Raw genomic sequence first — 57,671 nt, 5'->3', positions numbered from 1 at the left:
CGGCATCGGCGGTGCTATGGTGCTCATCATCCAGCAACTCGTGAAACGGCTCGTTGGCTGAAGTCACGAAGATGAAGCGATAGCCTTCCTGATCCGGCATACCATAACGTCCTTTTGTGCTGCCGGATGCCATCTGGAAGCTGAAATCCCGCATCGCTCCCTGGCCTGCTCGACCGCGTGTCGACGATCCGAACAGATTGGCCTCATCGATGATAAACGGCATGTCGGAGTGCCACTCCATCGATTGCTCGAGCGCCGCCGGAGTCATGTTGAAGGTGGCTATGTAGCTCCGATTCTTTTCCATCGCCGGGCCTACGACCGACGCCATCAGACGCTGCGTAGTGCTCTTGCCCTTGCCGCCTGCGCCGCACAACTCGAAGCCGAAGTTGTCGGTTCGGCCTACAATCTCCAGCATCGGCGCGGCGAAGCAGGCCATGACGGCGAACGCGGGAATGGGGTGGCCGACGAGCGGAGCAGCAACTTTCTCTTTCCACCCGTTTGCGGTGCCCTCCTTGGCGCACTTCGAGAGCTTGGGTGTAAACGCGATTGCACCTCGCGGAACCTTGGGCGGGGCGAACACTTGCCCTGAGGCGTTGGCGAATTGACCGCCACACCAGCCCGGTCCAGAGAAGATCAGGCGTTCCGGGAAGTCCTCCAAGTTCTCAACCTGCTCGGAGACGCTGTTCTTGGCGTACTTCGCGATGAGGAAGACCCCACGATCGGCCAGATTCCGCCATATGGACATGCGATCGCCGGCAAAGTCCCTGAGTTCGACGAGCACGCTGACGTCCTTGTCAGTGATCTCCACCCACTTTCGTGCTCGGGTATCGGTGAAGCCGCGAACGACAGGAGTGGCGGCGCCACCAGTGAGAGTTGCACGCTTACTTGACATAAGTCCTCCAAAAATTTCGTAGATTACGTAAATAATCACCAGCCAAGCCAAAACGGCTGGACGTTGCGGAAACTCAAGTGACATACAGATGGTAGGAGGGGGTGCAGTGTTGCACACAATACAAACACAGATCCCCCCTCCCAAGGCCCACAACAGACCTCAGCGAACGGCATTATTAGACCTACTTCGATGAATTCGTTTAACTGACCAGCTTGGTCTGCTTCAGACCTGTTTTGGTCATGCGCAAACCGACCATCAGCGTCAGGTCGTCTATTCCCCAGCGATCGAGCCAGAGGAGAACCTCGCTATGCCGGGGATCAGCGATCCGCCGTTTGGTCCTGCCCCGCTTGCGCTTTCCCTCGCTCGAGATGAATAGCGCCTTTGCGGGCCAAAAACCTTGGACCAGGTACGTAACGGGCGCAGGGAGATTGGTCAGGGGTTTCCGCGTCATGCGGACTCGTCGGTACACAGCCTTGTGCGTGCCCAAGAGTTCCTCTGTCCGAAAGTTCGGAACCTCCCGGAGACGATCGATCACGTCCACCATGTCGCCGTAGGCAAGCCCGTGTACGTGCAGCCGATACACATCCTCGATGGGGTCGTGCTCGCCATGGATGACCGCGATGATCCATCCCAACGCGTCGGTTGCTCGGCACCTCGAATAGAGTACGCTCCGCAGCGTCCCGAGAAGCCGCCTCGGATCAGCCTTCCACAGTTCGCCACCCCTGATCTCCCATGTGGCCGGGATGACTGTGAACTTGTTGATCCGGGCCGGGTCTAGCCCCTCCACCAGTCTCCAGAACTCGCTGCACACCCGCTGCCGGAGATTGCGCATGTGGACGCTCGAGGCCAGAGTATCAGGAGCTTCTCCTCCGTTCCCCGCCTGCTCGAGACGGTATGCCAGCGCCAAGGCTGCCTCCGTATCCAGCGTGTCAAGATGCCTCGCGACTGCCTTGCGGATGAGTCTCGCCCGGAGCTTGTCTTCGGCCTTGCTAGCCCGTTCCGTTTCGAAGCTGCTCCACTTGCCATCGACTGCCCGGTCAACGCGGAACTCGTCTGCCGGCCAGTCGGCATCGCCAATGTTGCGCCGCGACATCAGACCTGCCCCCGCTCGGCGAAGCGCTGGATATTTTTCAGGGGAATAAGGGTCTTGCGGCCGATCTTATGTCTTTCCAAATCCCCCGATTTAAGGTATTGAAAAAGCAGAGTCTTTTTTATGCCCAGCAGCCTGCAGGCGGTCTTGGTATCAACCAAAATGGGTTGCATATCCGTCATTTACGTACTTCCTTTCACCTTTGCGGGCCTCGAAGGAGGCTCGTCGGTGAAGGAGTTATGGTCGATTCGCCCGCTTGGGTCGGATCATTAGGTTCACAGAGGTTCATGGAGGTTCAAAAGGTTCATCTCCCTTTTGAGTATTCACGCCAAATCCTCATAATTTTAACGGCATTTCTGCGAATTGTACTTTCACTGGGTGAGTTATCAGAATCAAATTTTTCAGATATATATCGCTCTATAACTGCCTGAACCCCGACATCTTCCAATCTTCCAAATTCATACATTTCATTGCTTTGTATTTTTGACTCCAATTCAAGAAGAATTGGCGCAAAATTGTAAGCCTTTGGCCTTGGCCCGCTCCGGCCTCGTTCGCCCGGTGATCTTGGAGCCTTCTCGGCGTTGCTGCCTTTGGGTTTTGGCGCGTGCGCCTGCATTTGCTCGGACGGCGTGAGAGGAAAGATAGCCAGATCGCGCATGATCTCCACGCCATTGGCCGCTCGACAAATCACGCCGTTCGACGATGTGTTTGCAGATGGATTTCCACCAGCTTGAACCGACTTCACGCCCACAACCGAGCTGGATACCCAATCTATCTTGGATGCCTCGATGTTCCAACCGTCGCGTTTTTGCCAATAATCCGCTGGAAGGGACCTTGGCTGGAATCGCTTCTCAATCGGAGGTATTTGTTGAGATCTCCGTTCGCGCGAGGACTTTGCAAACGCGGTCTTTTCTTTTTCAGTATATGATCGAGGGACCAGAACCCACTTTGAGGGTGGGCGCCAAACAATGTTATTCACATCCGGTGGATTAAAGCTCCTCTGGCAACGGAGCTTCAATCTCCCATCGGAAAGCAAATCCAAAATGCTGTCTTTTGCCGCCGCACGGGAGAGCGAATTCGCTGCGGCCAACAAGTCCACTGCATCCTGCATCGACAACCACTGCCTGGGTTCATCCTCCCCCTCTTCTTCTTCGTCCTCCCATCCGTCATTCATAAATGCTCCATGGATCAGCAACCGGGGCATATTGGCGATTTCACAGCAACCCGGTCAAGGATCGATGGATTTCGGAGAGCTTTGATCTATCGAGCCTTTGCAGTAATCCATAGTTGCACTGCCTGGAAGGGGACGAGGCATTGACACAAAAGCTCCCCTCACATCTCCCAGGTGTCGCCGTTGCTTTGAGCTTTGCCTGACGCAATGTTTCGTTGCCGGTATCGATGGTACGCGACCTCGCCAGCCAGAATGATGATGCCGCAACTGACCGGCCCCATCACCGAACGCACGTGGCGCGATACCATCGGGGGCAAGGCAAGGCCATCCACGAGCACTTCGATGGCGATGATGAAAACGGCAACAGCCAAAATCTTCCATGCCGGGGGGCTTGTGACCATGGCGTGCAAGTCCGGTCCTAGGAGACCTTCGCGCGCCCATCGGGCCAGTAGCAGAGGTATGGCCAAGATTAGGGTCAATCGTGCGGTGTCCGGACTATCCATTTGTATGCTGGCGATGCTTCCGATCAACAAGGCAAGGATAGCATAAGGCATCGCTCTTTCTCCTTCGTTCGCGCGCCATGGGGGACAAGAGCGCAACTGTGCGCGTTGGCATCACACCCGTTGCCCGGCATCACTGACTTTTGCCCTCGATGCGCCGCTGGTTCTCCGCCAGGATATCAGCGTAGGGCCTGCCATTGATCTTGAAGCGCCCAATCAATTCCCGGCTGGTCATGCCGGTGCCCTCGAGCGAGTCCGGGAGATCCTCGAGGCTGACCTGATAGCCTTCGCCCGTGCCGGTGATGCGGAAGTAGAAGCGATCCATGGTGACGCTGTAGGCCCGGCCATCGCGGCCGACCTTGATCAGGTTGTAGGACGCCGCGCACACGACAAAGTTTGCCCCCGTCACGGCGGGACGGGATGCGCCCACATCGCCATACTGCCCATCGCTGCCGATGATGACGCGGGCGAAGGGATAGTTCTGCGACCACGCCCCGACCAGATCGGCTGCCACCTTGCGCATGCGGCTGTCGAGACAAAGGTCGGCGGCCTTGGCGGGACTGATGGCGCTGGCGCTGGCCGGCTGTAGCCCTGCGGCGAGAACGGCCAAGGTGGTCAGGAGCATCGGCAGGTCCTCCAGCGCCGGTCAATTGCTGTGCGGCGCATAGAGGTCGTCCTCGGTGGGAGGTGCCTGCCTGCGCTTGGGCGTTTCGTCAGAGGCGGCTTCTGCGGCTTCCGCTGCGGCATCATCCAATGGAGCCGCCTGCTCAGCGTTGGGGCGTCCAGCAGGCGCGGTTGCGGTCTCGTCTTTGTTGTTCGCTGCGGGTGGATGCCCATTGATGAGGATGCCGTCGTATATGCTGGCCTTGTCCACTTCGATGGTGAACCCACCCGTTTCAGGGTCCTGCGTTGGCGGGGTAAAGTTGATGTTCCAGCGCAAGTTCGGGATCGTCACGATGTCCTGACCGGACTGCGTGGAACTGGCATCGATCTGGAAGCTGGCGCCGCAGGTAATCTGGGTGATGGGCGGGGGTGACGCCGGATCGCTGTAAAGGCCAACGTCGTGGAACGACACGTTGGCGTCCGCCAAGGGCTTGACCATGTCGACGCCAAGGAGCGCAGCCATGATCACGCCATCGGCATTGGCCTTCAGCATAATGTTGCGGGTTTCCTTGCCCACGACATCTTGCACATCTTCGCGTTGACAGGCGCGGTATGCAGCGGGAGCGCCAGCTTCATCGGTGGCGGTCGAAGAGGCTTGCTCACCCGTATCGGACGTGGCCCCCTCGTTGTACGAGCAGGTCGTGATCACCGTGATCAGGATAACCGTGATCAGGATGATCTTGCCCGCCAGAGGCATGTCCCGCCACCATCCTCCGGTGGGAAGGCTGGCGATGGGGTCATGCGGCGGGATGTGCTGTCGGGGAGCGTGCCCGTGGTAGTCATAAGGGCCGGAAGAACCGGCGTTGCCGTATCCGCCGCCATGGGAAGACGGAGGGTCGTCGATCCGCTGGAGCGTGTTGCGCGTCGGCTCCGATCCGGAACGCTGCGCAGGGTGTGCCTGCGATACGCGATCCTGTCCCCGGTTGCGCTGCGCCGCCATGGCCAGTTGCTCGAGCGAAGGTGTGGCGATGGCATCGCGGATGGCATGGACGATCTGCTTGAACTGGTCCGCCTGCCCCTTGGCGAAGAACACGGTGTTGACGTCGGATTCGGTACCCGGATGTCGAGACGGGTTGCCGGCAAGCGTGAGGATCATCCGTCCCCGCGCCACCAAGCCGGCCGGATGAAATTCCACCGACTTGATGCTCGAGAGCGGAATGAACTGTTCCGACGCGGCCGCATCGAAGAGCATGCTGCCGCGTCGACGCGTGATCACCAGATGATGCTCGAACAGATCGACGGCTGCGTTGTGGCCATAGGCGCGGATCAGCACCATGACAGGCCTCCACCGTGATCGTCGGCGTGGGGGCGGTCAGGCCTGATGGCGAATGAACTGGATCGTGAACGATACCCCTGCTGCACACGTGCCTCCCTGTTCTGATCGCAGTTAATTTTGCTATGCGGGGAAGGCCGCGATGGTTCAAGACTGCGTTGGTCTTCAAGATGGTGCCGGCCCATGGTCACAAGTCCATCGCGGTCATGACGGTGAGAACCCGTTGCGTTACCGCCTCGTCGGCCGGATCGGGCGAGCCGAATTCGAGATTGATGTCATAGGCGTCTATCTTCCAGAAGAAGCGCTCCCCGTTGAGCGCGACCTCGCCGAAGTCATGTTCACCCCACGGGTCGTTGCCCGCCCTGAAATCGTCAAAGGCGCGGATCAGGCGCAGCAGCTCGGGCAATTCCCCGGCCGCCCGCACCGTCACCGCCCGGGTCAGGACATACTTCCCGCCAATCCCGGTCTTGCGCAGCCGGTCGTTCAGTTCCCGTATCCTGCGCGTCCTCGGATCGCGCGTCACATCCTCATGGCCAGCCATGATCGATATCCCTCTTGGCAAATAACGATGGGGAGACGCCGCGCGGCGGGACGAGCCTCGATGAAGAAGACCGGTCCTGCCGCGCGGCCCGCTATTCCTACTTGCGCTTGGCGGCGTTGCGGACCTGCTCGAGCAACGTGTCGAGCGCGGGCTTGGCGGCGATGGCCTGCGCCATGGCCTTGCCGAAGGGGGCCACGGTCGCGGTCAGGTCGTTCTGCTCGAACGCCTGCGCCAACTTCTCGGCGGGAATGTGGATGGGCACGAACAGCGCGAGGCTTTCCTCGTCCCGGGCAAACCCCTGCTGCCACAAGGCTGCCACCGCCTTGTCATCGCGGATGATCGCTTCGGCATATTCCTGCAAGCCCCGGCGGAACACCAGTTCGACGCACAGGAACGAGGGACCGGTCTTGGTCGCGGCGGCGATCCAGGTATGCTCGTTGCCTTCCTCGTCGGCCGAAATCTCCGACACCTGCAGCCACATGTCGCCGGTGCCGACGCCCCGGGTCATCTTCCAGTCCGGGCAGACCACTTGTGTCATCCAGTCGTTCTCGATGACCTGCCACGGGTCCTTGGCGACCTTCTCGATCGCCAGCAGCCCCTCGGTCATCATCCGCTCGCTCAACGGGCCGGCGGCGTGGAAGAAGTCGGCTTCGATCTGGCCGATGGTGCGCACCACCCGGGCGGCCCATTCGTGATCCTGCCGATTGGCGGCCTTGGCGCGGTGTTCGTGGTCCATGTTTGTCAATCCCTTTGCAGAAGTGGAGGCCACCAAGGGGACCTCCTCCGGTGTGACACCGGTCTTGCAGCAGGGTGCGATGGTCGCGGGGAGCATCCCCCGACGGCACGCACGTTGACCCGGCCGGGACCATCCCGGCCATCCCCTTCGTGGACCGCGTTTCGAGAATGCGCCAACCCCGGTTCATCCGGCGGCGACCATGGCTGGCGCTGCGCCATACTAGCGGAAGGGGCCGAAAATGTCAAAAATGGCCAGTTTGCTGGCGCTGAAAAGGATATTCTATTCAGTGCTTTAAGGCCGGAGCCTCATCTCGGCCGTTGCGCTGCCGGGAGGGCTTTGCCGGCCCCTTTATCGGCCGCAATACGTGGCCCATGCCGCCATCAGGGCGCGGCGCTTCTCCAGCGCCCGTCCGCGTCGGTAGGCGCGCTCCACCGCCGAGGCCACGGTATGCGCCAATGCCATTTCCACCTCTTCGCGCTCGAACCGCGTCGTCTCGCCGGCCCAGTCGCGGAAGGTCGAGCGGAAGCCGTGTACGGTGATGTCGTCGCGCTCCATGCGCTTGAGCAACTGGGACAGCGCCATGTCGGAGAGCGAGCCGCCACGCGGTGCGGGGAACACGAAGTCGGTTGGCTTGAGCCCGTCTTCCTTCACGGCCATCAGGACCGCAATCGCCGCGTCGCTGAGCGGCACCTCGTGCTGGACTTGCGCTTTCATGCGGCTGGCCGGCACGGTCCACAGCTTGTCCTCGAGATTGACCTCGCCCCAGGTCATCCCGCGTGCTTCCCCCGACCGGGCGGCGGTGAGGATCGTGAACTCCAGTGCGCGCGCCGCAACAGCGGGCCTCTGCGCAAGGCTCGTCATGAAGCCCGCGATCTCGGTGAACGGCAGCGCGGCATGGTGCTTGACCGAAGCCTTGCCGCGCTTGGGCAGCAGCAGGTCAAGATGGCCACGCCCCCGCGCCGGGTTCTCGCCGGTCCGCAGCCCCTTGACCTTGGCGGCATCGAGAATGCGCTCGATCCGGCCGCGAAGCCGGGAGGCGGTCTCGGCCTTGCTCAGCCAGATGGGCTGGAGCACCGCCAGTATCTGCTCGGTCGACACCTCGTTGACCGGCACCTCGAAGAGGGGCTTGGCGTAGGTCTTGAGCGTGTTGCGCCATTGCTGGCGGTGCTTGGGATTCTTGAACCCGTCCTCGATGTCGTCGACCAGTTCCATGGCGAAGGCGCCGAACGTGACCACCGGCCTTGCCGCGATCTTCGCCTTGGCGCGCTCGACGCGGGGATCGATGCCATCGAGCAGCATGGCGCGGATGTGCGCGGCTCGCTCGCGGGCCTTCGCCAGCGTGACATCGAGCGCCGAGCCCAGGCCCAGTTCGATTCGCTTGCCGTGCAGCGTGCCGATAAAGAACCATGACCGCCCGGACGTGCGAATGCGCAGGTAGAGACCGCCGCCATCGGAGTAGATGTTGGGCTCGGTGAGCGTTGCCACCTGCCTAGCCGAAAGTTTGTTACGCGCGCGCGTGGCCATGGTTTTGCGTGAATAGCGGGTCTAAACCGGCGCAACAAGCCATAGTTTTAGCCATAGTTCTTACGCTGGCTTGACCCGAATTTCAGCGGCCGAGTGTGAACGCAAAATCTGCCGAAATGCCCGTAAATCCGGGGTTTTATTGTGTTCGTGTCGGTTCGTGAAAAAGCGCTGAAAAGCGCCAAATGGCGGAGCGGGAGGGATTCGAACCCTCGATACGCTTTTGACGTATACTCACTTTCCAGGCGAGCGCCTTCGACCACTCGGCCACCGCTCCGCATGCCTTGGAGCCACGCGCCCTAGCGGGATGAAGCGGCTTTCGCAAGGCGCGGATGCCTGCCACAAGAGACAAATGTTGCACTCGCCCGCCCGCGCCCTTCTCGCCGTCATCTCGCTGGTCTCGCTCGCTGGTATGCCCGCGCGAGGCGCCACCCCCGCTCCTGCCCGGCCGCCTGCCATGGCGCCCGCCGAAATCGTCGCGACGGCGCCGGATGCGGACTGGACACGAATCGATCCCGCGGATCTGATCGTGATGGATCTTGCCCCGGACAGCCAGGGGCGCCCGCGCCGCGTGGTGATCCAGTTGCTGCCCGCCCCCTTCGCGCAAGGGTGGATCGGCAACATCCGCACGCTCGCCGCCGCGCACTGGTGGGATGGCACCAGCATCAACCGCGTGCAGGACAACTATGTGGTCCAGTGGGGTGATCCCGACGGGGAGGACAAGGCACGGGCGAAACCGCTTCCCTCAGGCCTCGCCCGCATGCCGCAGGAAGACTACACGTCGAAAGTATTCGCCGCCCCGGAAATGATCAGCCGGAAACCGGATGCCTACGCCCCGGGAACGGGCATCGACGCCGGCTGGCCGGTAGGGTTCGACAAGGATCGCATGTGGCCGGTCCACTGCTATGGCATGGTGGGCGTAGGCCGCGACATGCCGCCGGATACCGGTTCGGGCGCGGAACTCTATGCCGTGATCGGCCATGCCCCGCGCCAGCTTGATCGCAACATCGCGCTGGTCGGCCGCGTCATCGATGGCATGGAGCACCTGTCTTCGCTGCCGAGGGGAACCGGCGAGATCGGCTTTTACAAGACCGCCCCGGAGCGCACGCCGATCCTGTCCATCCGCCAGGGCTCCGACGTGCCCGGCCTGCCCGCCTACCAGTATCTTGCCACGATCAGCGACAGTTTCCGGCGCTATGCCGACGCGCGCGCCAATCGGCGCGATCCGTTTTATATCCGGCCGGCCGGCGGCATCGACATCTGCAACCTGCCCGTCCCGGTCCGGCGCGCGAAGTGAAGGGCGAAACATATCGCCTGACAACCCCGCTATGGCGCTGGTCCGGCCCCAGTGCCGCGAACTGGTATTTCCTGACAATCGATGGCGGCGTCGGCGAAGCGCTATCCGCCACGGCGCTGATGGACCGGCTCGAACAGGGCAAGGGGCGTGGCTGGGGGTCCGTCCGCCTTCGCATCCGGATTGGCGCCAGCGCATGGCAGACCTCGGCCTTCCCCAGCAAGGAACAAGGCTGGATCGTGCCGGTGAAGGCCGCAGTCCGCCGCGCGGAAGGCCTGACCGAAGGCGACGCGGTAACCGTGGAACTTCAGTTCTGAACGTTTCCGCGCTGCCGGCCATCCCGTGACAGTGGACGTGCCACACAGAATTCGCCCGCCCCGCGCACGAAGACATGGTGTCAAGCTGGCACAATTCCCAAGCCGGGAATTATCACCATTTTGATTGTATGCCTGTAAACCCGCAGATATAGAAAAACCGGGCATGAAGTCTTCGTGACTGGCAATTTCAGCACAAATGAGAAGATTGCCCGATCAAAAAAAGGGGGTAAGCGGTGCAGGAAATGGATAAATCTGATCTGACGGCTTTAACGGTGCAACTGTTAAGTGCCTATGTCGCCAACAACAGCCTCCCCAGTAATGAGCTGGCATCGCTTATCGAAACGACGCGCAATGCACTTGCCGGAAAGGTCGAGGCACCGGCTCCTGAAGTACCTGAATTCGTGCCCGCCGTCTCGGTCCGCAAAAGCACGGCGTCGCGCGATCATCTGATCAGCCTGATCGACGGGAAACCTTATCGCAGCCTGAAGCGGCACTTGACCAGCCACGGCCTTACTCCAGACGAATACCGTGAGCGTTACAAGCTGCCGAAGGACTATCCGATGGTGGCGCCGAGCTATTCGGAACAGCGGCGCGCGGTCGCGCAACGGCTGGGTCTGGGTCGCAAGCCCAAGGCGGCCAAGCTGGCTGCGGACCCCGTCGCCACCAAACCGGCCGCGCCCGCGAAGAAGGCGGCAAGCGCCCGGAAACCCCGCAAGGCAGCGGCTGCCGAAAGCGCCTGAAGCCTGCAAGAGCCGTGCGCCCGATCAAAAGCGCGCACGGCCATTCCAGCTCCATGTCTGTCACGACTTGTAATCATTTGCACCCGGTTCGCGACGTTCTGTGACTTGCAGCCGGCCCGATGATCCCCGACATACCGGCAACTCGGTTGGGGCCATCGAGTCGATAATCTGGCGTGGACACCCGTCTTGCGCAGATTGAGGCAGGACCGGTTTGGAATGACTTCAGTCGAAGAAAAATCTGCGCGTGACGATCAGGCAACGGCGTCCGGGCCGTCGCCCCACCCGGCCGGATCGAGCCGGACGAAAACATGGCTCATGGCCGGTGCCGTCATCCTCGGTCTGGTTCTGACCGGCTTGGGCGCACGCTGGCTTTCCCAACGCGGCGGCGGAGAATCGCGCGGACGGCCCGCCGCGGCGGTCAATGTCGAAAAGGCAGCGCGGCAGGACATGCCCGTCAGCGTCACGGCTCTGGGCACGGTTCAGCCGATCGTGACCGCCACGGTGCGCCCGCAGCTTTCGGGCGTGCTGTTCAAGCTGTTCTTCCAGGAAGGGCAGATCGTGCGGCAGGGGCAGGTGCTCGCCCAGATCGATCCGCGCCCCTACCAGCTGGCGCTGGCCCAGGCGCGCGCCAACCTGGCGCGGGACGAGGCGCAACTGCGCTCGGCCCGGCTGGACCTGACGCGCTACGAAACGTTGCTCAAGCAGGATTCGATCGCACGACAGCAGGTCGATACCCAGCGCGCCACGGTGGGGCAGTTGACCGGCACGGTCGCGGCCGATCGCGCGGCGATCGGTTCGGCGGCGCTGAACCTCGATTATACCGCGATCAAGTCCCCCATTACGGGCCGCGCCGGCATCCGCCAGGTGGACATCGGCAATTATCTGACGCCTTCGGACACCAACGGCATCGTGGTGGTGACGCAGGTCGATCCTATCGACGTCAGCTTTGCGCTGCCGCAAGTACAGCTCTCGCAGATCGGGCAGGCATCGGGCAGCGGCGCCGGCCTTCCCGTCGAGGCGCGCGACCAGAACAGCAACGGCAAGATCGCGAGCGGCCGGTTCCTGACCTTCGACAACCAGGTCGATTCCTCCACCGGCACCGTCAAGGCGAAGGCGCGGTTCGACAATCCCGGCAGCGCGCTGTTCCCCGGCGGCTTCGTCAACATCGCGATGCTCGTCCAGACGCTGCACGATGCCGTGACGGTGCCCGTAAGCGCCGTGCGCCATGGCACGCAGGGTGATTTCGTGTTCACGCTCCAGCATGACAGCAAAGTGAAGCTGACGCCGGTGAAGATCGGCCCGAGCGCCAACAACCGCGTCGCCATTCTGTCGGGGCTTGCGGCCGGCACCACCGTTGTCACCGAAGGCGCGGACGGGCTGGAGGATGGCTCAGCCGTGCGCCTGCCCGGAGCCGGCAAGGGCGGCGGCGGAGCGACAGGCAGCAACAAGCGCGGCGCTTCCGCCAAGAGCGGCGGGAACTGATGGCGTCCGAAGACGCGCTCGACGCGCCTGCGCCCGCCGAACCCGGCGGCCCTTCCCGCCTGTTCATCCTGCGCCCGGTCGCCACCACGTTGCTGATGATCGCCGTGCTGCTGGCGGGCCTGGTCGCCTATCGCGTGCTGCCGCTGTCAGCCTTGCCGGAGGTCGATTATCCGACCATCCAGGTGTCCACGCTTTATCCCGGCGCCAGCCCCGACGTGATGGCGCTGACCGTCACCTCGCCGCTGGAACGCCAGTTCGGGCAGATGCCGGGCCTCACCCGCATGACCTCGGCCTCGTCCTCGGGCGCCTCGGTCATCACCATGCAGTTCCGGATCGACCTGTCGCTCGATGTGGCGGAACAGGAAGTGCAGGCGGCGATCAACGCGGCCAACACGCTGCTGCCCAGCGACCTGCCCGCACCGCCGATCTACGCCAAGGTAAACCCCGCCGACGCGCCGATCCTCAGCCTGGGCATTACGTCGAAAACGCGCCCCCTGGGCGAAGTGCAGGGCATCGTCGAGCGGCAGTTCTCCAACAAGATCGCGCAGGTTTCGGGCGTTGGCCTTGTCTCGATGTCCGCCGGCCAGCGCCCCGCCGTGCGCATCCAGGCCAACGTACCCGCGCTCGCCGCGCGCGGGCTTTCGCTGGAAACGATCCGCAGCGCGATCGGCAACGCCAATGCCAACGCCGCCAAGGGCAGCTTCGATGGCCCGACGAGAAGCTGGACGATCGACGCCAACGATCAGCTTGCCGATGTCGCCAGCTATCGCAACCTTGTCGTCGCCTATGCCGGCGGCGCGCCGGTGCGCCTGTCCGATGTCGCCACGGTGGTCCAAGGGACGGAGAACGTTCGCCTCGGCTCGTGGATGAACGGATCGCCCGCCGTGGTCATCGACGTGCAGCGCCAGCCCGGCGCCAACGTCATCGGCACAGTGGATGCAATCAAGGCCGCGCTGCCCGAACTGGAAGCGCAGCTTCCGGCCGACGTCCATGTCACGCTGCTGACCGATCGCACCGCCGGCATCCGCGCCTCGGTATCGGACGTGCAGTTCGAACTGGTGCTGGCGGTGCTGCTGGTCACGCTGGTGATCTTCCTGTTCCTGGGTTCGGTCCGCGCCACCGTCGTCGCCAGCATCGCCGTGCCGCTGTCGCTCGTGGGCGCGTTCGCGGCGATGTATTTCCTCGATTTCTCAATCAACAACCTCACGCTGATGGCGCTGACCATCGCCTCGGGCTTCGTCGTGGACGATGCGATCGTGGTGCTGGAAAACATCGCCCGGCATATCGAGGACGGGATGAAGCCGTTTGACGCCGCGCTGAAAGGCGCGAGCGAGATCGGCTTCACCATCATCTCGCTCACCGTCAGCCTGATCGCGGTGCTGATCCCGCTGCTGTTCATGGGCGACGTGGTCGGCCGCCTGTTCCGCGAATTCGCCGTGACGCTCGCGGTTACCATCCTGATCTCGGCGGTGGTCGCGCTAACGCTGGTGCCCATGCTCTCGGCCCGCTGGCTGCGGCCGGAGCACGAGGAACGCGAATACCGCGTGACCGCGTGGACGCGTGGCCAGTTCGACCGGCTGGCCGACCGCTATGCCAGCTCGCTCGACTGGGTTATGGCGCGCGGGCGGATGACCATGGTGGTCTTCGCCGGAACGCTGGTGGCCACCGGGCTGCTGTTCATGGTCATTCCCAAGAACCTGTTTCCCGAACAGGACACCGGGCAGATCGCGGTGACGACATCGGCCGGGCAGGATGTCAGCTATGCCCGCATGGCGGCGCTTCAGCAGCAAGTGGCGCAAGCCCTGCTCGCCAATCCCGCCGTGGGCAGCCTGAGTTCCTCGATCGGCGTCGATGGCCAGAACGCCACGCTCTCGCAGGGCCGGATGCTGGTGAACCTGAAGGGCGAAGGGCAGCGCGGCGATCTCGATACGGTGCTGGGCGGACTGGAGAAAGCGGTGGCCGATATTCCCGGCGTCCGCGTCTATTTCCGCCCGGTGCAGGATCTGACCATCGACACCACGACCGGCGTCAACGCCTACCGCTTTTCAGTTCAGGGCGCCGATCAGGATCTGGTCGACCAATGGGGCGCGAAGCTGGCCACCGCGCTCAAGGCCGATAGCCATCTGCGCAACGTGACCACCAACGTGCTGGCGGACGGGCGCGCGGTGGTGGTGGATATCAACCGCGACACCGCCGGACGGCTCGGCCTCAGCGCGCTGACAATCGACAACGCACTCTACGACGCGTTCGGGCAGCGCATCGTCTCCACCATCTACACCCAGTCCAGCCAGAACCGCGTGATCCTGGAAGCGCAGCCCGGTTCGATCACCGACCCGCAAGCGCTGGGCGCCCTGCGCATACCGCTGGCTGGCGGCGCCAGCGTTCCGCTCTCCACCATCGCCACGATCCGCACCGAGGCTACGCCGCTGGTGGTGGCGCGCGAGGCGCAGTTCCCGGCTGCCACGATCGGGTTCGATCTTGCCCCTGGCGTCTCGCTGGGCTCGGCCGTGCAGGCGATCGAACGGACGGAACAGGCCATCGGCATGCCGCCCGCGCTGTCGACCAACTTCTCCGGCGCGGCCAGCGCGTTCAAGTCCTCGCTCGGCAACGAGCTGTGGCTGATCCTCGCGGCGATCGTGGTGGTCTATATCGTGCTGGGCGTGCTCTACGAAAGCTTCGTCCACCCGGTGACCATTCTCTCCACCCTGCCCTCCGCCGGCATTGGCGCGCTGCTGGGCCTGTGGTTGACCGGTTCGGGCCTGGGCGTGATCGGCATCATCGGCATCGTCCTGCTGATCGGCATCGTGAAGAAGAACGCGATCATGATGATCGACTTCGCGCTCGAAGCGATGCGCCACGAAGGCGCCAAAGCCCACGAAGCGATCCGTCAGGCGGCGCATCTGCGTTTCCGGCCGATCATGATGACTACCTTCGCCGCGCTGTTCGCCGCGATTCCGCTGATCTTCGGCGGCGGCATGGGCCATGAACTGCGCCAGCCGCTGGGCATCGCCATCGCCGGAGGACTGATCTTCAGCCAGGTGCTGACGCTGTTCACCACACCGGTCATCTTCCTGGCGCTGGAGGACTGGCGCGAACGCCGCGAAGCGCGCCGCGCCCCCGCGCCGGCATCGGCGGCAGGAACGGCTCCGGCCGCATGAACATTTCCGCGCCTTTCATCCGCCGGCCTGTGGGCACGATCCTGCTGACGATCGGGCTGATGCTGGCGGGCATCGGCGCGTTCTTCAGCCTGCCGGTCGCGCCGCTGCCAGCGGTCGATTTCCCGACGATCATGGTGCAGGCGAACCTGCCCGGCGCCAGCCCCTCGACCATGGCCGGCAGCGTCGCCGCGCCGCTGGAACGCCACCTCGGCACGATCGCGGGAGTCAGCGAGATGACATCCCGCTCCGGCGTCGGATCGTCGCAGATCGTGCTCCAGTTCGATCTTTCGCGCGACATCGATGGGGCGGCGCGCGATGTGCAAGCGGCGATCAACGCCTCCCGCGCGGATCTGCCCGCCACGCTCAAGACCAATCCCAGCTACCGCAAGGCGAACCCCGCCGAAGCGCCGGTGCTGATCCTGGCGCTCACTTCCCCCACGCGCAGCGCTTCGGAAATCTACGACGCGGTTTCCACGGTGGTGCAGCAGAAGCTGCTCCAGGTGCAGGGCGTGGGCAACGTGGAGCTGGGCGGCGCGGCGCTGCCGTCCGTGCGGGTGGAGGTCAACCCGCTGGCGTTGTCGCGCTTCGGCATCGCGCTGGAAGACGTGCGCACCGCGCTCCAGTCCGAAAGCGCCAACCGCCCGCGCGGCGTGATGGATACCGGCACCTACAGCTGGCAGGTCTATTCCAACAAAGCGGGCCGCTATGCCGCGGATTACCGCAACACCATCATCGCCTGGCGCAACGGCGCGGCGGTGCGCCTTGCCGACATCGCAGAAGTCTCCGACGGTCCCGAAGACATCCGCACGATGGGGCTGTTCAACGGCGAACGCGCGGTGCCGATCCTCGTCAGCCGCCAGCCCGGCGCCAACATCGTCGCCACGGTGGACGCGCTCAAGGCGCAACTGCCGGCCCTGCAAGCCGCGCTGCCGCCGGATATCCACCTGTCGATCGCGTCCGACCGGACGCTGACGATCCGCGCCTCGCTGCACGAGGTGGAGATCACGTTGCTGATCTCGATCCTGCTGGTGGTGCTGGTGGTGAGCCTGTTCCTGCGCAGTTGGCGCGCCACGCTGATCCCTGCGGCCGCGGTCATCGCATCGCTGCTGGGCACGCTGGGCGTGATGTATCTGGCCGGCTTTTCGCTCGACAACCTCTCGCTCATGGCGCTGACCGTGGCGACGGGCTTCGTCGTGGATGACGCGATCGTGGTGGTGGAAAACGTGAGCCGCCACATCGAGGAAGGCATGAAGCCGATGGAGGCGGCGTTGCGCGGCGCGCGCGAGGTGGGTTTCACCGTGATCTCGATCTCGGTCAGCCTGATCGCGGTGTTCGTGCCGCTGATCTTCATGGGCGGCCTGGTCGGCCGTCTGTTCCGCGAATTTGCACTGACAATGTCGGTCGCTGTCGGCATCAGCCTGATCGTCTCGCTGACCACCACGCCGATGCTGGCGGCCCGGCTGCTCCGCAACGAAGAGCGCGAAAGCCGGGTGATGCGCACCGCCCGCCACGCGTTCGACTGGGCGCAGGCGCGCTATACGCGCAACCTGGACTGGGCGCTGGCGCATCGCGGGATCGTGCTGCTGATCCTACTCGGCACGGTGGTGCTCAACATTTATCTCATCGGCGTTTCGCCGAAGGGTTTCTTTCCGCAGCAGGATACCGGCGGCCTGATGGGCGGTGTGCGCGCCGACCAGAGCATTTCGTTCTCCGACCTGCAGGACAAGATGACGCGGATCACCCGGATCGTGAAAAGCGATCCGGCGGTAGCCACGGTGGTCGCCTTTGCCGGCGGATCGCGCGCGGGTGGCGGTTTCCTGTTCGCCACGCTCAAGCCGCGCAGCCAGCGCCCGCCGGCGCAGGAGGTGATCGCCCGGTTACGCCCCAAGCTCGGCCGCGTGCGCGGCGTCAGCCTGTTCCTCAATCCGGTGCAGGATCTCCAGGCGGGCGGCCGGCAGACCAACAGCACCTATCAATACGTGCTGAAGGCGGACAGCCCCGATACCCTGAAGGCGGCCGGGCAGAAGCTGGTCGATGCGCTCAAGACGCATCCGGACCTCATCACCGATGTCGATATCGACCAGCAGGATGCCGGCGCCAACGCTTTCGTCGAGGTGGACCGCGATGCCGCCGCGCGGCTGGGCATCCTGATGCAGACCGTGGATGCCACGCTCTATGATGCGTTCGGCCAGCGCCAGGTGGCGAACATCTATTCCGGGCTCAACCAGTACCATGTGGTGATGGAAGCAGCGCGCCAGTTCAACGGTTCACCCGATGCATTGGCCAATATCTACTTACCCGCCGGCACCGCCCCCGGAGCCGCTACGGCCGCCGCCGGAACCGGGGGCACCGGATCGGGCGGTTCGGCGACCGCCTCCGGCACCGCCGTCAGTACATCCGCCCGTACCATGGCTCCGCTTTCGGCGATTGCGCGCTGGTCCACCGGATCGACCAACGCGCAAGTCAGCCATTCGGACGGCGAACCTTCGGCCACGATCTCGTTCAACCTGCCGCGCGGCGTCTCGCTGGGGATGACGGCTCAGATGATCGCGCAAGTGCAGGCATCGCTCGCCCTGCCCGCCACCGTCCACGGCGAATTCGGCGGGACCGCCAAGGTCTTCGCACAATCTACGTCATCCATGCCGCTGCTGATCCTGGCCGCGCTGGTGGCGATCTACATTGTGCTGGGCATCCTCTACGAAAGCGCGATCCATCCGCTCACCGCGCTGTCCACCCTGCCCTCGGCCGGGGTCGGCGCGATGATCGCGCTGATCGCCACGGGCGGCGAATTCGACCTGATCGCCCTGATCGGCATCATCCTGCTGATCGGCATCGTGAAGAAGAACGCGATCATGATCATCGATTTCGCGCTGGAGGCCGAACGCAACCATGGCCTGACGCCGGCCCAGGCCGTGCGCGAAGCGTGCATCCTGCGCTTCCGCCCGATCCTGATGACCACGCTCGCCGCCGCGCTGGGCGCGCTGCCGCTGGCGATCGGCTTCGGCGATGGCGCGGAACTGCGCCGGCCGCTGGGCGTAGCCATCTTCGGCGGACTAGTCGCCAGCCAGGTGCTCACGCTGTTGACCACCCCGGTCGTGTATCTCGCGCTCGATCGCTTCCGCCGCCGCAAGCCCGCGCCCGCCCTTTCGCTTTCCACCGGAGCCCCGGCATGAACCGCGCCATCCTCGCCGCCTTTCCCGCGCTGCTGCTTGCCGGGTGCAACATGGCCCCGACCTATCGCCCGCCAACGACGGTGGCGATCCCCGCCTCGTTCAAGGAAGACCCGCAATGGGCGCCCGCCACCCCGTCCGACGCGGCCGCGCGCGGCGACTGGTGGGCGTTGTTCGCCGATCCGGTGCTGGACGGGCTGGAACGCAAGGTCAGCGTCACCAACCAGAACGTCGCCGCTTCGCGCGCCGCCTATGATGCCGCGCGGGCGCTGGTGCAAGTGCAGCGATCAGGCCTGTTCCCCAGCCTGACCGCGTCGGCCAGCGGCACCCATTCGGAAACCTTCGCCGGCCAGAAGATCACCGGCGCCAACGGCGGCACCACCACCACGGCCAATGGCATTTCCAGCACGACAACCACATCGCGCTACGCACTGAGCATCGGGGCCAGCTGGGAGCCTGATCTCTGGGGCCGGCTCGGCAACGCGGTAACGCAGGCCAGGGCCAGTGCCGAGGCCAGCGCGGGCGATCTCGCCAACGCCACGCTTTCGGCGCAGGGGGAGCTTGCCACCAACTATATCCAGTTGCGCGGGATCGATGCGCAGATCGACCTGCTGGACCGCACCATCGGCGATTACCAGCGCGCGCTGTCCATCGCCACGAACAAGTACAATGCCGGCACCGTCGCCCGGTCGGACGTCTATCAGGCGCAGACCACGCTCAGCAACGCGGTTGCCTCGCGGCAGGATCTCGGCCGGCAACGCGCGGTGCTGGAACACGCCGTGGCCGTGCTCGTCGGCGAGAACCCGTCGACGTTCGCCATCGCAAAGGCGGACTGGCGGCCCGTGGTGCCCACCGTCCCCGGCGTGCTGCCCGGCGCGCTGCTCCAGCGCCGCCCGGACGTGGCCGCCGCCGAACGTCGCGTCGCCGCCGCTAACGCCAATGTGGGCATCCAGCGCGCCGCCTATTTCCCGCAAATCTCGCTTTCGGGCAGCGCCGGCACCAACGGCAGTTCGCTGGGCCAGCTGTTCACCGCGGCGACAAGCCTGTGGTCGCTGGGGCTCAGCGGCGCGATGACGCTACTCGATTTCGGCGCGCGCCACGGGCAGGTGGTGCAAGCGCGCGCGCAATACGAACAGACCGCCGCGCAATACCGCCAGACGGTACTGACCGCGTTCCAGCAGGTTGAGGACAACCTCGCCGCCACGCGCTTCCTGGCGGACGTAACGCGAAGCCGCGCCGAAGCGAGCGAATCCGCGACGAAGGCCGAGGCGATCGTCACCAACCAGTACCGCAGTGGTACGGTGGACTATGCCCAGGTGATCGTCGCCGAAACCTCCTCGCTCAGCGCCCGGCAGACGCAGATCCAGGCCACGGTTGACCAGCAGACCGCCGCGATCGCGCTTGTCCAGGCGATCGGCGGGCGATGGAACGACGCGCCCTGACGCGCTAAGGCGGGCGGATGGCTGGCACGCTCTCCATCCGCCGCATCGGCATCATCGGCACCGGCCGTGTGGCGCGCGCGCTGGCACTGGGCTTTGCCCACCACGCCACGGTGACGATATGGGGCCGCTCGCCCGATAAACTCGCTGCCATCGCCGGTGTCGAAACGGCCGAGACATGCGCCGTGCTGGCGGCCCGGTCGGACGTGGTTGCGATCTGCGTGGCGGACGATGCCATCGCTGCGCTCGTCGAAGAACTCGCGCTTGGCGGTGCGTGCTCCCACGCGCCGCTCGTGTTTCACGTCTGCGGACGCAGCGGCGCTGCGCTGCTGGCACCATTGCGAGAGAAAGGCGCACTGACCGCCGCGATCCATCCCGCCATGACCTTCACCGGCGATCCCGCGCAGGAAGTGCGGCGCATGGCCGGCGCGCCGTTCGCGATCACGGCGGCCGATTCACGGGCAGACGCCAGGGCTCGGGAAGTCGTCGCTATGCTGGGCGGCGTCGCGGTCCCGATCGCCGAGGAGCATCGGACGCTGTACCACGCCGCCCTGTCGCACGCGGCCAATCACCTCGTCACGCTGATTGCGGGCGCCTCCGCTGCCTTGCGCGCGGCCGGCGTGGACACTCCCGGCGCCCTTCTCACCCCTCTGGTTCAGGCATCGCTCGAAAACAGCCTTACCGGTGGGTTCTCCGCCCTGTCAGGCCCGCTTCTGCGTGGCGATGCCGATACGGTGCGCGGCCACATCGATGCGGTGCGTCGCGCCTGTCCCGCTGTGCTGCCGGCCTACCGCGCGATGGCGCTCGCCACGCTGGACGAACTCGAACGGCAAGGCGCGCCAGCGCAGGATGCGCTGCGGGAAGACCTCAGCCGCTGAGACTCACCGTCACAGCGTCTTGACGTCCCCGTCCTCGTCGATCTCGCGCGCCAGATCGTTCTCGACGCTGGCCTGGTCGGCGGCGCGCGGTGCCAGGCGCAGGATCGCGAAGCCTAGCAATCCGGACAACACCGACCCGGCCAGCACGCCCAGCTTCGCTTCGTCGATCAACGCCGCTGCCCCGGGAAAGGCCAGCATGGCGATGAACAGGCTCATCGTGAACCCGATGCCGCACAACACGGCAAGGCCATAGACCTGCAACCAGGTCGCCCCGCGCGGACGCTGCGCGATGCCCGCCTTCACCGAGAGCCAGATCGCCGAGAAGATGCCCGCCTGCTTGCCCAGGAACAGCCCGGCGATGATGCCAAGTGGCAGCGCATCGCCCAGCGCGTGCAGGCCGCTTCCGCCCAATGCGATCCCGGCGTTGGCCAGCCCGAACACCGGCACCACGAACCAGGCCGAAACCGGATGCAACGCGTGTTCCAGCCGGTGCAGCGGCGAATCCTCGGCATCGGGCGCGCCGGGCGTCGCCACGATCGGCACGGTCAGCGCCGCCAGAACGCCGGCGATCGTCGCGTGGACGCCCGAAATCAGGATCGCCAGCCACAGCGCCGCAAAGCCGGCCAGATAGACACCAAGATGGCGCACGCCCAAGCGGTTGAGCGCCATCATCGCAGCAAAGATTCCGCCGGCCGCCGCCAGCGCCAGCCAGGATATGCTGGCGGTATAGGCCACGGCGATGATCACCACCGCCCCCATGTCGTCCACGATCGCCACCGTGGTCAGGAACAGCTTGAGCGACGTCGGCACCCGGCTGCCCAGCAGCGCCATCACGCCGATGGCGAAGGCGATGTCCGTCGCCGCCGGGATCGCCCAGCCGGCGCGCAAATCGGGATGGCCGCCGGATACCAGCAAGAAGAACGCCGCCGGCACCGCCATGCCGCCCAGCGCCGCCAGGAACGGCAGCCGCCGCTGCTGCCAGGTGACCAGCCGCCCGTCGACGAACTCGCGCTTGATCTCCAGCCCCACCAACAGGAAGAAGATCGCCATCAGCCCGTCGTTGATCCACAGGTGAACGGTCATCGGCCCCAGCTTGTCGCTCAGCACCGGCCCGGTTTCGGCATGCAACAGGTGGAAATAGGCGTCGGCCAGCGACCCGTTCGCAATCACCATGGCCAGTGCCGCCGCCAGCATCAGCACCACGCCACCAGCCGCTTCGCTCTGCAGGAAACGCAACAGCAACGATGGGGAACGCCCCGCAGATTTCATGGCAACTCCTTGAACGCCGCAGATACTTTCAGGGCGAAGCGCGACCATGCGACGGGTGCCCGCCATGCGCAACCCTCGGATGCCCCCGCGATGGAACGCTCGACGACCCAGCGACGTGGCAGGAGCACGAAGCCCCGTTTTGCCTCGGGCGGCTTGATGACTTCCAGCCTGATGTATGGGCGGCTGCGGCATTGGCTGCCCGTGCGCCGGTATAGCCCTGATCGACATAGGCGATATCGACCGTGTCGCCGGTGATGGCCTGCCCAAGGCGGCAGATCATTCGGCATCCAGCGCCATGGCGCACCCGTCTTCACGATGTAGAACAGGCCGTTGAAAACTTCACGAAGGCTGTGCTCGCGCTGCCCCGCATCCTCTCGCTTAAGCGTCAGGTATGGCGCGATCAGCGACCATTCCTCACAAGTCCAAAACAGCCTCTAGTTGATCAATCGGGCATTATTTCCCCAGTAACGTTGCCGAACCTCGCGACGGAGTACCTTCCCTACTGGCGACAGGGGCAGCGTATCCACGAATGCAAGGGACTTCGGCGCCTTGTAGCTGCCAAGGCGGTCTTTGACGTGGTCGATCAATTCCCGTTCGGCGACACATTTCCCTTCGCGCAGGACTATTTCGGCATGCACCGCCTCGCCCCATTCAGGATGCGGCCTGCCGACCACCGCGCTCATCAGCACGGCCGGGTGTTCGGCCAGGGCGGCTTCCACTTCCACGGCATAGACGTTGAAGCCGCCGCTGATGATCATATCCTTCAGACGATCGACAAGATAGAGATACCCTTCCTGATCGATGCGGCCAAGATCACCCGAACGCCAGCAATCCCCTGCAAACTCGGCAGTTGTTTGCTCAGGATTGCCGTAATAGCCTTGGACAATGGCGCGACAGCGGATGTAAATTTCGCCGATCTCGCCAGTTGCCAGTTCGTTGCCCACCTCATCGGCGATGAACACCTCAACCCCCGGCGTGATCCGGCCAGTCGATGCCAGACGGGCAATCGCCGCCTCGTTGTCGGTCCGATGGTCCGCCTTACCCAGCAGGCTGATGATCATCGCAGCCTCGGTCGCGCCATAGGACTGAACGAAAATCGGACCAAAGCAGTCGAGCAGGTCCTGAAGCTTCGCCGGGCTCATCGGCGCCGCGCCATAGATCAGGGTGCGTAGCGAAGCCAGATTGCGCGGGGCGGCTTTCTGCAATTCCAGCAGCCGGTAAAGCGCGGTAGGCACGAGGAAGGAATGCGACACGCGTTCGCTTTCCACCGCGTCGATCCATGCATCGAGATCGAGCGCGTTCATGGTGATGTTGGTTCCGCCCGAGAACAGCGTGGGATAGTACAGCATCGCCGAACCGTGCGAGAGGGGGGCCACATGCAGAACGCGCGTGGCGGCATCCCAACCCAGTTCGCCATGCATGAAAAAGCTGTCGCGGCAGGCCATGATATTGTCCGGCGTGTACATCGCGCACTTGCCCTTGCCGGTAGTCCCCCCGGTAAAGCGCATCATGGCGATATGGCTGTTCTGTTCGAGCGCAACATCGTTGTCCGCGTCCGATACCATTTCGATCAGGTCTGGCAGGGACTGGACGTCGGCCGGCAGATCGGCCGCCGCATCCATGGCTACCACCACGCAGCCGGCTTCGCGCAGCATCGGCAGATGCGTTGCGAGCAGCCGGTTTTCCAGGATCACCAGCTTTGGCACGACGCATTCGATCTGGCGGCGATGCTCTTCGAGCGAATCCCGCATGTTGGTGAGCACCGCCGTGCCTTCCTGCTTGAGGAACATCGCCATGTGCATCAGCGCCAGATTGTCATTTTCCAGAATCAACAGGAAGCGATCGCCAAGGCCGATTCCCAATGGTCCACGGATCGCATTGGCGATGCGGTTGGTCAGCAGGTGGAAATCGCGGAAGCTGATCCTGCGTCCGCGCTCGAGATTGACCACCGCCTCGGCATCGCCGTGGCGTTGGGCAAGCGCGCGCATCACCCGGCAGAAATTGAGCTTCATCGCCTAGCGCGCCCGCAAACGCGAGGCGGCGTCGAGCCGGATCGTCTCGCCATTGAGATAGGCGTTCTCGATGATGAAGGCGCAGCAATGCGCGAATTCGGCGGGATCGCCCAGCCGACGGGGCGCCTCGGTCATGGCTTTGAGCGAGGCCAGCACTTCGGGCGCCACCTGTGCCGCCATGGGGGTGAGGAACAGACCCGGCGCAATCGCATTGACCCGGATTCCCTGCGCGCCAAGCTCGCGCGCAGCAGGGATATTCAGGCCAATGACGCCGGCCTTGGTCGCCGAATAGGCGCATTGGCCGATCTGCCCCTCGAACGCCGCACCGGACGAGATGTTGATGACCACGCCGCGCTCTTCCCCATTTTCGGGATCGTTGCGCGTCATCGCCTCGGCGCACTGGCTCATCACGTTGAATACGCCGACAAGGTTGACCATCGCCATCTGGGCAAAGCGGGCAAGCGAGGTGGCCTTTCCTTCTTTGTCGAGCACTTTGCTGGGGCCGAGGATCGCCGCGCAGTTGATGCAGGCATGCACTGCACCGAACCGATCGACCACCGCTGCGACCGAGGCGCGAACCGAGGTGTCGCTGGTGACGTCTGTCGCGACGAACATCGCCCTATCGCCCAGTTCGGCCACGGCGGCGGTACCGGCTTCGGCGTTGACGTCGAACAGCGCGACCCGGGCGCCCTTTTCCGCGATCAGATAGCGCGCAGTGGCAAGGCCAAGGCCCGATGCGCCGCCGGTGATGACCACGACTTTGTCGGCAATCTGCATGCGTTCACTCCCTGTGGATTCAAAAGGCCGCGACGCCGGTCAGCGCGCGGGCGATAATCAGTTGCTGAATCTGGGTGGTGCCTTCGGGGATCGGGCAGACGATCGCTTCGCGCGCCAGCTTCTCTACCAGGAAGTCCCTGGTCACCCCGTTGCCGCCATGGATCTGCACAGCCTGCCGAGCGACGGTGACTGCGGCTTCGCAGGCGAAATATTTCGCCATCGCGGCTTCCATTTCGGCGCGCTCTCCCGCGTCGAACAATTGTGCGGCGCGATGGACCAGCAGCCGCGCTGCATCGGCCTGCGTTGCCATTTCAGCCAGCATCGCCGCGATCAACTGATGCCCGGCGATCACCTTGCCGTGCTGTCGGCGGCCCTTGGCATAGGCCACCGCTTCTTCCAGCGCGCGGCGGGCAAGGCCGACCGCCTGCATGGCGACGAAAGCGCGGGACTTTTCGAAATGCGCAAGCGTGCGCTTCAGCGCACCGCCTTCCTCTCCGATGGTGTTGGCCACCGGCACCCGCACGTCGTCGAGGAAAATCTGTGCGGTCGACTGGCTGTTGAAGGCGATCTTGTCGATCCCGCGCACCTCATAACCATGCTCCCGGCGGTCGATCAGGATCTGGGTCAGTCCGTCACGCGGATCGTCGCTGGTCCGGCACAGGCAGATCAGGAAATCGGAATAGGCTCCGTTGCTGATCCAGGTCTTTTCGCCGCTGATAATCCAATGATCGCCATCGCGTCGTGCCCGCGTCCGCACTTCCATCACGTTGGAGCCGACACCGGGTTCGGATATGCCCATGGAAACGAAACTGTCGCCCGCGATCAGCCCCGGCAGATAACGCTCGCGCAGTTCTGGCGAGGCCACCTGTTCCAGCAGGTAGGCGCCAAACGCGTTGATCAGCACCGGCACCGAAAGGTCGACCGAACAGGCGGCCACTTCCTCGAACAGCATCAGCGAGGTCAGCCAGTCCAGTCCCAGACCGCCCGCTGCCGGGCTGACGACGCCGCTGACCAGCCCGAAGTCGGACAATCGCCGCATCAATCCAGCCATGACATCGCGCGGCATGAACCGGTCGCGATAGTCCTTGCTGAACAGCGGATCGACCTCAGCGGCAAGGAATCGGCGCAGCCCGTCCACCGCCATCGCCTGCTCGTCTGACTGGATGACCTTGCCCACCGCCATTAGCCTTTCTCGAACACATTCACGGCGACCACCGCCTCCTCGATACCGAGCAGGCCGCCGCCGTTTTCATGAGCGGCAATGCGCGCGCCTTCGACCTGGCGCGCGCCCGCTTCCCCCCGCAACTGGGTGACCAGTTCGTGGATTTGCCCCAATCCGGTCGCCGCGATGGGATGCCCCTTCGATTCCAGTCCTCCCGAAGTGTTGACCGGAACACGGCCGCCCAGGGTGAACTCGCCGCGCTCGGCGGCGGAGCCTGCCATGCCGAACGGAATCAGCCCCAGGGCTTCGACGTTGAGCAGTTCGCCCATGGCCGTCGCATCGTGCACTTCGGCGACATCGACGGCGTCCGGCCCCACTCCGGCGCGGTCATAGGCCCGCAAGGCCGCACGATAGCCAATGCCGCTTTCGCGATCGTCGGGATGGTGTTCGATCCCCGTCAGCACCACGCTGGCCAGCACCTTCACCGCCCGGCGTGATGCGCCTTCGAGGCGGCGCAGGCCCGCTTCGCTGCATACCACTACCGCGGCCGCGCCGTCGCTGATCGGCGAACACATCGGCAGGGTCAGTGGCCACGTGATCGGCGGTGCGGCCATGACCTGTTCGATCGACATGGGGTCGCGAAACTGGGCGAGCGGATTGTGGACCGAATGCTGATGGTTCTTGGCCGCGACCGCGGCGATCTGGCGCTGGGTGGTGCCATAGCGCTGCATGTGCTGGCGACAGAACGCCGCATAGACATCCATGAACACGCTATAGGGCTTGTCCGATACCGTTCCCGGCGGCGGTTCCATTCCGGCGCCCAGCGCCAGCAACGTGGCCTTGTTCGCCTCCACCGTTTCAACGTCCCAGCCACTGTCGAACACAGCGAACATCCGGGCCTTGTCGGCGACGTTCATCTTTTCCGCGCCAAGCGCCAGAGCCACATCCGCAGCCCCCGCCTTGATCGCCTGAACCGCAAGATTGAAGGCCGAAGAGCCTGAAGCGCAGGCATTCTCGACGCTGAATACCGGAACACCGCTCAACCCGGCGCGACGGGCCGCGATCGGCCCTGGAATGGAATGCTGTCCTTGCAGGGCACCGTTGGTGGCCGACGAAAAAAAGACCGCTTCGATGACGGCGGAGGTCGCCCCGGCATCGCGCAGCGCCAGCGCGACCGCCTGGCTGGAAAGGTCATGGATCGATTTGTCGAGATGCCGGCCGAAGGGGGTCATCCCCACACCGGCGATATAGACCTGGGTCATCGGGCGCCTCCTTAGCGGCCGGTGAAGCGCGGGAGCCGCTTCTCGGCAAAGGCGGCCAGACCTTCGGCCAGATCTGCGGAGCGCAGGTGCGCGCGCAGCATGACCTGTTCGTGCAGCAAGGCATCGGCGCGCGACTTGTCGGCGCTCGCCCGCGCCACTTCCTTCATCCGCCGAAGCGCGATCGGGCTTTTCAGCGCGATCGCGGCGCCCAACCTGAGTGCGGCTTCACCAAGCTCGCCTTCGGGATGGACTTCGCTGACCAGCCCAAGTGCCTTGAAATCGGCGGCTGGCAGGGTCTTGCCCGTGAACAGCAGGTACATCGCGGTATTGAGCGGCACCAGGCGTGGCAGCACCGCCGCGCCGCCGCCGCCGGGATAGACTCCGAAATTGGCATGGGCATCGCCGATCTGCGCGCTTTCGGCCGCGAGCATGATATCGGCACACATGGCCAGTTCGAGCCCGCCGGCCATGGTCACCCCGTTCAGCGCGGCAATCAGCGGCTTGGGAAACGCGGCCAGCAGATCAAGCACCTCGCGGGCGCGATCTAGAAAATCCGCTTCGCCCGGGGCGGGCGGCCCGCCCAGTGCTTGCTTGAGATCGGCGCCGGCGCAGAAAGCGCCCCCCATTCCTGTCAGGATGAGAACACGGCAGGAAGCATCTTCCGCCAACCGGGGAAGCTCCGCCCTGAAGCGATCGAGCATCGCCAGATTGAGCGCGTTCATCGCCTGCGGCCGGTTCATGACAAGCCGCGTCACGGGGCCGTGGGTTTCGACGAGGAGTTCGGATTCGATCATGCGTGGGTTCCGGTTCTGGGATCTGCCCTTTCCTTGCCGCGAACCTGAAAACCGCGCCTGTCCGCCCCGCCCAATTGTCGGTCATTTGCGTTTGATCTTGGCGACGCTAAGCTTGGTCGTCATGTCGACTACCGTGCTGCATTCCAGTTCGATGCCTTCCGTCATCGCCGGCTACACCGGCGCGATAGCCCGTGCGCTCGAAAGCGGAGGTGTGGCCAGCGAACCGGTTTTCGCGCGCGCCGGCATCGCGACGGCAGACAGAAACGATCCGCTAGAACGTCTGACGAGCGAACAGGTGACGCGCCTGTTCATGGTGTGCGTGGAAACGACCGGTGATCCCTATTTCGGGCTCAGCGTCGCCCGCTACATTCACGCTTCCAACATTCACGCGCTCGGCTACGCCCTGATGGCAAGCCGCACGCTGTGGGAATTCTGTCTCCGGCTGGAGCGGTACTTCGCGATCGTTTCCCAAGCGGCGGTGCTGCGCGTGGAAAGGGTGCAAGACCGGGTGATCCTGCATTTCAATCGTCGCACCAACCTGTGTGGTGAAACCGAGGACGCATTCCTGGCCTTCATGTTCCGCTTCATGCGCTTGCTATTGGGCAAGCCGCTGGCACCTGGCCGGGTCTGCCTGATGCGCGCCTGCCCTGCCGGGGGGCCGCAACCCTATCTGGAAGCATTCGGAGCCTTGCCGGCATTCGGGTGTGCGGAAGGCATGGTCGAATTCGATGCCGCGATCGTCGATGAATTGCTGGCAGGCTCTTGCCCAGACCTCGCCCAGTTCAATGACAGGATCGCCAATGAATGTCTGGCGAAACTGAATCGTACGGACATCGTTGCCCGCACGCGCGCAGCGATTGTCGAGCAACTGAGCAGCGGGCACTGCACCCGTGCCCGGATTGCGCGCGAACTGGGGCTTAGCCAGACCGCGCTGCAATTGCGCCTGTCCGATCGCGGCACCAGCTTTCACGAACTGCTGGACGAAACCCGCTCCGAACTGGCCCTGGGATACCTCCAGCAGAATGAACTCTCGATCACGGAGATCGCGTTCCTTCTGGGCTTCACGGATGCCAGCAATTTCACGCGCGCGTTCAAGCGGTGGAAGGGCAAGACCCCGAGCGCCTATCGGCATTGACCGGCGACAACCGGCGCTCCCGCACCGGCGTGCGTCCTGACCTCACCCGTTCCGGCGCATTGAGGATCAACCGCAAATGACCGGTGATTAGGCGGCGCGGACAGGCGAAAGCGCGATAATCGCTCCAAGAAAGCCCCGACACATGGCTCGCCTGGCGAGGGTTTGGGGCGTTGCGCTCAAATCCACCGGGGCGGGCCTCGTTGCCAAACGGGGAGGATATAATGACCAGAGCTCAAGTCATCAGCCTGCTATCGGGCACAGCCCTGCTTGCCTTTTCCGGCGCCGCGACCGCCCGAAGCGCCGTGCCCTCCGTCGCGCCGTCCGGTGCGGCTTCGGATACCGATGTTGCCGGGGCCGACGCGGTGCCGACCGGCGAAATCATCGTAACGGCGCAGCGCCAGGCACAATCGCTTCAGGTCATCCCGATCGCGGTTTCCGCGTTCAATGCGCAAGCGCTCGAACGGCAGCAGATCAAGAACACCAGCGACCTGATGCTGACCCTGCCGAACGTGACGTTCACGAAGACCAGCTTCACCAGTTCCAGCTTCACCATTCGCGGCGTGGGTGATCTCTGCGTGGGCGCCACCTGCGATCAAGCAACCGGGATTCACATCAACGGATCGCCGACACCCAATACCCGCCTGTTCGAGACCGAGTTCTACGACATGGAGCGGATCGAGGTTCTGCGTGGCCCGCAAGGCACCCTGTTCGGGCGCAACGCGACCTCGGGCGTTGTCAATTTCATCACCGCGCGGCCGCAGATCGGCAAGTTCGCCGCAAGTGCCGAAGGCGAATACGGCAATTACAACGGGGTCAAGACGAAGGGCATGCTGAACGTGCCGATCGGGAACTCGATCGCGGTCCGCCTTGCCGGGTTCTATCTCAAGCGCGATGGATACACGCTCAACCTCGCGAACAACCATCGCATCGACGATCGCGACATGTACGGCCTGCGCGGCTCGCTCCGCTGGGAGGTTGGTCCGGACACCACGATCGACCTGATGGGGTCCTATTTCAATGAAAAGGACCATCGGATGCGCAGCCAGAAGCAGCTGTGCCATCGCGATCCCACCGGGGTTCTGGGCTGCCTTCCCGACAGCCGTGGCAGCGAATACGTCAACGCCAACGGGTTGCTGCTTGGCACCCTGCCGTCCCAGCAACTGTTCCGCGCCCAAGGTGGCGCCGTTCTGGGCGCGGCCTTCGGTGCCCTGGGGCTTACCAATCTTGCCGGCCCGGACGTGCTTTCAGGACAGGTCAAGCCGTCCGATCCCCGGATCATTAACACGTCGTTCGATCCGCAATATCAAACGCATGAAACGCAGATCCAGGGTTCGCTGCATCATGACTTCGGCAAGATCAAACTCGATCTGACCGGAATGTACAGCGAGAGCGCGGTGGCTTCGGCGCAGGACTGGGGCCAGGCCGTAGTCAACCGCTCCGCCTATGCCAGCGCCCTTGCCACGCTGCAAAACTATGCGACCTCGGGCATTCCCGGCATTCCCGGTTCCGCCGCCTATTTCGCACCGGCGGCGGCGGCGCTCATGCCGAACGGCCCGACCGGGGTGCTGTGTTCCTCGGTTCCGACTGCCTCCAATACCGGGGTGTTCGGCGGGAACCGGGTGTGCGGCGATAGCCCCGTGACGACGGACCGTTCCTCGCTGCGGACAAAGACCTGGTCTGCCGAGCTTCTGCTTACCAGCAAATTCGATTCCCCCTTCAATTTCCTGCTCGGCGCTACCTATCTCGACAACAGGCTCTCCGATTTCCACTACAACGTGAACGCCTTTGAACTGGACTATGCCGGCGCTGTTCTGGGCGCCCTCACGTCGCTGGGCCGCACGCTGACGGGTACGCCGACGCCGCCAAGCTATCTCGGCCCGACAATGTACGACAACTACACTCCCGATTTCCGGCTCAAGAGCTATGGCCTGTTCGGCGAAGCCTACTGGACGCCGAACGATCGCCTGAAAGTGACGCTGGGACTGCGCTACAATCACGACCAAAAGGAAAATCGCGCCCGCAACCAGCTTCTGAACTTCCTGGTGCCCTACGGCACCGCCGACGCATTCGGTTCGCCCTATGCTGCGGGCTTCGATGCCGATCCCTCGACATCCTGTTCGCCGAGCGGCGCGGCCATCGCGGGCGCCTATGGTTCGGTCAACGGGTGCGAAAGCTACGCCGTCAAGCGCGCGACTTTCAGCGCGATGACCGGCCGGGCAGTCTTCGATTATCGAATAACCCAGGACTCCATGATCTATGCGTCCTATTCGCGGGGCTACAAGTCGGGCGGGATCAATCCACCGCTGGCGCAGGGCCTCGGGGCGTCCACGACATTCAACCCCGAATATCTAAACGCCTTCGAGATCGGGACCAAGAACCGCTTCGCAAATGGCGCCCTGTCGCTCAACGCATCCCTGTTCTATTACCAGTACAAGGGAATGCAGCTTTCCCGGACGATCAACCGCACGGCGGTCAACGACAACGTTGATGCCGACATTTATGGACTGGAAGCCGAGGCCGTTGTTCGTCCGACCCGGTCTTTGTCGATCAATCTGGGGTTCAGCTACCTGCACACGCGGGTGACAGGCGATCTGTTCATCCAGAATCCGCGAGATCCCGCCGCCGGACGCGATGATGCGGTCATCATCAAGGATATCAGCGCGGCTTATAATTGCGTCGTGACGCCCACGACGGCCGGGAACGGTGCTGGCGCCCGCCAACTGGTATCGCTGGTGAACAGCGCGGTCGGGCTTGCCGGACCGAGCGCCTTTCCAGTGGGCAGCGGGGTGAGCGCAACCGGCGCCTTCAGCCTCTGTTCCAGCCTTGCCGCGACCATCGCCAACCCCAGCGCACCGTTGCGCGCGCTGCTTTCCACTCCGACCGGAGCCTTGCCGTTTTCAGTCACCAACGTGGGGTTGGCGCAGAACGTCCGCGGAAAGCAATTGCCGCTGGCTCCCAACTTCAAATGGAACGTCGGGGTGCAATACGAAATCGGCCTTGGCAGCGGCCTGAGCATCGTGCCCCGCGCCGATCTGATCTATATCGGGGATAGCTACGGCAACATCTTCAACGGCCCGATAAACCGGGTCGCCGGATACAGCCAGATCAATGCGCAGGTGCAGGTCAATGGCCCCGAGGATCGCTGGTACTTGCGCGGCTGGGTCCAGAACCTTGCCAACAGCAGCGCAATCACCGGATTTGGCATCGGCGATCAGTCGCAAGGATTGGTGACCAACATCTTCACCCTTGAACCGAGGCGCTATGGCTTGACTGCGGGGGTGCGGTTCTGAAGATGCGCTCCGGCCCTTCGGGGCCGGGGACGGCTGAAACATCCGGCGCGAAGTTGACCGGAGGAGGGCGGAGAGAGATGCTGGGATCAGGCAATCGCGGGGCTGGAACCTGCAATATCGCGCGATGGCTGACCGAAGCTCCGTCCCGGGCCATCCGGTTGGCCCTGGCGGCGTCTCTGGTTTCCGCCGGGCCGGTTTCGGCCGGCACGCGGATCGAGGCGGATATCATCTTCGTCAACGGCAACATCATCACCATGACGCAGCCGAATGCCCGGGTGCAGGCCCTGGCGGTGCGCGATGGCAAGATCGCGGCAGTCGGCACGAATACCGAAGTGGAAGCGACCGGGACCAGAAAGACCAGGCGCATCGACCTGAAGGGGCGTACCGTCCTGCCGGGCTTCATCGATGCGCATGGCCACATTACGGAGGTGGCAAGGTGGCTCGGGGTGGCGCATCTCTCCCCGCCGCCGGTCGGCGCCGTCTCCACCCTGGCGGACCTGCAGACAGCTCTGCGCAGCTACGCACAGTCCCATCCCAATGGCTGGCTCGTGGCGGCAGGGTATGATGATGCGCAACTTGCCGAACGGCGCCATCCCACAAGGCAGGAACTTGACGCCGTTTCGGCTGATCGGCCGATCATTGCGGTGCACGCTTCCGGGCATCTTGCGGCGCTCAACACCAAGGCTTTGGAAATGTCGGGGCTGCTACACCCCGGGAAGGTTGAGCCAGGTGGCGTGGTCCAGTTGGAGGCCGATGGCGCAACCGCGTCCGGAGTGATCGAGGAGGGCGCGCTGTTCAAGGTGATGTACACCTTGCCCCGCCCTTCGCCGGAGCAGCAGGCCGCTGCCATGAAGGCGGCGCAGGACATCTATGCCCGCAACGGCCTAACCACAGCGCAGGACGGCGCCACCACGCCCGATGCATGGGCTATGCTTCAGGCAATAGCGGACCAGGGCGGACTGTTCCTTGACGTTCATGCCCTGCCATTGGTGACCGCGCCTTTCGCCGGCATCGATCAGGTGCCTTTCAACGCGCCTTATGCGGGGCATCTCAGGGCCGCCGGGATAAAGATCGTCCTCGACGGTTCCCCCCAGGGCAGGACGGCCTGGCTAAGCCACCCCTATCATATCGTACCGCCAGGCCGTGCGGCGGATTACGCGGGGTATCGGCAGATCCCGGACGATCAGCTGAAGGCCTTGCTTCGCACCGCGGCCGCACATGACCGGCAGGTCTTTGTCCACGTCAACGGCGACGCCGCGATACAACAGCTGATCGATGGCGTGCGCGCGGTCGACAGCGAGGATGGCCCGAAGCTGAAGCGTACCATCGCGATCCATTCGCAGACGGCACGCCTCGATCAGTTGCAGGCCATGAAGCGACTGGACATCGAGCCGTCGTTCTTCGCCAGCCATACCTACTACTGGGGTGACTGGCACCGCGAGGTTACACTGGGGCCAGACCGGGCCGACCGGATTTCCCCGCAGCGCGATGCCTTCGATGTCGGTCTGCGCCCGACGATCCACAATGACGCTCCGGTGGTCATGCCCGACATGCTTCGGCTGATCTGGTCGGCCGCCACGCGCCGCACCCGTTCCAACGATATTCTAGGGCCTCAGGAGCGGGTGTCTGTCTACGAAGCGCTGCAGGAGGTTACATCGAATGCAGCGTATGAAATTCACGAAGAGAAGCTGAAAGGCACGCTCGAGCCGGGCAAGCTGGCGGATCTGGTCATACTCGACGGGGATCCGCTGACGATTTCGCCCGAAGACCTTCTTCGTTTGCATGTGCTGGCGACGGTGAAGGAAGGCGGGCTCGTCTTTGGTAGTTGACTTATCTTGGCGCTTGACCATCCAGATTGTCGCTCAGCCTATATAATGCTGATCTTGGCGATGCGCAGATCACGCTGCTTCTGTTCCGCAGGATCAACGCCATTGGCCAGCAGGCGGCGCGCATCATCGCGCCGTTCGCGCGCGTCCTTCAGGCTGACATCGGGATACATGCCCAGCCCCAGTTTCTTCTCCACGCGCTTGGGGTTGACCTCTGCGCCGGTGCCATCGACACGATACTTCATGCGCCAGAGCATACCGCCCGATCGCTGGACCAGCAGAAACAGCCCCTTTGCATCCGTCAGCTTGTAGGGGCTTCGCTCGCTGCTTCGCGTTGCGGATCGTGCTCGTCGAAAGTGCCATTGGGGGCCACCGTCGCCCCCAGAATCGCTTGATTAGAGTCGAACGCCAGCGGGCACCGGCAGTTAAGGCGGCCTATTTTATGGCAATTTCCGGGATTTTCTCAACCAAACGCGGGCTTCGGCGAATGGGGAAATGGTGCCGCTTAGGTGACTCGAACACCTGACCCCATCATTACGAATGATGTGCTCTACCGGCTGAGCTAAAGCGGCCTACCCCGTGGGCAGGGGCGCCGTTTACAGAGGGCGCGCGGGGAACGCAATGGGTTTTGCGCAATTTCTTGCCTCTCTTCATTCCGGCGTGGAAACGCGGCGAAACTGGTGGCGATTGGCTGCATGATGATGCCCCCGACGATCCATTGGGCTGCCTTGCCGCTTTGCCTTGTTCCGCCGAATCCCCTACTCTCGCAACCGCTACTGGGGAGTGTGGACATGCGTGGCAAGAGGCGGATCGCGATCTGGGCCGGGGTGGCGGGGTTGGCTCTGCTGGCGGGTGCCGGGCCGGCCGGCGCCAGTTCGGACTATTCGTGCGATCCGGTCTGGGCGCTTTCCGATAGCGGTTTCAGTTGCGGCAACCGCGCCTTGCTGGCGCCGGGCAATGATACGCGCGTCAACCTGTTCCTGTTGCGCCGGACAGCGCCGGTGGGCAAGGCCATCGCCTATGCCAAGCCCACTTGGGAGGAGCGCGGCTTCGGTCACAGCTTCTTCGGCTGGCACACCTTGCGCGACACTTACGCGGGGCGTAGCGGAGCGGAAGAGGCCGCTTCGGAGGATCAGCCGCTCAATTCCCGTTGCAACAGCGCGGCGTCCGGGCAGACGGCTTTCGAGGCCGCTCTCGCCGCCGCCAAGGGCATTCCCGAAGGCGAGCGCACAGCGCTACGCGGCGCGCGCGCAACCCTGGCGGAAAAGTGCTCCGAGATCAGCGATCATGCCGACGCTGCGCTCGACATGGCCTGGCGCGGGCAGGTCTCCAGCGCATCGGGGCGCGAATTTGCCGGATATCTCGACGCGGCCACCGCCTTCTACGTCGGTCAGTGGGACAAGGCGCGCGACGGGTTCGCCGCACTGGCCGGCGCGCGCGATCTGTGGGTCGCTGAAGCGGCGGCCTATATGGCGCTGCGCGTGGAACTGAACGCGGCGCAGGCCGCCAGCTTTGACGAATATGGCGACTTCACCGGGCCGGAGAAGGTGGACAAGCCCGCGCTCCAGCGCGCCCGCGCCGCCATCACCACCTATCTCAAGCGCTATCCCAAAGGCCGCTATGCGGATTCGGCACGGGGTCTCGACCGGCGCGCGCTGTGGCTATCGGGCGATCTGGCGGGGCTTGGCCGCGAATACGAACGGCTGCTCCAGGCGCTCCCGCCGGACAGCCCGGAACTGGCGACATTGATCCAGGAAATCGACAACAAGCTCATCCTCCAGAAAAACGCGGAAGCGGCAGTCGACAGCCCGATGCTGCTGGCCGTGATCGATCTCATGCGGATGCGGCAATTTGACGGCGAGGAGCAACCGCCGCTGAGCGCCGCCGCGCTGACGGCCCAGAAGGGGCGCTTTGCCGCGCGTCCCGATCTCTACACTTATCTCCAGGCCGCCCATGCCTTCTACATCGCGAAGGACAATACCAAAGCCGCGGCGCTGCTGCCCGATCGCGCGCAGCAGCCGGCCAGCGTGCCGCTAGCGTTCAGCGCGCGGATGCTGCGGGGCATGGCACAGGCGGGTAGCAATGGCGAGATGGGTTACTGGCAGGCGCTGATCGGCGCGGCGTCCGATCCCTATCAGCGTCCGCTGGCCGAACTGGCGCTGGCGCTGGCCTGGCAGAAGGCAGGCCGGTTCGAGGCGGTGTTCGATGCGAACTCGCCCGTGCGCGACGATCGCATCCGCGAACTGCTGCTGATGCGGCTGGCCAGCGCCGATCTGCTGCGCCGCTTCGCCATCGATCCGGCATCGTCCCCGCATCCGCGCCAGATCGCGCTGTTCACGCTGCTGCACAAGGACCTGACGCAAGGCCACTATGCCGATTTCGGCCGCGATCGCGCGCTGGTGCCGGCGGATGCGGGCAACGAGCTTTCGATCTGGGACTTCGGCACGGGGGACACGGTGCCGGTCGGCGTGTTCACCAAGGGCAAGTGGTCGGGCGAACTGGCCTGCGCCGCACTGGACGCCACCGCCGGGCAGCTTGCGCAGAATCCGGCCAATGTCCGCGCGCGGCTGTGCTTGGGCGAGTTCTGGCGGCTGAACGGGTTCGATCGCTTCACCACGCTCGATCCGGTGGAAGCCAACGGCACGCTGGCCTCCGGCCCCGGCCGCTTTGCCGGCGCGGTGCTGACGCGCAGCGCCATCTACGCGGCGATCATCGCCAACCGGCAGGCGGCGGCGGACGAGCGTTCCTACGCGCTCTACCGCGCGATCCGCTGCTACGCGCCGGCGGGCATCAGCGATTGCGGCGGCGAGGAGGTTCCGATCGCCCAGCGCAAGGCGTGGTTCGACCAGTTGAAGCGCGAATACCCGAACAGCCAATGGGCCCGCAGCCTGCGCGTCTATTGGTGAGGGCGCGCGGGATCGGCCGCGCTTTCGGCGCGCTGCTGCTATGCTGTGGCCTGCTGGCCGGTTGCGGCAAGCGGCCCGAGCAAGAGCGGCAGCCGCCCGGGCGTGTGGACGCGGCGCAACACGATGCCTTTTTCCTGTGGGCGGGCGTGAAAGCGCCGGAGGTGCTGGCCAAAGCCAGGACGATCTACCTGCTCGATGGCGAAGTGCGCGCCGGCAGCCCCGCACGGTTCGTGCCGCTGCGGCCGGCGGTGCCGCACGTCCACCACGCCGAGATCTGGCTGGTGGTCCGGCTCGAACGGCTGGACTGGGAGGAACCGGTCTGGCGACGGGTGCTGGCCGATCTTGACCGGTGGCAGACGGCGGGCAACCGGTTGGCCGGGCTGCAACTCGATTTCGATGCGCGCACGCGCGGGCTCGATCGCTACGCCGCGTTCCTCGCCGAAGCGCGGCGGCGGCTGCCCCGGCGCTACAAGCTGTCGATCACCGGCCTGATGGACTGGAGCGCGGGCGGCGATCCGGCGGCGCTGGCCGCGCTGGGCAGCGTGGTCGATGACGTGGTGCTGCAAACCTATCAGGGACGGCGCACGGTGCCGGGCTACGAAGCCTATCTCCGCTCGCTGGCGCGCCTGCCCTTCCCCTATCGGCTGGGTCTGGTGGAAGGCGGCGCATGGCGCGCCCCACCCGCACTGGCGCGCGATCCCCATTTCCGGGGCTATGTGGTGTTCCTGCTACCGCGCTGAACGGCGCGCGGTCAGAACCGGCGCGCCACCGCGAACTCGGCCGCCTCGATCATCGCGGCCTTGGCCTCGCTTGCCGGAAACGCGGCGATCGCGTCGATCGCCCGCTGGGCATAGTGCCGGGCGCGTTCGCGCGTGGCGAGCACCGCGTCATGCTTGCGGATCAGCGCGATCGCGTGGGCCAGATCGGCATCGCCCGTGCGGTTGCCAGCAATCGCATCGCGCCAGAACGCCCGCTCCTCGTCCGAACCGCGCGCATAGGCCAGGATCACCGGCAGGGTCATCTTGCCGTCGCGGAAGTCGTCGCCCTGGTCCTTGCCCATCTCGGCCGCGTCGGAATCGTAGTCGATCGCGTCGTCGGTCAACTGGAACGCGATGCCAAGGTAGCGGCCGTAGGCTTCCAGCGCCAGTTCGTCCGCCTCGGGCCGTTCGGCAACCACGGCGGCGATACGGCAGGCGGCGGCGAACAGCGCGGCCGTCTTGGCGCTGATGATGGCGAGATAGCGTTCCTCGGTGGTTTCGACCTGCCGCTGTGCGGTCAGCTGGTCAACCTCGCCCTCCGCGATCACCGCCGAGGCGTTGGACAGGATGCGCAACACCCGGATCGAGCCGTCCTCGACCATCAGTTCGAACGAGCGGCTGAACAGGAAATCCCCGACCAGCACCGTCGCGGGATTGCCGAACACGATGTTGGCGGTCTTCTTGCCGCGCCGCAGGTCCGACCCATCGACGACATCGTCGTGCAGGAGCGTGGCGGTGTGGATGAATTCCACCGCAGCGGCCAGCTTGAAATGCCGCGCCCCGCCGTACCCGAGCAGCGCCGCGCTGGCGAGCGTGAGCATCGGACGCATCCGCTTGCCTCCGCCCGCGATCAGGTGGCCGGCCAGCGCCGGGATCAACGGAATGCGCGACTGCATCCGATCGAGAATCACGGCGTTGACGCTGTTCATGCCTTCGGCGACCAGCGACATCATCGGGGCGAGCGAAGGCTCCGCCTTGCGGGGAAGCGTATGGACGGTTGCAGTCATCGCCGTCCGATTGGCCGAGGGGCGGCGGCTTGGCAAGACGCAAGTTGCGCGTTAGCGCACGAACCACGCGGTTTCGCCGCGTGGGTTGAGCCGACAAACGACGAGGTGAGGGAATGAGCGACGATCCGGTGCTGGCAGGATTCCGCCAGAGCATCGACAACATCGACGCGGCGATGATCCACATTCTCGCCGAACGGTTCCGCATCACCCAGGCGGTCGGCGCGTACAAGGCGGAAAAGAAGCTGCCGGCCAGTGACCCCGGGCGCGAGGAACGCCAGATCGCGCGCCTGCGTGCCCTGGCGACAGATGCCAAGCTCGATCCCGAATTCTCGGAAAAGTTCCTGCGCTTCATCATCGACGAAGTGATCCGCCACCACGAACAGGCGGCCGCTGCCGGCTGAAGCCGGCGGATTTGACAAAGTCGCAGGCGCTTCGGCGGTCCGCTATCCGCCCGTTCCCGGAAACAGCACCACCAGCTTGTAATCCATCCGCTCCGCCGGCACGAAAGTATGCTGTTCGTAAGCCAGCGGGCCGTCGAGCGGATGGAGGAACGTGCGCTGCCCGCCTTCGCGCACGCTGACCGACTGGGCATCCCATAGTCGCCCGAACAGCGCGGATTCCGCCTTCATCTCCGCCACCAGTTGCGCCATCGCCGCATCGTCCAGAGCGCGGGCATAGTCGGCGCGGAATTCGGCCAGCAGCCGGGCGGCGCGGTCTTCCCAGTCTGGCAGGAGGATGCGTGCCGACGATTCGGTGAACGCATAGCGCAGCAGGTTCTTCTGCTTGCCCGGCCCCAGCCAGCCGCCGAACAGATGCTCCGCCGCCGCGTTCCAGCAGCAAGCGTTCCAAACCCTGTCGAGCCCGTAGGCTGGATGGGCCTGCGCCTCCACCAGCGCGCGGACCGATCCCGGCGCCTGCGGCATCGGCTCCGAGCGCGGCGCGTCGGGATCGCGCCGGCCTGCCAGTTCGAACAGATAACCGCGTTCCGCCGGGGTGAGCGCCAGCGCGGTGGCCAGCCGGGCCAGCGCTTCCGGCGAAACGCGGATGTCGCGCCCCTGCTCGATCCACGCGCACCACGTCACGCCGATTCCCGCCAGTGCGGCCAGTTCCTCGCGCCGCAAGCCCGGCGTCCGCCGCCGCCGCGTGGGCACGGACGGCGCGACCCGTTCGCGGTGCGACCGAATGAACCGTCCGAGAAGGCGGCGTTGTTCCTCGCTCAACATGGGTCACTTTATAACAGGATAAATGCATCCATTGTAACAGGGTAAAATGCATGCATTCTTGCGGGACAAGGAGAGCAAGAGATGACCCGTTCCCACGATGATCTGGTGCAGGACCAGTTCGGTCCCCGCGCCGACGCCTATGTGCAAAGCCCCGTCCACGCCGCCGGCGAGGATCTCGACGCGCTGGAAGCGCTGGCGGAACACGCACGCCCGCGCCACGCGCTCGATCTCGGCGCGGGTGGCGGTCATGTCGCCTATCGGCTGGCGCGCCATGCCGGGACGGTCATTGCCGCAGACCTGTCGACCGACATGATGGCCGCCGTGGCGGAAACCGCGCGCCGACGTGGCCTGGCGAATCTGGAGACCTGCGTCACGCCGGCCGAAGCCCTGCCGTTCGCCAACGCCGCGTTCGACTTCCTGGGCTGCCGCTTTTCTGCCCACCACTGGCGGGATTTCCACGCCGGGCTGCGCGAGGCGCGCCGCGTGCTGGAGCCCGGCGCAACCGCTGTGTTCATCGATGTGGTTTCCCCCGGTCCCGCCGCGCTCGACACACATCTGCAGGCCGTGGAACTGCTGCGCGACCCTTCGCATATCCGCGACTATACGGTGACCGAATGGGGCGAGGCGCTGACTGCGGCCGGCTTCCTGCTGCGCGCGGTGCAGACACGGCGGCTGCGCATGGACTATCCCTCGTGGGTAGAGCGGATGCGCACGCCGGAACCGCATCGCGCGGCGATCCGATCGTTGCAGGCGGGCGCATCGCGCGAATTGGCGGCCTATTTCGAGATCGAACCGGACGGTTCGTTCACGCTCGACACCGCGCAAATCGAGGTGGTGGCGGGGTAAGCTCCTCCGCCCAGCTTCAGGCTTCCCCTCCTCCCCCGAGGAGAAGGGAGCCTATTCGTCCATCGGAACGCCGGGGAGCTGCTTGGCGGTGCGAATCGTCAGCGAGGTCTTCACGCTCGCCACGTTGGGGGCGGGCGTGAGCTTGCTGGTGAGGAATTCCTGGAAGCTTTGCAGATCGCGGCTGACGATCTTGAGAATGAAATCGATCTCGCCATTGAGCATGTGGCATTCGCGCACTTCGGCAAGGCCGCGCATATGCTCCTCGAACTGGCGCAGCGATTCCTCGGCCTGGCTCTTGAGGCTGACCAGTGCGAAGACGGTGATCGAGAAACCCAGCTTGGACGCATCGAGATCGGCATGGTAGCCGCGGACCCCCCCCGCCTCTTCCAGCGCACGCACCCGGCGCAGGCACGGCGGGGCGGTAAGGCCCACGCGCTGCGCCAGTTCGACGTTGGTTACCCTGCCTTCATCCTGCAGTTCGGCGAGAAGCCGGCGGTCAATCGCATCCAAAGTTGCCATGCCTATAGCATCCCGATCGTCACCACATGAATCCATGCCAGGTGCGGTAATTTTCCACACCTAATCCAGGGGCGGGTGATAATTTTATTGTTTCATATCGCAATCGTCCCACAATGCAACGCGGTCGATGATGCCGCTTCCCGATCCGCCACGATTTGTTAGGGTCTGACGCTGTAGCTGGCCGTTCTCCGGTCCGCGGGGGGCCAATCGGAGCAGGAATGATCGTCGATGACCGCCTTGATACCGTGCTGCGTACCGTCGCGGCCGGGCCGACGGCGGCGCGAACGCAGTTCCTGCAGCTGGTGGACCTGCTGCGGCGCGAGGACGCGCGCGGCGCAAAGCGGCATGATTCCGCGCTGGAACGCCTGGATTCGCTCGCCATCCTGCTCGACGAGGACGAACGCGCCACGCTGCTGCGCCAGACCCGCCTGACCGATGCCGCGCTGGTCGCGCGCTTTGCCGCGCAGGAACCACGCGTGGCGCTGGCCGCGATCGGATCGGCGCGCCTGCCCGAACAGGCCTGGCTGGATCTGATCCCCACGCTGCCCGTGCAGGCGCGCGGATTTCTGCGCCACCGGCGCGATCTGGGCGCAAACGTGGAAGCGCTGCTGGCGCGGCTGGGGATCGACGATTTCGGCCTGCCGCAGCCCGATGGCTATCATGCGCTTCCCGCCACGCCCGCGCAGACCAGCGAGTCCGGCGTTTGGTCGATCGACGAGGCCGCCGACGAACGGATCGCCGTCCTGACGCCAGCGGCGCGCACTCCGCCCCCATCCCCTGAAACGGACGGGCAGCCCGGTCGCAACGAAGGCATCGGTGCGATCGTCCGACGGATCGAGGCATTCCGCCGCAACCGCGATGCGGCCGCAGGGCCGGCCGATCCCACGGCGCCGCATCTGCCCTTCAGCGACGAGGCGCGCGCTACGGCGCCCCCCCGCATCACCGCTATCGACCTGCGCTGCGATGCCTCGGGCGGGATCGTCCAGGCGGGGCTGCAAGCGGGCGCCGGGCTTGGCCCGATGCTGGTGGGCTTTCGTCCGTTCACGACCGAACCGGGCGCGCCGGCGCGCTGCGACGCCGCCACCGTCCGCGCGGCGGAAAAGCATGTGCCGATCATCGCGGGGCGGATGGAACTGACAGGTTCGCCGCTGATCGCCGGGGCCTGGCGAATCGACGCCGCGCCGCTGTTTTCCGGGGATGGAGGGCGCTTCACCGGCTATCACGCGCTGCTGCGCCGGCCGGCCGCGCTTCAAGCCGCTGGTGCGGATACGGCGTCCGGCCGCCCCGCCAACGACGATGTGCCCGACGGCAGCGCCGATCGGCTGCGGCAGGTGCTGCACGAACTGCGCACGCCGATCAATGCGATCCAGGGCTTTGCCGAGCTGATCCAGCAACAGCTTTTCGGCGAAACCCCGCACCAGTACCGGGGGCTGGCCGCCAGCATCGCCGCCGATGCAGCCCGGATGCTGGCGGGGTTCGAGGAAATCGAACGGCTGGTGAAGCTGGAAAGTGGCAGGCTGGAAAGCGAACCGGGCGAGACCGACCTTGCCGAACTGGTCGGGCGGTTGCTGAAGCAACTGGAGCCGGCAACCGTTTCCCGGCAGATACGGCTGAGTTACGCCCGGCCGGACGCGCCGGTCCCCGTGGGCGTGGCGAAGATCGAGCTTGAGCGCATGATCTGGCGCGTGTTCTCGGTCCTGGCCGCCTCCGCCGCGCCGGGCGAACGGCTTGCCACCACGCTGAGCGAGGAAAACGGTGCGGCGGTGCTGGCCCTGCCGCTGACCGCCTCGCTTGCGCTGCACGACGACGAGACGCTGTTCGCACCGGATCAGGGGCGCGGCGGCGTCCAGCCCGTTTCGGCAATGCTGGGCCACGGCTTCGCGCTGCGCCTGGCCATGGCGGAAGCCCGCGCGGCGGGCGGACGACTGGAACGGCGCGGGTCCAAGATTATTGTTACCCTGCCCATCTTGACCCAGCCCGAACATGCACTTAGCGAACGGGGGGGTCCCGCTGCCGGCGCGGGTTGAAGCAGTCCGGTTCCCTCGGGGGGCAGCGTGGGCATGAAGACGATCCTGGACTTGCCGGCAGAGGCGGACATGGTCCGCTTTGCGGCCGACTTCGGGCAGCGCTTCATCGTCACGGTCGATACCGAAGAAGAGTTCGACTGGGGCCAGCCGTTCAGCCGCACCGGGTTCGGCCTGGACCACGTGCCCCATATCGCCGAATTCCAGACGTTCTGCGAAAGCTTCGGCGTCAACCCGATCTACCTGGTCGACTATCCCATCGCCACCGACCCGCGCGCGGCCGAGGTGATGGGTCGCCCGATCGCGGCAGGCAAGGCCGAAGCCGGGGTGCAACTCCACCCCTGGGTCAGCCCGCCCTTCGAGGAAACCGTCAGCGTTCACAACAGCTTCTCGGGCAATCTTCCGCGCGAGCTGGAACGGGCCAAGTTCAACACGCTGCGCGATGCGATCGAAACCGGGTTGGGTTCCACGCCGCGCATCTACCGCGCCGGGCGCTATGGCGTGGGGACTGAAAGCGCACGCATCCTGGCGGACGCCGGCATCGCCATCGACACCTCGGTCCGCGCGCTGTTCGATTACAGCTCGGGCGGCGGCCCCAACTTTCGCGATCACCCCCTGACGCCCTACTGGATCGATCGCGCCGCGAACCTGATGGAACTGCCGCTGACCACGGTGTTCTGGGGCATGTTGCGCAAGCAGGGCCGCACGCTCTATCCGATGCTGTGGCGAGTCCCGCGCCTGCGCGGCCTGCTCGCGCGCGTGGGCATGCTGGAACGTATCCCGCTGACGCCCGAAGGCGTAAGCGTGGACGAGGCGTTGAAAGGCGTGGACATCGCCATCGACGACGGCTTGCCGATCCTGGTGTTCTCGTTCCACAGCCCGTCGCTGTGCCCCGGCTACACGCCCTATGTCCGCGACGCCGACGATCTGGCGCAGTTCTACGACTGGTGGCGCACCGTCCTGACCTACCTCGCCCAGCGCGGGATCAGGCCCACGACGGTTCGCGAGATCACCGCCGCCGCCGGCTGACCCCGGCTTTGCACAGGATGGGCGCTCCACCCCGCCCAAGCCCGCCTTGCCAAGACCGCGCCTCCCCTCTAACGCCTCCACCGGGGTCGGGCCTGTAGCTCAGCGGTTAGAGCTGGCCGCTCATAACGGCTAGGTCGCGGGTTCGAATCCTGCCGGGCCCACCACCCCACCCGCGCGCGGTCCCACCGGTCGCTGCCGCGCAGGGAATGGACGCGGCATTCCCGCTTGCGTCCACCGGCCGCCATCCCTAAGGGCAACCCGGTGTCGGGGAGTAGCGCAGCCTGGTAGCGCATCTGGTTTGGGACCAGAGGGTCGTAGGTTCGAATCCTATCTCCCCGACCACCTTTTCACCACCGCCATCCCGCCACGTTATTGTCCGGGCACCGTCCCTGGCCGCAGATAGGCGAACATGTGCGCGACGTAATCCGCCTTGCCGAGATCAACGCCGGCGCTGCGCAGGATCGCGTAGGCGATCATCACGTGGAAATAGAACTGCGGCAAGGTCCAGTCCCGCGCGTATTGTTCGGCGGTCAGGTCGAAGATCATTCCATTGGGCAGGCCGTGCGCCAGCGCCCGTCCGGCCGCGGCATCGAGCGCTGCCGTATCGACGCCATCGAGAAACGCGAGGGTTTCGGCGATCCGGTCTTGCGCTTCAGCGAGCGAACCCGGCTGCTCCCCGGCGTTGCGCCCTTCGTTCAGCAGCGTAGCGACGATCGGCGTAAACGCCTCGTCGCCGAGACGGAACACTCCTTCATAGGCCTGCACGCAGGCGAAACGGATCTGCGTGGCGAGCGGAAACATGTCCGGCGCAAGCCGAGCGGACAGAAGTGCCTCCCCCCCATCAGCCGACAACTGCGAGCGTGCCTTGTCCAGCCAGCCGGATAGCGCGCCAAGCATCTGCCGGTATGTCGGCACCACGAGACTGGCTAACGTCATGAAAAGTCCTTTCCGCGGGAGAATGCCCGATGACGGCATCATACGGCCATCCGCACCCACCGTCGATCAGCCAGGCAAAGCCTGCGTCTGGCGCAACGCCTCGCCCAGCGCGAGCGCTGCCGACGAAGCAAGGTTCATCGAGCGAACCTGCGGCCGCATCGGAATGCGCACGCGCGCCTGGCAGGCATCGGCAACCGTCACAGGCACCCCGGCGCTTTCCTTGCCGAACAGCAGGATATCATCGGGCGCGAAGGCGAAATCGTAGACCGATTGGCTGGCCTTGGTGGTGAACAGCACCAGCCGATTTGATCCTGCGGTCTCCCTGAAGGCATCGAACCCGGCGTGGCGCGCGATGGAAACATGATCGATATAGTCCATGGCGGCCCGGCGCACGCGGCGATCATCCCACACGAAACCCATCGGCTCGATCAGGTCCACGGCCACGCCCAGGCACGCACCAAGCCGCAGCACGGCGCCGACATTCCCCGCGATTTCCGGTTCAAAAAGGGCTATACGCATTCCGGCTGATTGGCGCCGGCGCGCACGCCATGCAAGCCCTCAGCGTGCACCGGGTATAAGCAGGATTGCATTGGCATCGCGCCGCGCATGAGTATGGTCGGCGCATCATCCGGATCATCCTGATCCGGCCATCGTCACGCCCAAACCACTGGAACACCATGCCCGCAAGCTCCACCTGCCGCTCCGCCCTTCTCGGCCTGATCGCCGCCTGCACCGCGCTGACGGCGCCCGCGTTCGGCGCGACGCCGGCAACGCAGGACTACCAGGCCCGCGTCGCGCGCGTCCTGCGGGCGACACCACTGATCGACGGGCACAACGACTGGCCGGAAACGCTGCGCGAACGCGAAGGGGACAAGCGCTGGACGATCGACCTGACCGACCTGTCCAAGAGCCCGGAGGCCTACAACACCGACATCGTGCGCCTGCGCAAGGGCATGGTCGGCGGGCAGTTCTGGTCGGTCTATGTCTCGGCCAATCTGCCGGGCCAGCAGCAGGTCGAGGAGACGCTCGAGCAGATCGACCTGGTGAAGGCGATCGTCGCCCGGTACCCGGAAACCTTCGCGCTGGCACGCACGGCGGCGGACGTGCGCCGCGCGCACGCGGCCGGCAAGATCGCCTCGATGATCGGCGTCGAGGGTGGCGGGCAGATCGACGGCAACCTTTCCATCCTGCGAACCTATGCCGCGCTGGGGGCCGGTTACCTGACGCTGACGCATTCGCGCACGATCGAATGGGCCGATTCCGCCACCGACAATCCGCAGCACGATGGGCTGACGCCGTTCGGCGAACAGATCGTGGCGGAACTCAACCGGCTGGGGATGCTGGTCGATCTCAGCCACGTGAGCGAAGCGACGATGCGCGATGCGCTGCGCGTGTCGAAAGCGCCGGTGATCTATTCGCATTCGGGCGCGCGCGCCGTGGACGACCATCCGCGCAATGTCTCGGATGAAACGCTGAAGCTGGTGGCGGCGAACGGCGGGGTGGTCATGGTCAACTACGCGCTGCCCTATGTCTCGGACGCCTATCGGCGCTGGGCGGCGGATTCGGCGGCGGAAAAGACCCGTCTGAACGCGCCGCCGTTCGGCGGGCTGGACATCGGCCAGCCGGAAAAGGCTGCGGCCGACTATGCCGCCTGGCTCAAAGCGCACCCCGCCCCGCGCGTGACGCTGGCCGAAGTGGCCGACCATATCGAGCATATCGCGAAAGTGGCCGGCGTGGACCATGTTGGCCTGGGATCGGATTTCGACGGCGTGGGCAACCAGTTGCCGGAGGGACTTGAGGACGTCTCCACCTATCCCGCGTTGCTGGCCGAACTGATGCGACGCGGCTGGAGCGATGCCGACGTGGCCAAGGTGGCCGGCGGCAACGTGCTACGCGCGATGGAACGCACGGAGCAGGTCGCAAAAACCATGAAATAGCGGCAGCTTGCCTGGCGTCGGGACCCGTTACGGGGACCGCGACCAATTGCGACAATTCAGGCGCGGTCCAGCAAAGCTCTGACACAACTATGCCGTAGCCCGATTGCGGACCAGGACGCGCGCGCCGTGAAGGCGGGCGCGACCGAATATCATCTGGGAGTACCATGCAGCGTTCCTTTCCGACCGGCCTGTGGCTGGCCACCACCATCCTGTCGCCCGTGCCCGCGCTGGCACAGTCCGGCGCGCCCGAACCGGCACAACCGCCAGCTCGGGCACCAGCTCGGGCGCCCGCTCAGGCACTCGGGCAGCAGGCGGCGGATGAAGGCGAGGAAGAGATCGTCGTGCAGGGCCAGAGGCCGCGCGGCAGCGTGATCGGCGACATCAAGCCCGAACTCACCTTCAACGGCGGCGATATCCGCGCCCTGGGCGTCAGCAGCATCAACGATCTGCTGACCGAACTCGGCCCGCAGCTGGCCAGCACGCGCGGCGGCTCGCCGGTGATTCTGTTGGAAGGCCGGCGCGTCTCCAGCTTCCGCGAAATCGCGACGATCCCCGCCGAAGCGATCCAGCGCGCCGAAGTGCTGCCCGAGGAAGTGGCGCTCAAGTATGGCTATTCCGCCAACCAGAAGGTGCTGAACATCGTGCTGCGGCGGCGGTTCAAGTCGATCACCGTGGAAGGCAAGGACAAGTTCACCACCGATGGCGGGGCGAACAACCCGGAAATCGAACTGGGCCTCCTCACCATCCGCCGCAACGGCCGCCTGAACCTCAACCTCGATTACGAGAACACGGCGGCGCTCGCCGAAAGCCAGCGCGGGATCACCACCAGCACCGGGGGCGACACCCGGCGCTCGCTTGCTCCCTCGGACGAGCAACTGACACTGACGGCGACTTATGCGCATACGTTCTCGCCCAAGGTCAGCGCCAGCCTGAACGGCGAGATGACGGTGGATCGTCAGCATTCGCTGATCGGCGCGTCGACCACCCCGGACCTCGACGTGTTCCAGCGCACCGCCAAGGATCTGTCGCTGCACCTCGGCTCGACTGTGAACGCAGACTTCCGGGGCCTGCACAACACGCTGACGACCACTTACGACCACGACGAAGGCCGCACGATCAGCGTGCGCGGCGTGCCGGCGGACGTGGCCCGCAGCACGACCGACACGGTAACGGCGGACCTCACCTCGAACGTCACGCCCTATCGCCTGCCGGCGGGCGACATCTCGGTGACCGCGCGGCTGGGCGGCACGTTCAACAGCTTCGGATCGGAGGCCTTGCGCGCGCAGGTGACACAGCAGAAAGCCGATCTCGACCGCACCACCGGACTAGCCTCGCTGAGCGTCGACGTCCCGGTGTTCGACAGCCCCTCACCGTTCCTGGGCCGGCTCTCGGTGAACGGCAACGTGCAGTTGCAGACCCTGTCCGACTTCGGCGGGCTGACCAGCTATGGTTATGGCGCGACATGGACGCCGCGCCGCGAAGTGAGCCTGATCGCCTCGTTCGCATCGACGCAAAGCGCGCCGACGATGCAGCAGATCGGCAACCCTCAGATCCCCACTCCGCAGGTGCCGGTGTTCGATTACACCACCGGGCAGAGCGTGCTGGTCACGCGGGTGAGCGGGGGCAACACCGCGCTGCTCAGCGCCGAAAAGCGCGAATGGCGGCTGGGCCTGACGCTCAAGCCGTTCACCGGCAAGGACATTACCTTCTCGGTCGATTACAACCACGCCAGCACCGACAAGGGCATCATGGCCCTGCCCGCGCTGACCGCGGCGACGCAGGCCGCCTTCCCCAGCCGCTTCATCCGCGACGATGACGGCAACCTGATCCGCATCATCGGCACGCCCGTGAACATCGACCGGCAGGAAAGCGGCGTCCTGCGCTGGGGCTTCAACTTCTCGAAAGCGCTGAAAACCCCGAAAGCGCAGGCCGACGCGATGCGCGCGGCGTTCATGCGCGCCTTTGCCGAACGGCAACGCCGGGCGGAGGGAGCCGGCGCACCGCCTCCGCCGCCGCAGGACGGCTTCGGCGGCGGCCCTCCTCGCGGCGAAGGCGGTCCTCCGCGCGGGTTCGGCGGTCCGGGTGGGCGCGGCCCGGGCGGACCAGGCGGCGGCAACCGCCTCACCTTCGCGGTCTATCATTCGGTGCATCTGACCGAGACGGCACGCCTTGCCGCCGGACAGCCCACGATCGACCTGCTGAACGGCGGCACGATCGGCAGCCAGTCCGGCCAGCCGCGCCATGAAGTGGAAGTGCAGGCCGGCATTTCGCACAGCGGATTCGGCCTGCGCCTGACGGGCCAGTGGCAAAGCGCGACGCGCGTCGTCGATCCATCGGGCACGCCCAGCGCCAACCTGCACTTCGGAAGCCTCGCCACGTTCAACCTGCGGCTTTTCGCCAACCCGTCCCAGGTGCCCGGCCTGATCGGCAAGCACCCGTGGATGCGGGGCATGCGGGTGAGCCTGGCCGTGAACAACCTGCTTAACACGCGCCAGAAAGTAACCGACGGCACGGGCGCAACGCCCTATGCCTATCAGCCTGCCTATCTCGATCCGCTGGGCCGGACCGTGATGATCAGCGTGCGCAAGCTGTTCTTCTGAGGCGGCCGGTCAAAGCATCGCGGAAAGGGCCGGGCTGAGCCATTCGCCCCCGTCGCGCGCGATCAGGCGCGCGGCGAGGCCCTCCCGCGCGGCCAGATCCCTCGCCTCCGCGATGGGGACCGCGCCCAGCGCACTTGCCCAGGCGTCGGCCATCATGCAGGAGGGGTGCAGCACGCTGACGGCACTCGCCGCGCCGATCGGCACATGGCCGGTACGCGGATCGAGCGTATGCGCGCCGCGCAGGTAATCGCCCGAAGTCGCCACCGCCAACTGGTGCAGCGCCACGCGCAGCGGCGGCAGAGCGATGCCGGCGGGCGTCTCCAGATCGACCCACCACGGATCGCCATCGGGGCGCATCCCGGCCCCCACGCATTCGCCGCCGACTTCGACAAGCGCATGGGCGATGCCAGCCCGCGCCAGCAGGTCGGCCACGGCATCGGCGGCATAGCCCTTGGCCACGCCCGACAGGTCGAGCCACAGTCCGCCCGGCTGGCGCAAGCGGGCTGGTGCTCCCTGCCCCGTCCGATCCAGCGCGAGGCGCCGCCAGCCGGAAGCCGCCAGCGCCTGCGCGATCGTGGCCTCGTCGGGTGGCGCGTCCGGCCGGCGTGGCCCTAGCCCCCAGACGTCGGTGAGCCGGCCCAGCGCGGGATCGAAGGCCCCTGCCGACCGTTCCGCCACCAGCAGCGCCGCATCCATCACCGCCGCGAAATCAGACGGCAGCGCAGTCCAGCTTCCCGGCGCGGCGCGGTTGTAGCGGCACAGCAGCGACGACGGCTCCCAGTGGCTCATCTCCGCCACGATCCCGTCGAGGCGGGCCTGGACGCGCGCCGCCAGCACCGCGGCATCGTATCCCGCCGGCAGCGCCACGCGGACACGCCAGCGCGTGCCCATGGTGGCGCCCTCCCAATCGACCACGGGCGCGCTCGGGTCGAGCCGCGCCAGCGCCGTTTCATCGATCCGTTCCGGCACGGCGATCCGTATGCTCGCCGGAACGGTCGATGCCGCGATGGTCACGGCGCCACGACTTCCAGCGTCGCGGTATAGGTCAGGCGGCGCTTGGTCGCGCGCGGCGCGGTGGGCTTGTCATCGGTGAGGCTGGCGTTCACCCAATAGAAGCCCGCGACCGGCCACTTGATGGTGACCACCCCGTCCGCCCCGGTCGTCAGCGCCTGGGCATGATCGCCATCGCGGAAACGCTGGGCATTGGGCACGAATTCGACCTTGAGACCGGTCGCCGGCTTGCCATCGACCAGGAAGCGGAACTTCCCCGGCTCGGTGGTGACGAGATCGTCAGGGTGCGTGACCGGCACCATTTCCAGCCCCTTGCCCGTGGCCTGGAGCACGGTCTGCGTCGGTTCGCCGGCCGTGACGAAGAACTCGTTACGGCTCTGGTTCTGGGTGAGATCGAGATCGGTCGCGCCCGCCGGAATGTCGGCCACGCTGGCGACGATATGCGCGGGATCAATCATGCGGCGCGGCCCGCCGCCCTCGCCCCCCGGACCGCCGGGACCGCCGGGACCGCCCGGACCACCGCCCGGACCACCAGCGGGCGGCATCGGCGGGCGGTTGCCGCTCTCGGCGCCCATGCCAGGGCCTCCAGCAGCGGGACCGCCAGCACCGGGACCACCCGGGCCGCCCGGACCACGCCGCCGGCCGACCATCCAGTCCTCGCCATTGACCTTGAACCTGCCCATCACGGCATCCATCGTGGTGCCGATCCGCCAGGTTCCGGGCTTGTCGATCAGCACGTCGAACGAGCTGCGATAGCGGCCGCGCGCGACGTTCTCGATCTTGCCGGTCGTGCCGTCGGGCGCCTGCACCTGCACCGCATCCACATTCAGCGGCGCATGGTTGGCGACGAACGGCACGGACGAGGTGGCGGCATCGACCGTGATGCCCTGGTTGGTATCCGACAACACGGTGAGCGAGGGCAGGAACCAGGCGTCATGTGCCTGCGCGGGCACGGCGAAGGCCAGCGAGCCCACCGCCAGCAGAAGGGTCTTGTTCAACATCGATCGCTCTTTCAACGGACGGTGACGGAAACGGCGCCCAGTTCGGAACGCCCGGTGGCCGAGGCATCGCGCACCGGCACGGACAGTGGCACGGAGACCAGTTCCCGCCCGCCGCTCTCGCGCGCCGCCTCGACATGGACGACATAGGCGCCGGGGCGCAGATCGGCCGGCAGCGGAATACGGTAGGCGCCCGGCGCGCGGGTGGCGCCGCTGACGCCATCGGCGGCGAGGTTCAGGCTGCGGCCGCCCTTGCGCCACCAGGTGCGCAGATCGGCCAGCCACTTGGTGCCCGGCTCGTTGCCCTTCTTCTTCACGTCGTACCACACCGCCAGCGTGCGCGCCGGACCGCCGGCGGCCGGCTCGATCCAGGCCGCGACATAGGGCTTGTGGTATTCGGCGACCGAAAGGCGCGGGACGGTGACCGTCAAGGTGCCGGCACTGGCCGGGGAGGCCACGACACCGGCCACGAGGATCAGGCTTTTTCGCATGGGCGTGAACAGTCCTTCAGTGGATGAAAAAGAGAGCGATGACGAGCGGGATCGCCGTGCCGAGCGCGACCAGCGGCCAGGTGGAGGGCCGATGCCGCGCGTGAAGCTGGAGCAGCAACAGGCCGGTGAGCGTGAAGATCACGCAGGCGGCGGCGAACACGTCGATGAACCAGAACCACCCAGCCCCGGAATTGCGGCCCTTGTGCAGATCGTTGAAATAGGAAACCCAGCCGCGATCGGTGCGCTCCGACGTCACTTCCCCGGTCTGGCGATCGATGCTGACCCAGGCATCGCGCCCCGGCCCCGGCAGGGCGACATAGACTTCATCGTCGTTCCATTCGGCGGCATGGCCCCGCACGTCGAGCCCCACCAGACCGACCACGCTGGCCGCCACGGGTTCGGGCACGGGCGCGTCCTTGCGCGCGCCGGCTTCCAGCGCGCCGCGCAGGGCGGGTGGCAGCGTGGCCTGGCGCGAGACGACTTTCGGAGCGGCGCTGATCGAGCTGGCGTGGTTGAGCGTGATTCCGGTGATGGCGAACAGGAACATGCCCACCAGCGAGACGGCGGCGCTGATCCAGTGCCAGTTGTGCAATTGTCTGAGCCAGAACTGGCGCGCCTTGCGCGACTTGCGGCGCGGCGCGGCGGGTGACGGCGGAACGCCAGCACCTCCGGTATGCGGATCGCCTCCACCCTGCGCGCCGGTTTCCCGCTCGATAACCCGAATCCCGTCCAACGTTCCCTCCAGCCCGCCCGATTCCCAAGCACGGGCATACTAGCGCCTCGCGACGTCTGCGGCAGCCTTTGGCATTGTTGCGAATAATTATCAATAGAATTGACTCTGCGAATTAATCGCAATATCCGGGCCTTGAAATTCCAAACCAAGGGGGAAAATTTCCGTGACCAGAACAACGTCGACCGCATCGTTCCTCGCGCTCGGCTGCGTCAGCGCGCTGGCCTTCGCCGGCCCGGCCCAGGCGCAGGAAGCGGAACAGGGTCGCAAGCTGGGCGGCATGACCGTGACCGACACCGCGATCACCGAAGAGCCGGGCCGCACGCTGGAATCGCCCAAGCGCACGCGCCCCGTGCGCGATACGCCGCAGACCATCACCGTGCTGACCAGCGACGTGATCGAGCAGCAGAACCTGCTGACCCTGCGCGACGTGCTCTCCACCGTGCCCGGCATCACCTTCGGCGCGGGCGAAGGCGGCGGCGGCTATGGCGACAGCATCAACCTGCGCGGCTACAGCGCCAACAACGACATCACCGTCGACGGCGTGCGCGACAGCGCGCAGTACACCCGCTCGGATCAGTTCAACGTCGACCAGATCGAGGTGACCAACGGCGCCAACTCGGTGATCTCGGGCGCGGGCTCGGTCGGCGGCAACATCAACCTGATCACCAAGCGGCCCAAGGGCGATGACAGCGCGGTGTTCAGCGCGGGCATCGGCACCGACAACTACTATCGCGGCACCGTGGACGTGAACCGCCGCGTCAACGATCTGATCGCGTTCCGCCTCAACGCCATGGCGCACAGGAACGACGTGCCCGGCCGCGACGTGGAGGATTACAAGCGCTGGGGCATCGCGCCGGCCGTCACCATCGGGATCGACAGCCCGACGCGCCTGACGCTGCAATACTACCACCAGGAAGACACCAATATCCCGCAATACGGCGTGCCTTACTACGCCAGCGCCGGCGGCAAGCCGGCGGGCGTCAGCCGCTCGGGCTATTACGGGCTGCGCGGCGTGGACAAGCAGAAGATCAACGTCGACCAGTTCACCGCCACGTTCGAGCACGAATTCAGCGACAAGGTATCGATCCGCAATCTGGCCCGCTGGCAGGACGTGCGCCAGCTTTCCATCGCCACCGCGCCGCAGGGCACCTTCTGCCTGGCGAGCGGCGTGACTCCCGCGGGCGGCGCCTGCACCACTTCCGCTTCGGCAATCAGCCCGGTGACGGCGACCTCGTTCGGCGGCCCGGCCACGGTGGCGATCACCGTGCCCGCCGGATCGTACCTGCTGACCGGCCCCCAGGGCAACGTGCGCGACACGCGCAACCAGCTGATGTTCGACCAGATCGACCTGAAGGCGGTTTTCAATACCGCCGGGATCGAGCACACGCTGGACGTGGGCGCGGCGGCTTCCTGGGAAAAGTTCGAACTGTTCGGCGCATCTGCCCTGCGCAACGCCGACGGCACCAATCCCTATGACCGGACCACCACGGCGCGCCACCTGCTGTTCGGCAGCATCGCCGATCCCAACAGCGCCAACCTCTATACCGGGCCGATCAATATCACCCCCACCAGCTATCAGCGCGGCGAACAGACCAATTACGCGGTCTACGCGCTCGATACGCTCAAGCTCGGGCGTTATCTCGAACTCAGCCTCGGCGCGCGCTACGATCACGTATCGGGCAGCAACCGCACCGATGCGATCGCCGCCTTCAACGGGTCCGGCCCGTCCGGCACCGCCAGCGGCCCGATCGTCAGCTACAGCAAGGGCGATCGCCTGATCGGCGCGACGCTGCGCAACAGTGCCGACCTGTTCTCCTATCGCCTCGGCCTCACTTACAAGCCGGTGGAAGCGGTCAGCCTCTATGTCGCCTACGGCAACTCGCGCACGCCATCGAAAGCCTCGGTCAACGGCTCCTGCTCGACGGCGACGTGCAACATCTCGCCCGAATCCGCCAAGAACTACGAGATCGGCGCCAAGGCCGAACTGTTCGACGGCGGCTTGCTGGTCTCCGCCGCGGCGTTCCGCAACGAACGCGATCGCTACGCCGTCGCCTCGAACGATCCGATCGTGCCCGATCAGCAGCTTGATGGCCATTCGCGCGTGGATGGCATCGCGCTCAGCGCCTCGGGCCGGATCACGCCCAACTGGTCGATCACCGCGAACTACACCTATCTCAAGGGCAAGCTGATCCAGTCGGTATCGGACTTCTGCCTCGGCAATCCGGGCGCGAGCGGGTGCGCCAACAGCGCGGCCAATCCCGATCCCGGCGCGGGGTCCGAACTCGCCAACACGCCCAAGCATTCGGGCAGCCTGTTCACCACCTACGCCCTGCCGTTCGGCCTGACCGTGGGCTATGGCGCGACCTACCAGGGCAGCTTCGCCTTCGCCGCGCCGACGCTGGCCGCTCCCACCGTGCTGCGTTCGAAGGCCTACTGGGTGCATCAGGCCTATCTGTCCTACGCGATCACGCCGGAAATCTCCGCGCAGCTCAACGTCAAGAACTTCACCAACGCGCTCTATTACACGCGCATCCGCAACAACGGCTGGGCGACGCCGGGCGACGCGCGTTCGGCGGTGTTCACGCTGAACGTGAAGCTCTGATCCGATCCGCGCCGGATCGCACGCCACGTTATCCGGAGCGACCCCGCCGGCCCCTGCCGGCGGGGTTTGTCGTTTCGGGACAGGCGTGCGGCAACTTTGATCTGAATCATTGTTGATATGCATTTGCAACAGGCATGATATGCGAGTAATTCGCATTAAAGACAAAGTCCGTCGGATCGGCGCGAGTCACGGAGGCAGATCGTGTTGCACAATGCTGAAGGGCTGATCGCGGACGGTGATACCGTGCTTTCGTGGGACCAGGTCCACGCGGCGATGCAGGGCGATGCGCCGGCGAAGGCGCGAATGACGCTGGTTGCGTCCGGCACGCAGGCCGTCCTTTTGGGAGCGCCCGCCACCCCCCGCGCGCGCTATGGCGAAGGCCGCCGTTTCAGCACCCGCGCGCTCGTTATCACGGCGGCCGTGCATATCGCGGCGGTCGCCGGGCTGCTGACCGTGCAGCACCACGCCGCCAAGCATCAGGAAGATCGGCTGGTGGCCGTCACGCTCTCGCTCGCGCCGCCTCCCCCGCCGCCGCCGCAGGCGAAACAGCCGCCGCAGACCCAGCCCGTTCCCACCACGCAGCCGCTGCCCCAGATCGTGATCCCGCAAGTTGCCGCAACCCCGGCCGCGATCGATCCGCTGCCGCAGCCGGTGATCCAGCCGGGGCCGCCCACGCCGCCGGCTCCTCCCGCGCCGCCAGCCCCGCCCGCCGCGCCCAGCACGGTGCAGGGTGGCGATCTCGGCACGCGGATGGTCGCCGGCTCTCCCCCGCGCTATCCGTTGGAAAGCCGCCGCCACAAGGAACAGGGGACCGTGGTGCTCGCCCTGGTCCTGGGGCTGGATGGCGCGGTCGAACAGATTTCGGTCAGCAACAGCAGCGGCTTCCGCCGGCTTGACGATGCCGCGCTGTCCGCCGTGCGCAAATGGCGCTGGGAGCCGACCCTGCGCGGCGGGCAGGCGGTGAAAGTGCGCGGCGTCGTCGAAATTCCCTTTGTTCTGCAAGGCTGAAGGCAGCACTTTTTCATGCTTATTCCCGTTCCCGGCCTGCTGGATGCCGATGGCGTCGCGGCGGTCCGCTCCCTGATCGATCGCGCGGCGTGGATCGATGGCAACACCACGTCCGGCTACCAGTCGGCGCTGGCCAAGAACAACCTGCAACTGCCCGAAGAGGCGCCGGAAGCGCAGCAGGCGGGGCACATGATCCTGGCAGCACTAGGCGCCTCCCCGCTGTTCATCGCCGCCGCGCTGCCGCTGAAAATCTTCCCTCCGCTGTTCAACAGCTATGCCGGCGGGCAGGCCTTCGGCACCCATGTCGACAATGCCGTGCGTATCCAGAAGGAGACCAACTTCCGCGTGCGATCGGACCTGTCGATGACGGTTTTCCTGGAATCGCCCGAGGACTACGACGGCGGCGAACTGACCGTGGAAACGCCGTTCGGCGTCCAGCAGGTCAAGCTGCCGGCCGGCCACGCGGTGCTCTACCCCTCGTCCTCGCTGCACCGCGTGGAACCGGTCACGCGCGGGCGACGGGTGGCGAGCTTCTTCTGGATCCAGTCGATGATCCGCGACGACGCGGCCCGCGCCAGCCTGTTCGATCTGGATCAGGCGATCCAGACGCTGGGGGCGACCGTGGGGCAGAGCGATCCTTCGATCATCCGC

At 65.5% G+C, this 57,671-nt stretch carries 49 protein-coding genes and 4 tRNA genes (1 of these 53 running past the window's edge); 24 read left to right on the top strand and 29 right to left on the bottom strand.

What is annotated here, in order from left to right:
* The 11 genes from NMD1_RS11795 to NMD1_RS11745 all read right to left on the bottom strand — a co-directional run.
* Positions 1–808 carry the 5' portion of a DUF927 domain-containing protein gene (locus NMD1_RS11795; protein WP_158453948.1) on the bottom strand. 743 nt of this gene lie to the left of the window's left edge, so 808 of the gene's 1,551 nt are visible here — the first part of the coding sequence; the start codon lies at positions 806–808; its stop codon lies beyond the left edge, outside the window.
* Between the two features lie 283 nt (positions 809–1,091).
* Positions 1,092–1,985 (bottom strand): hypothetical protein, encoded by an 894-nt coding sequence (locus NMD1_RS11790; protein ID WP_125954904.1) that lies wholly within the window; start codon positions 1,983–1,985, stop codon positions 1,092–1,094.
* Positions 1,985–2,164, bottom strand: a complete 180-nt coding sequence (locus NMD1_RS11785; RefSeq protein WP_125954903.1) for a helix-turn-helix domain-containing protein — start codon at positions 2,162–2,164, stop codon at positions 1,985–1,987. The genes NMD1_RS11790 and NMD1_RS11785 overlap by 1 nt, the downstream gene beginning before the upstream one ends.
* Positions 2,165–2,286: 122 nt before the next feature.
* Entirely contained in the window at positions 2,287–3,186 is a 900-nt protein-coding gene (locus NMD1_RS11780) for a hypothetical protein (protein ID WP_125954902.1), read from the bottom strand.
* A 128-nt stretch (positions 3,187–3,314) separates the two neighbouring features.
* The gene (locus tag NMD1_RS11775) at positions 3,315–3,707 is read right to left on the bottom strand and encodes a hypothetical protein (protein ID WP_125954901.1); all 393 of its coding nucleotides are present in this window, start codon (positions 3,705–3,707) and stop codon (positions 3,315–3,317) included.
* A gap of 79 nt (positions 3,708–3,786) precedes the next feature.
* Entirely contained in the window at positions 3,787–4,278 is a 492-nt protein-coding gene (locus NMD1_RS11770; RefSeq protein WP_125954900.1) for a hypothetical protein, read from the bottom strand.
* Positions 4,279–4,299: 21 nt separating this feature from the next.
* Positions 4,300–5,592, bottom strand: a complete 1,293-nt coding sequence (locus NMD1_RS11765) for a hypothetical protein (protein WP_125954899.1) — start codon at positions 5,590–5,592, stop codon at positions 4,300–4,302.
* A gap of 184 nt (positions 5,593–5,776) precedes the next feature.
* The gene (locus tag NMD1_RS11760) at positions 5,777–6,130 is read right to left on the bottom strand and encodes a DUF3768 domain-containing protein (protein ID WP_125954898.1); all 354 of its coding nucleotides are present in this window, start codon (positions 6,128–6,130) and stop codon (positions 5,777–5,779) included.
* Between the two features lie 97 nt (positions 6,131–6,227).
* Positions 6,228–6,866 (bottom strand): hypothetical protein, encoded by a 639-nt coding sequence (locus NMD1_RS11755; RefSeq protein ID WP_125954897.1) that lies wholly within the window; start codon positions 6,864–6,866, stop codon positions 6,228–6,230.
* A 348-nt stretch (positions 6,867–7,214) separates the two neighbouring features.
* Positions 7,215–8,390 carry a site-specific integrase gene (locus NMD1_RS11750; protein ID WP_125954896.1) on the bottom strand — a complete coding sequence of 392 codons (1,176 nt, stop codon included), beginning with the start codon at positions 8,388–8,390 and terminating at the stop codon, positions 7,215–7,217.
* Positions 8,391–8,573: 183 nt separating this feature from the next.
* Positions 8,574–8,664 (bottom strand) — tRNA-Ser (locus tag NMD1_RS11745).
* 75 nt (positions 8,665–8,739) lie between these two features.
* Between NMD1_RS11745 and NMD1_RS11740 the strand changes: the two genes are divergently transcribed.
* The 8 genes from NMD1_RS11740 (at position 8,740) to NMD1_RS11705 (ending at position 20,865) form a co-directional block, all read left to right on the top strand.
* A complete protein-coding gene (locus tag NMD1_RS11740; protein WP_125954895.1) occupies positions 8,740–9,684 on the top strand; it encodes a peptidylprolyl isomerase in 945 nt (314 codons plus the stop codon).
* The gene (locus NMD1_RS11735; protein WP_125954894.1) at positions 9,681–9,998 is read left to right on the top strand and encodes a DUF1905 domain-containing protein; all 318 of its coding nucleotides are present in this window, start codon (positions 9,681–9,683) and stop codon (positions 9,996–9,998) included. Before NMD1_RS11740 ends, NMD1_RS11735 begins: the two co-directional genes overlap by 4 nt.
* A gap of 242 nt (positions 9,999–10,240) precedes the next feature.
* A complete protein-coding gene (locus tag NMD1_RS11730; protein WP_206694696.1) occupies positions 10,241–10,738 on the top strand; it encodes a MucR family transcriptional regulator in 498 nt (165 codons plus the stop codon).
* Between the two features lie 315 nt (positions 10,739–11,053).
* The gene (locus NMD1_RS11725) at positions 11,054–12,220 is read left to right on the top strand and encodes an efflux RND transporter periplasmic adaptor subunit (RefSeq protein WP_233497565.1); all 1,167 of its coding nucleotides are present in this window, start codon (positions 11,054–11,056) and stop codon (positions 12,218–12,220) included.
* A complete protein-coding gene (locus tag NMD1_RS11720; protein WP_199558114.1) occupies positions 12,220–15,378 on the top strand; it encodes an efflux RND transporter permease subunit in 3,159 nt (1,052 codons plus the stop codon). The genes NMD1_RS11725 and NMD1_RS11720 overlap by 1 nt, the downstream gene beginning before the upstream one ends.
* Positions 15,375–18,551 (top strand): efflux RND transporter permease subunit, encoded by a 3,177-nt coding sequence (locus NMD1_RS11715; protein ID WP_125954891.1) that lies wholly within the window; start codon positions 15,375–15,377, stop codon positions 18,549–18,551. The genes NMD1_RS11720 and NMD1_RS11715 overlap by 4 nt, the downstream gene beginning before the upstream one ends.
* A complete protein-coding gene (locus NMD1_RS11710) occupies positions 18,548–19,990 on the top strand; it encodes an efflux transporter outer membrane subunit (protein ID WP_125954890.1) in 1,443 nt (480 codons plus the stop codon). Before NMD1_RS11715 ends, NMD1_RS11710 begins: the two co-directional genes overlap by 4 nt.
* A 17-nt stretch (positions 19,991–20,007) precedes the next feature.
* Positions 20,008–20,865, top strand: a complete 858-nt coding sequence (locus tag NMD1_RS11705) for a Rossmann-like and DUF2520 domain-containing protein (protein WP_125954889.1) — start codon at positions 20,008–20,010, stop codon at positions 20,863–20,865.
* Between the two features lie 9 nt (positions 20,866–20,874).
* Here the strand turns inward: NMD1_RS11705 and nhaA are convergent, their stop codons facing one another.
* The 7 genes from nhaA to NMD1_RS11670 are packed head-to-tail and all read right to left on the bottom strand — an operon-like array spanning position 20,875 to position 28,141.
* Complete coding sequence (gene nhaA, locus NMD1_RS11700; protein ID WP_125954888.1) at positions 20,875–22,134, bottom strand: Na+/H+ antiporter NhaA; 1,260 nt, start codon at positions 22,132–22,134, stop codon at positions 20,875–20,877.
* Positions 22,131–22,538 carry a transposase gene (locus NMD1_RS11695; protein ID WP_375600801.1) on the bottom strand — a complete coding sequence of 136 codons (408 nt, stop codon included), beginning with the start codon at positions 22,536–22,538 and terminating at the stop codon, positions 22,131–22,133. Before NMD1_RS11695 ends, nhaA begins: the two co-directional genes overlap by 4 nt.
* Before the next feature lie 30 nt (positions 22,539–22,568).
* Positions 22,569–24,146 carry a class I adenylate-forming enzyme family protein gene (locus NMD1_RS11690; RefSeq protein ID WP_125954887.1) on the bottom strand — a complete coding sequence of 526 codons (1,578 nt, stop codon included), beginning with the start codon at positions 24,144–24,146 and terminating at the stop codon, positions 22,569–22,571.
* A gap of 3 nt (positions 24,147–24,149) precedes the next feature.
* Complete coding sequence (locus NMD1_RS11685) at positions 24,150–24,923, bottom strand: SDR family NAD(P)-dependent oxidoreductase (protein ID WP_125954886.1); 774 nt, start codon at positions 24,921–24,923, stop codon at positions 24,150–24,152.
* A gap of 19 nt (positions 24,924–24,942) precedes the next feature.
* Positions 24,943–26,106, bottom strand: coding sequence for an acyl-CoA dehydrogenase family protein (locus tag NMD1_RS11680; RefSeq protein ID WP_233497564.1), 1,164 nt, complete (start codon positions 26,104–26,106; stop codon positions 24,943–24,945).
* Complete coding sequence (locus tag NMD1_RS11675) at positions 26,106–27,347, bottom strand: thiolase family protein (protein WP_125954885.1); 1,242 nt, start codon at positions 27,345–27,347, stop codon at positions 26,106–26,108. Before NMD1_RS11675 ends, NMD1_RS11680 begins: the two co-directional genes overlap by 1 nt.
* Before the next feature lie 11 nt (positions 27,348–27,358).
* Positions 27,359–28,141, bottom strand: coding sequence for an enoyl-CoA hydratase/isomerase family protein (locus NMD1_RS11670; protein WP_125954884.1), 783 nt, complete (start codon positions 28,139–28,141; stop codon positions 27,359–27,361).
* Here NMD1_RS11670 and NMD1_RS11665 point away from each other — a divergent pair.
* The 3 genes from NMD1_RS11665 (at position 28,140) to NMD1_RS11655 (ending at position 34,395) form a co-directional block, all read left to right on the top strand.
* Positions 28,140–29,276, top strand: a complete 1,137-nt coding sequence (locus tag NMD1_RS11665) for an AraC family transcriptional regulator (RefSeq protein WP_158453947.1) — start codon at positions 28,140–28,142, stop codon at positions 29,274–29,276. The genes NMD1_RS11670 and NMD1_RS11665 overlap by 2 nt on opposite strands.
* A gap of 221 nt (positions 29,277–29,497) precedes the next feature.
* A complete protein-coding gene (locus NMD1_RS11660) occupies positions 29,498–32,566 on the top strand; it encodes a TonB-dependent receptor (protein WP_125954882.1) in 3,069 nt (1,022 codons plus the stop codon).
* A 158-nt stretch (positions 32,567–32,724) separates the two neighbouring features.
* Positions 32,725–34,395, top strand: a complete 1,671-nt coding sequence (locus NMD1_RS11655; RefSeq protein ID WP_233497562.1) for an amidohydrolase — start codon at positions 32,725–32,727, stop codon at positions 34,393–34,395.
* Between the two features lie 38 nt (positions 34,396–34,433).
* Here the strand turns inward: NMD1_RS11655 and NMD1_RS11650 are convergent, their stop codons facing one another.
* Together NMD1_RS11650 and NMD1_RS11645 are read right to left on the bottom strand one after the other, a co-directional pair.
* Positions 34,434–34,670, bottom strand: a complete 237-nt coding sequence (locus NMD1_RS11650) for an Arm DNA-binding domain-containing protein (protein WP_375600800.1) — start codon at positions 34,668–34,670, stop codon at positions 34,434–34,436.
* Between the two features lie 218 nt (positions 34,671–34,888).
* Positions 34,889–34,964, bottom strand: a tRNA-Thr gene (locus NMD1_RS11645).
* A gap of 219 nt (positions 34,965–35,183) precedes the next feature.
* On the opposite strand from NMD1_RS11645, the gene NMD1_RS11640 reads away from it, so the two are divergent.
* Together NMD1_RS11640 and NMD1_RS11635 are read left to right on the top strand one after the other, a co-directional pair.
* Positions 35,184–37,298, top strand: a complete 2,115-nt coding sequence (locus NMD1_RS11640) for a hypothetical protein (protein WP_125954880.1) — start codon at positions 35,184–35,186, stop codon at positions 37,296–37,298.
* Positions 37,295–38,038, top strand: coding sequence for a DUF3142 domain-containing protein (locus NMD1_RS11635; protein ID WP_233497560.1), 744 nt, complete (start codon positions 37,295–37,297; stop codon positions 38,036–38,038). The genes NMD1_RS11640 and NMD1_RS11635 overlap by 4 nt, the downstream gene beginning before the upstream one ends.
* A gap of 11 nt (positions 38,039–38,049) precedes the next feature.
* Here the strand turns inward: NMD1_RS11635 and NMD1_RS11630 are convergent, their stop codons facing one another.
* Positions 38,050–39,063 carry a polyprenyl synthetase family protein gene (locus NMD1_RS11630; protein ID WP_125954878.1) on the bottom strand — a complete coding sequence of 338 codons (1,014 nt, stop codon included), beginning with the start codon at positions 39,061–39,063 and terminating at the stop codon, positions 38,050–38,052.
* A 113-nt stretch (positions 39,064–39,176) separates the two neighbouring features.
* On the opposite strand from NMD1_RS11630, the gene NMD1_RS11625 reads away from it, so the two are divergent.
* Positions 39,177–39,464, top strand: coding sequence for a chorismate mutase (locus NMD1_RS11625; protein WP_124807693.1), 288 nt, complete (start codon positions 39,177–39,179; stop codon positions 39,462–39,464).
* A gap of 42 nt (positions 39,465–39,506) precedes the next feature.
* Here the strand turns inward: NMD1_RS11625 and NMD1_RS11620 are convergent, their stop codons facing one another.
* Complete coding sequence (locus tag NMD1_RS11620; RefSeq protein WP_125954877.1) at positions 39,507–40,286, bottom strand: helix-turn-helix domain-containing protein; 780 nt, start codon at positions 40,284–40,286, stop codon at positions 39,507–39,509.
* 81 nt (positions 40,287–40,367) lie between these two features.
* Between NMD1_RS11620 and NMD1_RS11615 the strand changes: the two genes are divergently transcribed.
* Positions 40,368–41,132, top strand: coding sequence for a class I SAM-dependent methyltransferase (locus NMD1_RS11615; protein ID WP_125954876.1), 765 nt, complete (start codon positions 40,368–40,370; stop codon positions 41,130–41,132).
* 51 nt (positions 41,133–41,183) lie between these two features.
* Here the strand turns inward: NMD1_RS11615 and NMD1_RS11610 are convergent, their stop codons facing one another.
* Entirely contained in the window at positions 41,184–41,651 is a 468-nt protein-coding gene (locus tag NMD1_RS11610) for an Lrp/AsnC family transcriptional regulator (protein ID WP_125954875.1), read from the bottom strand.
* Between the two features lie 218 nt (positions 41,652–41,869).
* Here NMD1_RS11610 and NMD1_RS11605 point away from each other — a divergent pair, with 218 nt between their 5' ends.
* The 4 genes from NMD1_RS11605 to NMD1_RS11590 all read left to right on the top strand — a co-directional run bounded on the left by NMD1_RS11605 (position 41,870) and on the right by NMD1_RS11590 (position 45,046).
* Positions 41,870–43,678 carry a HAMP domain-containing sensor histidine kinase gene (locus tag NMD1_RS11605; protein ID WP_125954874.1) on the top strand — a complete coding sequence of 603 codons (1,809 nt, stop codon included), beginning with the start codon at positions 41,870–41,872 and terminating at the stop codon, positions 43,676–43,678.
* A 33-nt stretch (positions 43,679–43,711) separates the two neighbouring features.
* On the top strand, positions 43,712–44,704 hold the full coding sequence (locus NMD1_RS11600) for a polysaccharide deacetylase family protein (RefSeq protein WP_125954873.1): 993 nt from the start codon (positions 43,712–43,714) through the stop codon (positions 44,702–44,704).
* An 88-nt stretch (positions 44,705–44,792) separates the two neighbouring features.
* A tRNA-Ile gene (locus tag NMD1_RS11595) sits at positions 44,793–44,868 on the top strand.
* Positions 44,869–44,969: 101 nt separating this feature from the next.
* A tRNA-Pro gene (locus NMD1_RS11590) sits at positions 44,970–45,046 on the top strand.
* 27 nt (positions 45,047–45,073) lie between these two features.
* Here NMD1_RS11590 and NMD1_RS11585 read toward each other — a convergent pair.
* Complete coding sequence (locus NMD1_RS11585) at positions 45,074–45,640, bottom strand: DUF1993 family protein (protein ID WP_125954872.1); 567 nt, start codon at positions 45,638–45,640, stop codon at positions 45,074–45,076.
* Between the two features lie 66 nt (positions 45,641–45,706).
* Positions 45,707–46,159, bottom strand: a complete 453-nt coding sequence (locus NMD1_RS11580) for a tRNA (cytidine(34)-2'-O)-methyltransferase (protein ID WP_124807700.1) — start codon at positions 46,157–46,159, stop codon at positions 45,707–45,709.
* Between the two features lie 158 nt (positions 46,160–46,317).
* On the opposite strand from NMD1_RS11580, the gene NMD1_RS11575 reads away from it, so the two are divergent.
* Entirely contained in the window at positions 46,318–47,577 is a 1,260-nt protein-coding gene (locus NMD1_RS11575; RefSeq protein ID WP_125954871.1) for a dipeptidase, read from the top strand.
* A 164-nt stretch (positions 47,578–47,741) separates the two neighbouring features.
* Entirely contained in the window at positions 47,742–50,177 is a 2,436-nt protein-coding gene (locus NMD1_RS11570; protein ID WP_125954870.1) for a TonB-dependent receptor, read from the top strand.
* A gap of 9 nt (positions 50,178–50,186) precedes the next feature.
* Here the strand turns inward: NMD1_RS11570 and NMD1_RS11565 are convergent, their stop codons facing one another.
* The 4 genes from NMD1_RS11565 to NMD1_RS11550 form a co-directional block, all read right to left on the bottom strand.
* Positions 50,187–51,068, bottom strand: coding sequence for an FAD:protein FMN transferase (locus tag NMD1_RS11565; protein WP_125955094.1), 882 nt, complete (start codon positions 51,066–51,068; stop codon positions 50,187–50,189).
* 119 nt (positions 51,069–51,187) lie between these two features.
* On the bottom strand, positions 51,188–52,189 hold the full coding sequence (locus NMD1_RS11560) for a DUF4198 domain-containing protein (protein ID WP_125954869.1): 1,002 nt from the start codon (positions 52,187–52,189) through the stop codon (positions 51,188–51,190).
* Positions 52,190–52,200: 11 nt separating this feature from the next.
* Positions 52,201–52,677: a DUF2271 domain-containing protein gene (locus NMD1_RS11555; protein WP_125954868.1), complete on the bottom strand. Its 477-nt coding sequence runs from the start codon at positions 52,675–52,677 to the stop codon at positions 52,201–52,203.
* A gap of 16 nt (positions 52,678–52,693) precedes the next feature.
* Positions 52,694–53,410, bottom strand: coding sequence for a PepSY-associated TM helix domain-containing protein (locus NMD1_RS11550; protein WP_255352098.1), 717 nt, complete (start codon positions 53,408–53,410; stop codon positions 52,694–52,696).
* A 163-nt stretch (positions 53,411–53,573) separates the two neighbouring features.
* On the opposite strand from NMD1_RS11550, the gene NMD1_RS11545 reads away from it, so the two are divergent.
* The 3 genes from NMD1_RS11545 to NMD1_RS11535 form a co-directional block, all read left to right on the top strand.
* The gene (locus NMD1_RS11545; protein ID WP_125954867.1) at positions 53,574–56,012 is read left to right on the top strand and encodes a TonB-dependent siderophore receptor; all 2,439 of its coding nucleotides are present in this window, start codon (positions 53,574–53,576) and stop codon (positions 56,010–56,012) included.
* 201 nt (positions 56,013–56,213) lie between these two features.
* A complete protein-coding gene (locus NMD1_RS11540) occupies positions 56,214–57,020 on the top strand; it encodes an energy transducer TonB (protein ID WP_125954866.1) in 807 nt (268 codons plus the stop codon).
* 15 nt (positions 57,021–57,035) lie between these two features.
* Positions 57,036–57,671 (top strand): Fe2+-dependent dioxygenase (locus NMD1_RS11535; protein ID WP_125954865.1); only part of this gene is annotated, 636 nt, incomplete at its 3' end.

Source organism: Novosphingobium sp. MD-1 (assembly GCF_001014975.1).
Classification (GTDB): Bacteria; Pseudomonadota; Alphaproteobacteria; order Sphingomonadales; family Sphingomonadaceae; genus Novosphingobium.
Note: the sequence above shows the minus strand (reverse complement) of the source record. Positions and strands in the feature narration are given on the sequence as shown.

Coding starts and splice junctions, on each gene's coding strand:
- NMD1_RS11790 (WP_125954904.1), bottom strand. CDS start 1,985: ATGTCGCGGCGCAACATTGGCGATGCCGACTGGCCGGCAGACGAGTTC.
- NMD1_RS11785 (WP_125954903.1), bottom strand. CDS start 2,164: ATGACGGATATGCAACCCATTTTGGTTGATACCAAGACCGCCTGCAGG.
- NMD1_RS11780 (WP_125954902.1), bottom strand. CDS start 3,186: ATGCCCCGGTTGCTGATCCATGGAGCATTTATGAATGACGGATGGGAG.
- NMD1_RS11775 (WP_125954901.1), bottom strand. CDS start 3,707: ATGCCTTATGCTATCCTTGCCTTGTTGATCGGAAGCATCGCCAGCATA.
- NMD1_RS11770 (WP_125954900.1), bottom strand. CDS start 4,278: ATGCTCCTGACCACCTTGGCCGTTCTCGCCGCAGGGCTACAGCCGGCC.
- NMD1_RS11765 (WP_125954899.1), bottom strand. CDS start 5,592: ATGGTGCTGATCCGCGCCTATGGCCACAACGCAGCCGTCGATCTGTTC.
- NMD1_RS11760 (WP_125954898.1), bottom strand. CDS start 6,130: ATGGCTGGCCATGAGGATGTGACGCGCGATCCGAGGACGCGCAGGATA.
- NMD1_RS11755 (WP_125954897.1), bottom strand. CDS start 6,866: ATGGACCACGAACACCGCGCCAAGGCCGCCAATCGGCAGGATCACGAA.
- NMD1_RS11750 (WP_125954896.1), bottom strand. CDS start 8,390: ATGGCCACGCGCGCGCGTAACAAACTTTCGGCTAGGCAGGTGGCAACG.
- NMD1_RS11740 (WP_125954895.1), top strand. CDS start 8,740: ATGTTGCACTCGCCCGCCCGCGCCCTTCTCGCCGTCATCTCGCTGGTC.
- NMD1_RS11730 (WP_206694696.1), top strand. CDS start 10,241: ATGGATAAATCTGATCTGACGGCTTTAACGGTGCAACTGTTAAGTGCC.
- NMD1_RS11725 (WP_233497565.1), top strand. CDS start 11,054: ATGGCCGGTGCCGTCATCCTCGGTCTGGTTCTGACCGGCTTGGGCGCA.
- NMD1_RS11720 (WP_199558114.1), top strand. CDS start 12,220: ATGGCGTCCGAAGACGCGCTCGACGCGCCTGCGCCCGCCGAACCCGGC.
- NMD1_RS11715 (WP_125954891.1), top strand. CDS start 15,375: ATGAACATTTCCGCGCCTTTCATCCGCCGGCCTGTGGGCACGATCCTG.
- NMD1_RS11710 (WP_125954890.1), top strand. CDS start 18,548: ATGAACCGCGCCATCCTCGCCGCCTTTCCCGCGCTGCTGCTTGCCGGG.
- NMD1_RS11705 (WP_125954889.1), top strand. CDS start 20,008: ATGGCTGGCACGCTCTCCATCCGCCGCATCGGCATCATCGGCACCGGC.
- nhaA (WP_125954888.1), bottom strand. CDS start 22,134: ATGAAATCTGCGGGGCGTTCCCCATCGTTGCTGTTGCGTTTCCTGCAG.
- NMD1_RS11690 (WP_125954887.1), bottom strand. CDS start 24,146: ATGAAGCTCAATTTCTGCCGGGTGATGCGCGCGCTTGCCCAACGCCAC.
- NMD1_RS11685 (WP_125954886.1), bottom strand. CDS start 24,923: ATGCAGATTGCCGACAAAGTCGTGGTCATCACCGGCGGCGCATCGGGC.
- NMD1_RS11680 (WP_233497564.1), bottom strand. CDS start 26,106: ATGGCGGTGGGCAAGGTCATCCAGTCAGACGAGCAGGCGATGGCGGTG.
- NMD1_RS11675 (WP_125954885.1), bottom strand. CDS start 27,347: ATGACCCAGGTCTATATCGCCGGTGTGGGGATGACCCCCTTCGGCCGG.
- NMD1_RS11665 (WP_158453947.1), top strand. CDS start 28,140: ATGCGTGGGTTCCGGTTCTGGGATCTGCCCTTTCCTTGCCGCGAACCT.
- NMD1_RS11670 (WP_125954884.1), bottom strand. CDS start 28,141: ATGATCGAATCCGAACTCCTCGTCGAAACCCACGGCCCCGTGACGCGG.
- NMD1_RS11660 (WP_125954882.1), top strand. CDS start 29,498: ATGACCAGAGCTCAAGTCATCAGCCTGCTATCGGGCACAGCCCTGCTT.
- NMD1_RS11640 (WP_125954880.1), top strand. CDS start 35,184: ATGCGTGGCAAGAGGCGGATCGCGATCTGGGCCGGGGTGGCGGGGTTG.
- NMD1_RS11630 (WP_125954878.1), bottom strand. CDS start 39,063: ATGACTGCAACCGTCCATACGCTTCCCCGCAAGGCGGAGCCTTCGCTC.
- NMD1_RS11625 (WP_124807693.1), top strand. CDS start 39,177: ATGAGCGACGATCCGGTGCTGGCAGGATTCCGCCAGAGCATCGACAAC.
- NMD1_RS11620 (WP_125954877.1), bottom strand. CDS start 40,286: ATGTTGAGCGAGGAACAACGCCGCCTTCTCGGACGGTTCATTCGGTCG.
- NMD1_RS11615 (WP_125954876.1), top strand. CDS start 40,368: ATGACCCGTTCCCACGATGATCTGGTGCAGGACCAGTTCGGTCCCCGC.
- NMD1_RS11610 (WP_125954875.1), bottom strand. CDS start 41,651: ATGGCAACTTTGGATGCGATTGACCGCCGGCTTCTCGCCGAACTGCAG.
- NMD1_RS11605 (WP_125954874.1), top strand. CDS start 41,870: ATGATCGTCGATGACCGCCTTGATACCGTGCTGCGTACCGTCGCGGCC.
- NMD1_RS11600 (WP_125954873.1), top strand. CDS start 43,712: ATGAAGACGATCCTGGACTTGCCGGCAGAGGCGGACATGGTCCGCTTT.
- NMD1_RS11585 (WP_125954872.1), bottom strand. CDS start 45,640: ATGACGTTAGCCAGTCTCGTGGTGCCGACATACCGGCAGATGCTTGGC.
- NMD1_RS11580 (WP_124807700.1), bottom strand. CDS start 46,159: ATGCGTATAGCCCTTTTTGAACCGGAAATCGCGGGGAATGTCGGCGCC.
- NMD1_RS11575 (WP_125954871.1), top strand. CDS start 46,318: ATGCCCGCAAGCTCCACCTGCCGCTCCGCCCTTCTCGGCCTGATCGCC.
- NMD1_RS11570 (WP_125954870.1), top strand. CDS start 47,742: ATGCAGCGTTCCTTTCCGACCGGCCTGTGGCTGGCCACCACCATCCTG.
- NMD1_RS11565 (WP_125955094.1), bottom strand. CDS start 51,068: ATGGGCACGCGCTGGCGTGTCCGCGTGGCGCTGCCGGCGGGATACGAT.
- NMD1_RS11560 (WP_125954869.1), bottom strand. CDS start 52,189: ATGTTGAACAAGACCCTTCTGCTGGCGGTGGGCTCGCTGGCCTTCGCC.
- NMD1_RS11555 (WP_125954868.1), bottom strand. CDS start 52,677: ATGCGAAAAAGCCTGATCCTCGTGGCCGGTGTCGTGGCCTCCCCGGCC.